This window comes from Erwinia persicina (assembly GCF_019844095.1).
Taxonomy (GTDB): Bacteria; Pseudomonadota; Gammaproteobacteria; order Enterobacterales; family Enterobacteriaceae; genus Erwinia; species Erwinia persicina.
Window position 1 is genome coordinate 976,094 of record NZ_CP082141.1, and the last position, 57,671, is coordinate 1,033,764.

Annotated in this window: 48 protein-coding genes and 5 tRNA genes (2 of these 53 running past the window's edge); 45 read left to right on the forward strand and 8 right to left on the reverse strand. The window is 56.1% G+C overall.

Annotated features, from left to right (window positions below; all coding sequences use genetic code 11):
• The 3 genes in view from cysJ to K6L24_RS04425 are tightly spaced (at most 12 nt apart) and all read left to right on the forward strand, a layout consistent with a single transcriptional unit that may run on beyond the window.
• Nucleotides 1–1,346: the 3' portion of an NADPH-dependent assimilatory sulfite reductase flavoprotein subunit gene (gene cysJ / locus K6L24_RS04415; protein WP_062744212.1), read on the forward strand. The gene continues 454 nt to the left of window position 1, outside the view; the window shows 1,346 of its 1,800 coding nt (coding positions 455–1,800); its start codon lies off the left edge, out of view; the stop codon is at nt 1,344–1,346.
• Nucleotides 1,346–3,061, forward strand: coding sequence for an assimilatory sulfite reductase (NADPH) hemoprotein subunit (gene cysI, locus K6L24_RS04420; RefSeq protein ID WP_062744211.1), 1,716 nt, complete (start codon nt 1,346–1,348; stop codon nt 3,059–3,061). Before cysJ ends, cysI begins: the two co-directional genes overlap by 1 nt.
• Before the next feature lie 12 nt (nt 3,062–3,073).
• On the forward strand, nt 3,074–3,805 hold the full coding sequence (locus K6L24_RS04425) for a phosphoadenylyl-sulfate reductase (protein ID WP_062744210.1): 732 nt from the start codon (nt 3,074–3,076) through the stop codon (nt 3,803–3,805).
• Between the two features lie 64 nt (nt 3,806–3,869).
• Here the strand turns inward: K6L24_RS04425 and K6L24_RS04430 are convergent, their stop codons facing one another.
• The 3 genes from K6L24_RS04430 to K6L24_RS04440 form a co-directional block, all read right to left on the reverse strand.
• Nucleotides 3,870–4,298 carry a hypothetical protein gene (locus tag K6L24_RS04430; protein WP_062744209.1) on the reverse strand — a complete coding sequence of 143 codons (429 nt, stop codon included), beginning with the start codon at nt 4,296–4,298 and terminating at the stop codon, nt 3,870–3,872.
• 97 nt (nt 4,299–4,395) lie between these two features.
• Nucleotides 4,396–4,680: a YciI family protein gene (locus tag K6L24_RS04435; protein WP_191936223.1), complete on the reverse strand. Its 285-nt coding sequence runs from the start codon at nt 4,678–4,680 to the stop codon at nt 4,396–4,398.
• A gap of 15 nt (nt 4,681–4,695) precedes the next feature.
• On the reverse strand, nt 4,696–5,679 hold the full coding sequence (locus K6L24_RS04440) for an aminopeptidase (protein WP_222681983.1): 984 nt from the start codon (nt 5,677–5,679) through the stop codon (nt 4,696–4,698).
• A 255-nt stretch (nt 5,680–5,934) separates the two neighbouring features.
• Between K6L24_RS04440 and cysG the strand changes: the two genes are divergently transcribed.
• The 21 genes from cysG to rpoS all read left to right on the forward strand — a co-directional run bounded on the left by cysG (nt 5,935) and on the right by rpoS (nt 25,585).
• Complete coding sequence (gene cysG, locus K6L24_RS04445) at nt 5,935–7,350, forward strand: siroheme synthase CysG (RefSeq protein WP_062744206.1); 1,416 nt, start codon at nt 5,935–5,937, stop codon at nt 7,348–7,350.
• A 9-nt stretch (nt 7,351–7,359) separates the two neighbouring features.
• A complete protein-coding gene (gene cysD / locus K6L24_RS04450) occupies nt 7,360–8,268 on the forward strand; it encodes a sulfate adenylyltransferase subunit CysD (RefSeq protein WP_222681984.1) in 909 nt (302 codons plus the stop codon).
• A gap of 9 nt (nt 8,269–8,277) precedes the next feature.
• Nucleotides 8,278–9,705 carry a sulfate adenylyltransferase subunit CysN gene (cysN, locus tag K6L24_RS04455; protein ID WP_062744204.1) on the forward strand — a complete coding sequence of 476 codons (1,428 nt, stop codon included), beginning with the start codon at nt 8,278–8,280 and terminating at the stop codon, nt 9,703–9,705.
• A gap of 1 nt (nt 9,706) precedes the next feature.
• Nucleotides 9,707–10,312 carry an adenylyl-sulfate kinase gene (cysC, locus tag K6L24_RS04460; RefSeq protein WP_222681985.1) on the forward strand — a complete coding sequence of 202 codons (606 nt, stop codon included), beginning with the start codon at nt 9,707–9,709 and terminating at the stop codon, nt 10,310–10,312.
• 86 nt (nt 10,313–10,398) lie between these two features.
• The gene (locus tag K6L24_RS04465; protein WP_062744202.1) at nt 10,399–10,719 is read left to right on the forward strand and encodes a DUF3561 family protein; all 321 of its coding nucleotides are present in this window, start codon (nt 10,399–10,401) and stop codon (nt 10,717–10,719) included.
• A gap of 192 nt (nt 10,720–10,911) precedes the next feature.
• Entirely contained in the window at nt 10,912–11,223 is a 312-nt protein-coding gene (gene ftsB, locus K6L24_RS04470) for a cell division protein FtsB (RefSeq protein ID WP_062744201.1), read from the forward strand.
• Nucleotides 11,224–11,253: 30 nt separating this feature from the next.
• Entirely contained in the window at nt 11,254–11,958 is a 705-nt protein-coding gene (ispD, locus tag K6L24_RS04475; RefSeq protein ID WP_137269000.1) for a 2-C-methyl-D-erythritol 4-phosphate cytidylyltransferase, read from the forward strand.
• Between the two features lie 11 nt (nt 11,959–11,969).
• Nucleotides 11,970–12,443 carry a 2-C-methyl-D-erythritol 2,4-cyclodiphosphate synthase gene (gene ispF, locus K6L24_RS04480; RefSeq protein ID WP_062744199.1) on the forward strand — a complete coding sequence of 158 codons (474 nt, stop codon included), beginning with the start codon at nt 11,970–11,972 and terminating at the stop codon, nt 12,441–12,443.
• 3 nt (nt 12,444–12,446) lie between these two features.
• Nucleotides 12,447–13,496, forward strand: a complete 1,050-nt coding sequence (gene truD, locus K6L24_RS04485) for a tRNA pseudouridine(13) synthase TruD (RefSeq protein WP_062744198.1) — start codon at nt 12,447–12,449, stop codon at nt 13,494–13,496.
• Between the two features lie 185 nt (nt 13,497–13,681).
• A complete protein-coding gene (locus K6L24_RS04490) occupies nt 13,682–14,701 on the forward strand; it encodes a 3-oxoacyl-[acyl-carrier-protein] synthase III C-terminal domain-containing protein (RefSeq protein ID WP_062744197.1) in 1,020 nt (339 codons plus the stop codon).
• Nucleotides 14,698–15,714 carry an NAD-dependent epimerase/dehydratase family protein gene (locus tag K6L24_RS04495; protein ID WP_062744196.1) on the forward strand — a complete coding sequence of 339 codons (1,017 nt, stop codon included), beginning with the start codon at nt 14,698–14,700 and terminating at the stop codon, nt 15,712–15,714. The genes K6L24_RS04490 and K6L24_RS04495 overlap by 4 nt, the downstream gene beginning before the upstream one ends.
• The gene (locus tag K6L24_RS04500) at nt 15,707–16,513 is read left to right on the forward strand and encodes an MBL fold metallo-hydrolase (RefSeq protein WP_062744195.1); all 807 of its coding nucleotides are present in this window, start codon (nt 15,707–15,709) and stop codon (nt 16,511–16,513) included. The genes K6L24_RS04495 and K6L24_RS04500 overlap by 8 nt, the downstream gene beginning before the upstream one ends.
• The gene (locus tag K6L24_RS04505; RefSeq protein WP_137268997.1) at nt 16,510–17,799 is read left to right on the forward strand and encodes a F390 synthetase-related protein; all 1,290 of its coding nucleotides are present in this window, start codon (nt 16,510–16,512) and stop codon (nt 17,797–17,799) included. Before K6L24_RS04500 ends, K6L24_RS04505 begins: the two co-directional genes overlap by 4 nt.
• The gene (locus K6L24_RS04510) at nt 17,796–18,407 is read left to right on the forward strand and encodes a phosphatase PAP2 family protein (protein ID WP_240043778.1); all 612 of its coding nucleotides are present in this window, start codon (nt 17,796–17,798) and stop codon (nt 18,405–18,407) included. The genes K6L24_RS04505 and K6L24_RS04510 overlap by 4 nt, the downstream gene beginning before the upstream one ends.
• Complete coding sequence (locus K6L24_RS04515) at nt 18,404–19,525, forward strand: sterol desaturase family protein (protein ID WP_062744192.1); 1,122 nt, start codon at nt 18,404–18,406, stop codon at nt 19,523–19,525. Before K6L24_RS04510 ends, K6L24_RS04515 begins: the two co-directional genes overlap by 4 nt.
• The gene (locus K6L24_RS04520; RefSeq protein WP_137268995.1) at nt 19,518–20,618 is read left to right on the forward strand and encodes an acyl-CoA desaturase; all 1,101 of its coding nucleotides are present in this window, start codon (nt 19,518–19,520) and stop codon (nt 20,616–20,618) included. Before K6L24_RS04515 ends, K6L24_RS04520 begins: the two co-directional genes overlap by 8 nt.
• The gene (locus K6L24_RS04525; RefSeq protein WP_062744190.1) at nt 20,615–21,703 is read left to right on the forward strand and encodes a fatty acid desaturase family protein; all 1,089 of its coding nucleotides are present in this window, start codon (nt 20,615–20,617) and stop codon (nt 21,701–21,703) included. The genes K6L24_RS04520 and K6L24_RS04525 overlap by 4 nt, the downstream gene beginning before the upstream one ends.
• A 166-nt stretch (nt 21,704–21,869) precedes the next feature.
• Nucleotides 21,870–22,631, forward strand: coding sequence for a 5'/3'-nucleotidase SurE (gene surE, locus K6L24_RS04530; RefSeq protein ID WP_062744189.1), 762 nt, complete (start codon nt 21,870–21,872; stop codon nt 22,629–22,631).
• Nucleotides 22,625–23,251 (forward strand): protein-L-isoaspartate(D-aspartate) O-methyltransferase, encoded by a 627-nt coding sequence (locus K6L24_RS04535; RefSeq protein WP_062744188.1) that lies wholly within the window; start codon nt 22,625–22,627, stop codon nt 23,249–23,251. The genes surE and K6L24_RS04535 overlap by 7 nt, the downstream gene beginning before the upstream one ends.
• A gap of 160 nt (nt 23,252–23,411) precedes the next feature.
• Entirely contained in the window at nt 23,412–24,542 is a 1,131-nt protein-coding gene (nlpD, locus tag K6L24_RS04540; protein WP_062744187.1) for a murein hydrolase activator NlpD, read from the forward strand.
• 50 nt (nt 24,543–24,592) lie between these two features.
• Nucleotides 24,593–25,585 carry an RNA polymerase sigma factor RpoS gene (rpoS, locus tag K6L24_RS04545; RefSeq protein WP_118663349.1) on the forward strand — a complete coding sequence of 331 codons (993 nt, stop codon included), beginning with the start codon at nt 24,593–24,595 and terminating at the stop codon, nt 25,583–25,585.
• Nucleotides 25,586–25,682: 97 nt separating this feature from the next.
• Here rpoS and narL read toward each other — a convergent pair whose 3' ends face one another.
• Nucleotides 25,683–26,360 carry a two-component system response regulator NarL gene (gene narL, locus K6L24_RS04550; RefSeq protein ID WP_062744186.1) on the reverse strand — a complete coding sequence of 226 codons (678 nt, stop codon included), beginning with the start codon at nt 26,358–26,360 and terminating at the stop codon, nt 25,683–25,685.
• A 320-nt stretch (nt 26,361–26,680) separates the two neighbouring features.
• On the opposite strand from narL, the gene K6L24_RS04555 reads away from it, so the two are divergent.
• The 5 genes from K6L24_RS04555 to narI are packed head-to-tail and all read left to right on the forward strand — an operon-like array spanning nt 26,681 to nt 34,815.
• Complete coding sequence (locus K6L24_RS04555; protein ID WP_062744185.1) at nt 26,681–28,069, forward strand: NarK family nitrate/nitrite MFS transporter; 1,389 nt, start codon at nt 26,681–26,683, stop codon at nt 28,067–28,069.
• 37 nt (nt 28,070–28,106) lie between these two features.
• On the forward strand, nt 28,107–31,868 hold the full coding sequence (locus K6L24_RS04560) for a nitrate reductase subunit alpha (RefSeq protein WP_062744184.1): 3,762 nt from the start codon (nt 28,107–28,109) through the stop codon (nt 31,866–31,868).
• On the forward strand, nt 31,865–33,412 hold the full coding sequence (gene narH, locus K6L24_RS04565) for a nitrate reductase subunit beta (protein ID WP_222681986.1): 1,548 nt from the start codon (nt 31,865–31,867) through the stop codon (nt 33,410–33,412). The genes K6L24_RS04560 and narH overlap by 4 nt, the downstream gene beginning before the upstream one ends.
• Nucleotides 33,409–34,134, forward strand: coding sequence for a nitrate reductase molybdenum cofactor assembly chaperone (narJ, locus tag K6L24_RS04570; RefSeq protein ID WP_222681987.1), 726 nt, complete (start codon nt 33,409–33,411; stop codon nt 34,132–34,134). The genes narH and narJ overlap by 4 nt, the downstream gene beginning before the upstream one ends.
• Before the next feature lie 3 nt (nt 34,135–34,137).
• Nucleotides 34,138–34,815 carry a respiratory nitrate reductase subunit gamma gene (gene narI, locus K6L24_RS04575; RefSeq protein ID WP_062744181.1) on the forward strand — a complete coding sequence of 226 codons (678 nt, stop codon included), beginning with the start codon at nt 34,138–34,140 and terminating at the stop codon, nt 34,813–34,815.
• A gap of 78 nt (nt 34,816–34,893) precedes the next feature.
• On the opposite strand, the gene mutS is transcribed toward narI, so the two are convergent.
• The 4 genes from mutS to K6L24_RS04595 form a co-directional block, all read right to left on the reverse strand.
• Nucleotides 34,894–37,449, reverse strand: a complete 2,556-nt coding sequence (mutS, locus tag K6L24_RS04580; protein ID WP_062744180.1) for a DNA mismatch repair protein MutS — start codon at nt 37,447–37,449, stop codon at nt 34,894–34,896.
• 364 nt (nt 37,450–37,813) lie between these two features.
• Nucleotides 37,814–39,976: a peptidase domain-containing ABC transporter gene (locus tag K6L24_RS04585; protein ID WP_062744179.1), complete on the reverse strand. Its 2,163-nt coding sequence runs from the start codon at nt 39,974–39,976 to the stop codon at nt 37,814–37,816.
• A 21-nt stretch (nt 39,977–39,997) separates the two neighbouring features.
• Entirely contained in the window at nt 39,998–41,257 is a 1,260-nt protein-coding gene (locus tag K6L24_RS04590) for an HlyD family secretion protein (protein ID WP_222681988.1), read from the reverse strand.
• Nucleotides 41,250–42,650: a TolC family protein gene (locus K6L24_RS04595; RefSeq protein ID WP_245006711.1), complete on the reverse strand. Its 1,401-nt coding sequence runs from the start codon at nt 42,648–42,650 to the stop codon at nt 41,250–41,252. The genes K6L24_RS04590 and K6L24_RS04595 overlap by 8 nt, the downstream gene beginning before the upstream one ends.
• A gap of 721 nt (nt 42,651–43,371) precedes the next feature.
• On the opposite strand from K6L24_RS04595, the gene K6L24_RS04600 reads away from it, so the two are divergent.
• The 16 genes from K6L24_RS04600 to yqaB form a co-directional block, all read left to right on the forward strand.
• The gene (locus K6L24_RS04600; RefSeq protein ID WP_222681989.1) at nt 43,372–46,065 is read left to right on the forward strand and encodes a DUF2339 domain-containing protein; all 2,694 of its coding nucleotides are present in this window, start codon (nt 43,372–43,374) and stop codon (nt 46,063–46,065) included.
• Nucleotides 46,055–47,428: a DUF3999 family protein gene (locus tag K6L24_RS04605; RefSeq protein WP_118663359.1), complete on the forward strand. Its 1,374-nt coding sequence runs from the start codon at nt 46,055–46,057 to the stop codon at nt 47,426–47,428. Before K6L24_RS04600 ends, K6L24_RS04605 begins: the two co-directional genes overlap by 11 nt.
• A gap of 231 nt (nt 47,429–47,659) precedes the next feature.
• Nucleotides 47,660–48,094 carry an RcnB family protein gene (locus K6L24_RS04610; RefSeq protein WP_118663361.1) on the forward strand — a complete coding sequence of 145 codons (435 nt, stop codon included), beginning with the start codon at nt 47,660–47,662 and terminating at the stop codon, nt 48,092–48,094.
• 144 nt (nt 48,095–48,238) lie between these two features.
• Complete coding sequence (gene mltB, locus K6L24_RS04615; RefSeq protein WP_062744173.1) at nt 48,239–49,318, forward strand: lytic murein transglycosylase B; 1,080 nt, start codon at nt 48,239–48,241, stop codon at nt 49,316–49,318.
• A 97-nt stretch (nt 49,319–49,415) separates the two neighbouring features.
• Nucleotides 49,416–50,189: a trans-aconitate 2-methyltransferase gene (tam, locus tag K6L24_RS04620; RefSeq protein ID WP_062744172.1), complete on the forward strand. Its 774-nt coding sequence runs from the start codon at nt 49,416–49,418 to the stop codon at nt 50,187–50,189.
• 103 nt (nt 50,190–50,292) lie between these two features.
• Complete coding sequence (pncC, locus tag K6L24_RS04625) at nt 50,293–50,787, forward strand: nicotinamide-nucleotide amidase (RefSeq protein ID WP_062744171.1); 495 nt, start codon at nt 50,293–50,295, stop codon at nt 50,785–50,787.
• A 94-nt stretch (nt 50,788–50,881) separates the two neighbouring features.
• Nucleotides 50,882–51,943: a recombinase RecA gene (recA, locus tag K6L24_RS04630; RefSeq protein WP_062744170.1), complete on the forward strand. Its 1,062-nt coding sequence runs from the start codon at nt 50,882–50,884 to the stop codon at nt 51,941–51,943.
• Nucleotides 51,944–52,154: 211 nt separating this feature from the next.
• Nucleotides 52,155–52,682 carry a regulatory protein RecX gene (locus K6L24_RS04635; RefSeq protein WP_118663365.1) on the forward strand — a complete coding sequence of 176 codons (528 nt, stop codon included), beginning with the start codon at nt 52,155–52,157 and terminating at the stop codon, nt 52,680–52,682.
• Between the two features lie 137 nt (nt 52,683–52,819).
• Nucleotides 52,820–55,450: an alanine--tRNA ligase gene (gene alaS / locus K6L24_RS04640; RefSeq protein ID WP_062744168.1), complete on the forward strand. Its 2,631-nt coding sequence runs from the start codon at nt 52,820–52,822 to the stop codon at nt 55,448–55,450.
• 248 nt (nt 55,451–55,698) lie between these two features.
• Complete coding sequence (csrA, locus tag K6L24_RS04645) at nt 55,699–55,884, forward strand: carbon storage regulator CsrA (RefSeq protein WP_004155916.1); 186 nt, start codon at nt 55,699–55,701, stop codon at nt 55,882–55,884.
• 355 nt (nt 55,885–56,239) lie between these two features.
• Nucleotides 56,240–56,332, forward strand: a tRNA-Ser gene (locus K6L24_RS04650).
• Nucleotides 56,333–56,336: 4 nt separating this feature from the next.
• Nucleotides 56,337–56,413, forward strand: a tRNA-Arg gene (locus tag K6L24_RS04655).
• Nucleotides 56,414–56,526: 113 nt separating this feature from the next.
• A tRNA-Arg gene (locus K6L24_RS04660) sits at nt 56,527–56,603 on the forward strand.
• A 224-nt stretch (nt 56,604–56,827) separates the two neighbouring features.
• A tRNA-Arg gene (locus K6L24_RS04665) sits at nt 56,828–56,904 on the forward strand.
• A 205-nt stretch (nt 56,905–57,109) separates the two neighbouring features.
• Nucleotides 57,110–57,186, forward strand: a tRNA-Arg gene (locus tag K6L24_RS04670).
• A gap of 340 nt (nt 57,187–57,526) precedes the next feature.
• Nucleotides 57,527–57,671, forward strand: the beginning of a protein-coding gene (yqaB, locus tag K6L24_RS04675) for a fructose-1-phosphate/6-phosphogluconate phosphatase (RefSeq protein ID WP_062744167.1). 422 nt of this gene lie beyond the right edge of the window; only the first 145 of its 567 coding nucleotides appear in the window; its start codon is at nt 57,527–57,529; its stop codon lies off the right edge, out of view.

A 57,671-nucleotide genomic window follows, 5' to 3' on the forward strand; every position in this document is an offset into this window, starting at 1 on the left:
GGGACACCTCTTACGAATTCTTCAGCCAGGCCAGTAAAGATTTCGACAGCAAGCTGGCGGAACTGGGCGGTGAGCGTCTGCTGGAGCGCGTTGATGCCGACGTGGAGTATGCCGCGCAGGCGGAAGACTGGCGCAAACAGATCGTTGCGGTGCTGAAAGCCCGTGTGCCGGATGCCAGCGCCCTCCAGGTGACTGCCGCCGTGACGGGGAGCGTGAATGAGATCCACAGCAGCCCTTACAGCAAAGAAGCGCCCCTGACCGCCAGTTTTGCCGTTAACCAGAAAATTACCGGCCGCGATTCCGATAAAGATGTGCGGCATATTGAAATTGATCTTGGTGATTCTGGACTGCGCTATCAGCCGGGAGATGCCCTGGGCGTATGGTATGAGAACGACCCCCTGTTGGTCAAAGAGCTGCTGGAACTGCTGTGGCTGAAAGGCGATGAGCCCGTGTCCGTTGACGGGATCACGCTGCCACTGACGGAAGCGCTGCAAAAACATTACGAACTGACGGTCAATACGCCGCAGATTGTTGAACATTATGCCAGGCTTTCCCGTAATGAAGCGCTGCTGGCGGAGACGGAAGAGAAAGCCAGACTGCAACAGTATGCGCAGAACACCCCTATTGTGGATATGGTGCGTTATGCCCCTACGGAACTGAACGCGGAACAGCTCACCGGGCTGCTGCGCCCGCTGACGCCACGTCTATATTCTATCGCTTCTTCGCAGGCGGAAAATGAAACCGAAGTCCATATCACCGTGGGGGCGGTGCGCTACGAGATTGAAGGCCGAGCCCGTGCAGGAGGCGCTTCCAGCTATCTGGCCGACCGGCTGCAGGAGGATGACGGGGTGCGCATCTTCATTGAACATAATGATAACTTCCGCCTGCCTGCCAGTCCGGATACGCCAGTGATTATGATTGGCCCGGGTACTGGTATTGCGCCGTTCCGCGCTTTTATGCAGCAGCGTGACAGCGACGGTGCCGGTGGTAAAAACTGGCTGTTCTTCGGCAATCCGCACTTTACCGAAGATTTTCTTTACCAGGTCGAGTGGCAGCGCTATGTCAAAGACGGCCTGCTGACGCATATCGATCTGGCCTGGTCGCGTGACCAGAAACACAAAATTTACGTGCAGGATAAAATCCGCGCTAAAGGGGCGGAGCTGTGGCGCTGGATAGAAGAGGGTGCCCATATTTATGTCTGCGGTGATGCCAATCGCATGGCAAAAGACGTTGAACAGGCATTACTGGAAGTGGTAGCTGAATTTGGTGCAATGGACATTGAATCGGCCGATGAGTTTTTAAGTGAGCTGCGCATTGAGCGCCGTTATCAGCGAGATGTGTACTAATGAGCAATGAAAAATACCCTGGGCCGCTGGTCGTTGAAGGTAAGCTGGTCGACGCCGAGCGCCTGAAGAAAGAGAGTAACTATCTGCGCGGCGGCATTGCCGAAGACCTGCATGACGGGCTGACCGGCGGCTTTAACGGCGATAACTTCCTGCTGATCCGTTTTCACGGTATGTATCAGCAGGATGACCGCGACATTCGTGCTGAACGTGCAGAGCAGAAGCTGGAGGCGCGCCATGCGATGATGCTGCGTTGCCGTCTGCCGGGCGGGATCATCACGCCGACGCAGTGGCTGGCCATTGATAAGTTCGCCGCCGATAACACCATTTACGGCAGTATCCGTCTGACCAACCGCCAGACCTTCCAGTTTCACGGCATTCTGAAAGGTAACGTGAAACCGGCGCACCAGATGCTGCATGAAGTGGGGCTGGATGCGCTGGCGACGGCGAACGACGTTAACCGTAACGTGCTCTGCAGCTCAAACCCGATTGAGTCTGAACTGCATCAGGAAGCGTATGAGTGGGCAAAAAAACTCTCTGAGCACCTGCTGCCGCAGACCCGTGCTTATGCTGAAATCTGGCTGGACCAGGAAAAGGTCGCTACCACCGATGTCGAGCCGATCCTCGGTGAAACTTACCTGCCGCGTAAATTTAAAACGACCGTAGTGGTGCCGCCGCATAACGATGTCGATCTGCACGCCAATGACCTGAACTTTATCGCCATTGCTGAGAACGGCAGGCTGGTCGGCTTTAACCTGCTGGTGGGCGGTGGCCTGTCGATCGACCACGGTAATAAAGCGACCTATGCGCGCACGGCGTCTGAATTTGGTTATTTGCCAGTTGATAAGATCCTGGATGTGGCCACCGCAGTCGTGACGACCCAGCGTGACTGGGGCAACCGTACTGACCGTAAAAATGCTAAAACGAAATACACGCTGGAACGGGTGGGGCCGGATGTCTTTAAGGCGGAAGTGGAGCGCCGTGCCGGCATCACCTTTGAACCAACCCGTCCGTATGAATTTACTACCCGTGGCGATCGCTTTGGCTGGGTTAAAGGCATTGATAATAAATGGCACCTGACGCTGTTTATTGAGAATGGCCGACTGCTGGACTATCCGGGCCGGCCGCTGAAAACCGGTCTGGCTGAAATTGCCAAAATCCATCAGGGCGACTTCCGCTTAACGGCCAATCAGAACCTGATTGTTGCGGGCGTGCCGGAGTCTGAAAAAGAGGTCATCGAACAGCTGGCGGTGTCGCATGGTCTGATGGAAAACGTCAGTCACCAGCGCGAAAACTCCATGGCCTGCGTGTCCTTCCCTACCTGCCCGCTGGCGATGGCCGAAGCCGAACGCTTCCTGCCGGAATTTGTCACGCGTGTGGAGGGCATCATGACCGCCCACGGGGTGGGAGATGAGCACATTGTCCTGCGCGTCACCGGCTGCCCGAACGGCTGTGGCCGTGCACTGCTGGCTGAGGTGGGGCTGGTGGGCAAGGCTCCGGGGCGTTATAACCTCCATCTTGGAGGTAACCGCATCGGCACACGCATCCCGCGGATGTACAGCGAAAACATCAATGAAGAGCAGATCCTGGCGACCCTGGACGAACTGATTGGCCGCTGGGCGAAAGAGCGCGAAGCAAATGAAGGCTTCGGTGATTTCACCATCCGTACCGGTATTATCAGACCGGTACTCGATCCGGCCCGCGATTTCTGGGAATGATGGAGGTGTAATATGGCCGTTCTCGATCTCACTGCACTGAACGACTTACCAAAGGTGGAGCGCATCATGGCGCTCGCTGAAATCAATAATATGCTGGATAAACTTTCCGCCGAGGATCGGGTGATCTGGGGGCTGGAAAATCTGCCGGGTGAAGCCGTGCTGACCTCCAGTTTTGGTATTCAGGCAGCGGTCAGTCTGCATCTGGTGGCACGCCAGAAGCCGGATATTCCGGTGATCCTGACCGATACGGGCTATCTGTTCCCGGAAACCTATCAGTTTATTGATCAGCTGACGGAGAAGCTGGATCTTAATCTTCAGGTGTTCCGCGCAGCGCACAGCCCGGCCTGGCAGGAAGCACGCTATGGCAAGCTGTGGGAACAGGGCGTGGAGGGCATTGAGCGCTACAACCAGATTAATAAGGTTGAGCCGATGAACCGTGCGCTGGCGACGCTGAAAGCGCAGACGTGGTTTGCCGGGCTGCGCCGCGACCAGTCAGGTAGCCGCGCGCATCTGCCAGTGCTGGCGATCAAGAAGGGCGTCTTCAAGCTGTTGCCGATCATCGACTGGGACAACCGTCAGGTATATCAGTATCTGCAGCAACACGGTCTGAGCTACCATCCGCTGTGGGAGCAGGGCTATCTCTCGGTGGGGGATACGCACACGACGCGTAAATGGGAACCGGGCATGGCAGAGGAAGAGACCCGTTTCTTTGGCCTGAAGCGCGAGTGCGGATTGCACGAGTAAATTTACGTAGTGGCCGACCTTTTGTTTCGGTCGGTCATTAAATCGGCACATATTCCCGCGTTCGTTATCCCAGCAGGCCTTGCAGGACGCCTGCAATAAGCACCGCCAGAATAATGGCGGCAACGATAGCCATGGCAGGCTGAAAGGCAATCGTCGTCAGCCCCAGAAGCCCGGCGGCAGCTGCGACACGATGTTCTTCCTTACGTGCCCAGCCAATGATGCCAAGGATCACCGCACCCGCCCCCATCATTGCGCTAATAATCGACAGTATGCGGTCAATATTCCAGCCGACACTTTTTGCTTTTTCAACCAGCGGCTTACCGTGCAGGGCGTCTAAGGCCGCATGCTTAATTGCCAGCGTTTTCGTTGCTACAATGCTTTCCAGTGAAGGGCGGGGAGCAAAAGGACCGGCCATAAAGTGGGTGATGACCAGCAGCAGGGCGATACTGCCCAGCAAAATGCCTGCCCAACCACAAACATCCTTTTTAAACATATGACTTCCTTGTTGGTATTTACTTATTCGCAGGCAGGATGGTTTCTTTGTCTGTCAGTGGTGACCTCTGCCATGACTGCCGCAGGCATGATAAACCTCAGATCCCGGTCAGTGCGGCAAACTTATTGGCGGAGCGGGTGATATTCACTTTTGTCACCTCGTAGCTGGCGACCTGCTGGAAGGGGTCTTCCGCCAGAATGGCATCCAGCTGTTTCCTGTCCATCTCTTTCACCATGATCATCCCTCCGGTGCGCGGATCTTTACGCCCGGCGCTGATAAACGCCCCGGCGGTAAAGTAACGATTGAGCCACGCCACGTGTGGTTCCAGCAGGGCTTCCACCTGTTCCATCGGGCGGGTGTAGGTGAGAAAAACAATGTACATGGATGACTCCAGAGATTAAGGGTTAGCCAGTTCACGGATCAGCGGCAGCAGCACGGCGACAGAATCATGGGCGCGGCGGGTGATGCGGCCAGGTAACCAGTGATCAATATAAGCCAGATTATCGCGCTGTGCCTGGTGACGCAGGGCCAGCGGGAAATGCAGCGCGACCGGGCGCGACAGCTTGCCGCCGGGCGCATCGCTGGCCCTGACCAATAACAGCGGGAAACCGGCGCGGTCAAAAGGCCCTTCATCTTGCGCGGTCTGTGTCGTCGCGCTGATCCCCAGGTGGCGCGCCAGCGACCGGGCGCGATCGCGCGTCTGGCGGGCCACGGCCTTCGGTGTTTGACGGCCGCTAATAAAAGTAAGGTGACTGCCCACAACCAGACTGTCGAGATTAATGACCAGCAGCGTATTGTGTTTCTCTTCGGGAGTCATGCGTGACACATAATCTTCGCTGCCCTGCAGTCCGATCTCTTCGCCGCTCAGGGCCACGAAGCGCAGGCTGTAATGCAGCGGCTGGGTGCTGAGATGCTGTGCCAGCTCCAGCATGACGCCCAGCCCTGAGGCGTTATCGTCAACCCCCTGATTGGTCAGACCGCCGAGGTTAAGCTGCGTTTCGTTATCGTTGTGCGGTGTCCAGCTGTCGCTGTGAGCGACAATCACAATCTGCTGCGCAACCTTACCCTCGCGTGCGGCAATGACCGAGGTGGCATTGACGTTACGCCACGTCTTGTCGCCTGCCTGATGCTGATAAGCATAGCGGGTGGTGAAACGACGCTGGTTTGTCTGATAGCCGAGTGCGGTAAACTGCTGCTGCAGATAGTCGGCAGTCAGCATATCGGCCGGGCTGCCTGCCATGCGGCCGGGAAAATAGGTGGCAATATGGCGTAGCTGCTGTTCGGCAATGCTACCGGTCTTCATGCTGGCGGCATTCGCGGACAGACTGATGCCGCAAATAAAAATGGCTGCCAACGCCCCCAGGCGCATAAGGGTCAACATGGAAGGTTCCTTAATTCGTTATCCTGTAACGAAATGTGCGAATTTTTTTGCGCAGACAGTATGAAATCATGACGCGTTTTAGACAATTTCATTCTCTCTGAAAGGTGCGAAATATCATCCGTTAAGCACATTTTGTTCGCAGCTTTACCGGGTCGTTATTCCATTCAGTAACTACTCATTCCAATTAGTAATTTCATAAGCTTCAAGGGCGGGACGTATAGTCCCTTTAACAATAGTGATATAGACAGGGTTCCCGTGGATTATCTCCCTCTTTTTGCCGACATCAGACACAAGCCGGTGCTGGTTGTTGGCGGTGGCGATGTCGCTGCACGCAAAATCGAACTGTTGCGCCGTGCCGGTGCGCGCGTGCAGGTCGTTTCACACCATCTGTGTGAGGAGCTCGCCGCACTGCACGACAATGACAGCATTGAATGGCTGGCGAAGGATTATCAGCCTGCGCAGCTGGATACGGTGTTCCTGGTGATTGCCGCCACCGATGATGGCGACCTTAACGGCCAGGTCTATCTGGACGCCACTGAACGCCATCTGCTGGCCAACGTGGTCGATGATCAGCCGAAATGCTCCTTTATCTTTCCTTCTATTGTCGATCGCTCCCCGCTGGTGGTGGCGATCTCCTCCAGCGGAACGGCGCCGGTGCTGGCGCGCCTGCTGCGTGAAAAACTGGAATCGCTACTGCCGGCTAACCTTGGGCAGATGGCTGAGATTGCCGGGCAGTGGCGTGGGAAGGTCAAAGCCCGCTTTAACAAAATGACCGATCGCCGTCGTTTCTGGGAAAAAGCGTTTAACGGTTTATTTGCCAATCAGGTGGCCTCCGGCAACGTAGAAGGGGCCAAACGTACCCTCGACCAGCAGCTAACCGACCCGGAAGCCCCGCAGGGTGAGATTATCCTCGTTGGTGCCGGACCCGGAGACAGTGGACTGCTGACGCTGCGGGGCCTGCAGGTGATGCAACTGGCCGATGTCGTGCTTTATGACCACCTGGTCAGCGATGAGATTCTGGATCTGGTACGCCGTGATGCCGACCGCATCTGTGTGGGCAAGCGGGCTAATGCTCACAGCGTACCGCAGGAAGAGATCAACCAGATGCTGGTGACGCTGGCGAAAAAAGGCAAACGTGTGGTGCGCCTGAAAGGCGGCGACCCGTTTATTTTCGGACGGGGTGGGGAAGAGCTTCAGGCTGCGGTAGCGGCAGGCATCCCTTTCCAGGTGGTACCAGGGGTCACTGCCGCTTCCGGGGCGACGGCCTACGCGGGGATTCCGCTGACACATCGCGATCATGCTCAGAGCGTCCTGTTTGTCACCGGGCACTGCCGCGCAGATGGGCAGGGAACGGACTGGCCATCGCTGGCCCGGGCGCGTCAGACGCTGGCTATCTATATGGGCACCATGGCGGCAGGCGACATTGCCAGTCAGCTGATGGCGCATGGGCGCGATCCGGCCACGCCGGCAGCGGTGATTGGCCGTGGTACCCGCCAGGATCAGCAGGTGCTGATCGGTACATTAGACCAACTTGAAGAACTGGCACGAAACGCCCCAACGCCGGCGCTGTTAGTGATTGGCGAAGTGGTCAATCTCCATCAGGAGTTGGCATGGTTCCAACATTCAGCGCAGCAGGACAGACGAGAGTCTCCTGTTGTGAATTTGGCTTGAGGAAAAGATATGGATCAGAAACGACTCACTCATCTGCGTCAACTGGAGGCGGAAAGCATCCATATTATCCGCGAAGTGGCGGCAGAATTCGGTAACCCGGTGATGATGTACTCCATCGGAAAAGACTCTTCGGTGATGCTGCACCTGGCGCGTAAGGCGTTCTATCCGGGAACACTGCCGTTTCCGCTGCTGCATGTTGATACCGGCTGGAAATTCCGCGAAATGTACGAGTTCCGCGATCGTATGGTGAAAAATATTGGCGCGGAGCTGCTGGTTCACCGTAACCCGGAAGGCGTGGCAATGGGCATCAACCCGTTTGTACACGGCAGTGCCAAGCACACGGATATTATGAAAACCGAGGGGCTGAAGCAGGCGCTGAATACATACGGTTTTGATGCCGCTTTCGGCGGCGCACGTCGCGATGAAGAGAAATCACGTGCTAAAGAGCGTATTTACTCATTCCGCGACCGCTTCCACCGCTGGGATCCTAAAAACCAGCGCCCGGAGCTATGGCATAACTACAACGGCCAGATCAATAAAGGCGAGAGTATCCGTGTATTCCCGCTTTCTAACTGGACCGAGCTGGATATCTGGCAGTACATCTTCCTGGAAAACATCGAGATTGTTCCGTTGTACCTGGCCGCTGAACGCCCGGTGCTGGAGCGTGACGGCATGCTGATGATGATCGACGATGACCGCATCGATCTGCAGCCGGGCGAAGCGATCGAGCAACGCATGGTGCGCTTCCGTACCCTGGGCTGCTGGCCGCTGACCGGCGCGGTTGAGTCTGAAGCGCAAACGCTGCCAGGGATCATCGAAGAGATGCTGGTGTCCACCACCAGTGAGCGCCAGGGTCGCATGATCGACCGCGATCAGGCCGGCTCAATGGAGCTGAAAAAACGCCAGGGCTACTTTTAAGGAATCGTGATGAATACAGTAATTGCACAACAGATTGCCGACCAGGGCGGCGTGGAAGCCTGGCTGCACACCCAGCAGCACAAAAGCCTGCTGCGTTTCCTGACCTGCGGCAGCGTCGACGATGGTAAAAGTACGCTGATTGGTCGCCTGCTGCACGACACGCGCCAGATTTATGAAGATCAGCTCTCTTCCCTGCACAACGACAGTAAACGTCATGGTACTCAGGGGGAAAAGCTGGATCTCGCGCTGCTGGTGGACGGTTTACAGGCCGAACGTGAGCAGGGCATCACCATCGATGTGGCGTACCGTTACTTCTCCACCGAGAAGCGCAAATTTATTATTGCGGATACCCCGGGGCACGAGCAGTACACCCGGAATATGGCCACCGGTGCCTCCACCTGCGATCTGGCGATCCTGTTGATCGATGCGCGTAAAGGCGTGCTGGATCAAACCCGCCGCCACAGCTTTATCTCGACCTTGCTGGGCATTAAGCATCTGATCGTGGCGATCAATAAGATGGATCTGGTGGACTACAGCCAGGAGACCTTCGAGCAGATCAAACAGGACTATCTGGACTTTGCCGGACAGCTGCCGGGCGATCTGGATATTCGCTTTGTCCCGCTGTCGGCGCTGGAAGGCGAAAACGTCGCATCCCCGAGTGCCGCGATGTCCTGGTACAGCGGCCCGACGCTGCTGGATGTGCTGGAAACCGTTGATGTGCAGCGCGTGGTTGAACAGCAGCCCATGCGCTTCCCGGTGCAGTATGTTAACCGTCCTAACCTCGACTTCCGGGGGTATGCCGGTACGCTGGCGTCCGGCGTGGTACAAGTCGGCCAGCGGGTAAAAGTGCTCCCCTCAGGCGTTGAGTCCGCTGTGGCGCGTATTGTGACTTTCGACGGAGACCTGCAGCAGGCTGTGGCCGGTGAAGCGATTACCCTGGTGCTGAAAGATGAAATTGATATCAGTCGGGGCGATCTGCTGGTTGCCGCCGATGCCGATCTCACGCCCGTGCAGGCTGCTGCTGTCGATGTGGTCTGGATGGCGGAAAAGCCCCTGGTACCCGGGCAGAGCTTCGATATTAAAATCGCTGGCAAGAAAACCCGGGCGCGTGTGGAACGTATCCGCCATCAGGTTGAGATCAACAATCTGACGCAGCATGACGTAGAGGCATTGCCGCTGAACGGCATCGGGCTGGTGGATCTGATCTTCGATGAACCGATGGTGCTCGATCCCTATCAGCAGAACCCGGTCACCGGCGGGATGATCTTTATCGATCGCCTGAGCAACGTCACCGTCGGCGCGGGTATGATCCGCCAGCCGCTGGACGAGGCGCAGCCCGTTCCTGGCGAGTTCAGCGCCTTTGAGCTTGAGCTGAATGCGTTGGTGCGTCGTCACTTCCCGCACTGGAATGTCCGCGACCTGCTGGGTGGTCAGTAAGATGGCGCAGCATGATGAGAATGTGGTGTGGCACGCGCATCCGGTCAGCCGCGAGCAGCGCGAACAGCAGCATGGTCATCAGGGTGTGGTGCTGTGGTTTACCGGGCTGTCAGGTTCCGGTAAATCCACGGTAGCCGGCGCGCTGGAGCAGGCGCTGCACCGGGCTGGCGTTAGCAGCTATCTGCTGGACGGGGATAACGTGCGACACGGTTTATGCCGGGATCTCGGCTTCAGTGATGCCGATCGCAAAGAAAATATCCGTCGCGTGGGCGAAGTGGCGAAGCTGATGATCGATGCCGGTCTGGTGGTTCTGACGGCCTTTATCTCGCCTCATCGTGCCGAGCGGGAGAGCGTACGTGAAATGGTTGGAGAAGGGCGTTTTATTGAAGTCTTCGTCGATACGCCGCTGGCCATCTGTGAAGCGCGCGATCCGAAAGGGCTGTATAAAAAGGCCCGTGCCGGGGAGTTGCGCAATTTCACTGGTATTGATGCTGTGTATGAGGCACCTGAAGCCGCCGATATTCATCTGGATGGCGAACAATTAGTAACACATTTAACCACCCAGATATTAGACCTGCTGCGTCAGCGGGATATTATCAAACCCTGAGAGCTTCGGCTAACGTCCGTTCAAACGGACGGTTACCCGGCGGTGGGCCGCTCCTGTTCCTCCGCCTGAGCGTCAACGGGATATTTATGCATAACGTCACCCCCATGCTGGCACGTAAAGACGAGCGCGATCGGGAAGAGCCTTCATGGGCTGTTCCCGGTGGCGTAATGGGCTTTGTTTCCTGGTGGGTCGCACTGGCGATTCCGTTCCTGCTTTACGGCTCTAACACGTTATTCTTCTTCCTCTATACCTGGCCCTTCTTCCTTGCACTCTTACCGGTATCGGTCATCGTGGGTATTGTTGCGACTGTGTTGTTGCGGGAGCGCCTTGTCTGGGCGGGACTGGCAACGGTGCTGGTGGTCGTCGCCCTGTTCTGGCTGCTGTTTACGCTGCTGACGGGCTGGTAACGGCTGGGTTAATATTTATAATTACGTCGCAACGTTACAAAATCTATCGATGCGGGGCGTCAATGGACCCCGATCCTGCTGTTTTTTAGCGCGTATTCGCACCTTATTCTGAGAAAGTGGTTCTATTTCACCGGCAGAGTGGAGTCGTACTAAAAGTTATGGGATGATTGAGCCGTTTTTCAGGGGGCGGGGATGGGAAAACTTACGTTGCTGTTACTTGTACTTCTCGGCTGGCTGCAGTATTCGCTCTGGCTGGGCAAGAACGGCATTCATGATTACACACGCGTTAATGAGGATGTTGCTGTGCAACAGGCCAATAACGCCAAGCTTAAAGCGCGAAACGATCAGCTTTTTGCCGAAATCGACGACTTAAACGGCGGTTCGGAAGCGATCGAGGAACGCGCACGCAATGAGCTGGGGATGATTAAACCCGGCGAGACTTTCTATCGCCTTGTGCCGGACCAAAATAAACGAAACGCACAGCAGCGAACCACCCGTCAGTAGCCATTACCATGAGCATCCGTCATTACTATCATGAATAGCGCCGTGTCCTTTCCGGAGATTATCGCCGTTGTCCCCGCTGCGGGGATCGGCAGCCGTATGCTCTCTGAGCGCCCCAAACAATACCTCACCATTGGCAGTAAAACGATTCTGGAACACAGCATTGATGCCCTGCTGGCCCATCCGGCCATCAGCCGGGTCATTGTGGCCCTCAGCCCGGAAGATGCGTATTTTTGCCAGTTACCGCTGGCGCACGATACGCGCGTGAGCACGGTCACCGGTGGCGGCCTGCGGGCGGATTCAGTGCTGGCCGGACTGCAGGCGGCAAAAGGAGCCGAGTGGGTGCTGGTGCATGACGCTGCGCGCCCCTGTCTGCATCTGAGTGATTTGACCCGGCTGCTGGCGCTGACGGCCACCAGCAAAGTGGGCGGCATTCTTGCCGCGCCGGTGCGTGATACCATGAAGCGTGCTGTTGCTGGCCGCAGTGATATCGGGCATACCGTCGAGCGTGAAGCCCTGTGGCACGCGCTGACACCACAACTTTTCCCGCTGGCGCTGCTGCGCGACTGTCTGCTGCGCGCGCTGAACGACGGCGCGACCATCACTGATGAGGCTTCGGCGCTGGAGCATTGCGGTTACCATCCTGAGCTGGTCAGTGGCCGCAGTGATAACCTGAAGGTGACGCGACCGGAAGACCTGGCGCTGGCGCAATTTTATCTGACCCAAATACAGAGTTAGGAGAACACATAATGCGTATCGGTCACGGTTTTGATGTACATGCCTTTGGCGGCGAAGGCCCGCTGATTATTGGTGGCGTGCGTATTCCTTACGAGAAAGGTCTGCTGGCACACTCCGACGGCGACGTTGCGCTGCATGCGCTGACGGATGCGTTGCTGGGGGCGGCCGCCCTGGGCGATATCGGCAAACTGTTCCCGGACACCGATGAGGCCTATAAAGGCGCAGACAGCCGTGAACTGCTGCGGGAAGCCCTGCGTCAGATTGCTAAAAAAGGCTATCGCGTGGGTAACGTTGATGTCACGATCATTGCTCAGGCCCCGAAGATGCTGCCCCATTCGCCACAGATGCGCATCAATATTGCGGAAGATCTCGGTATTCATATGGATGACGTCAACGTGAAAGCGACGACCACTGAGAAACTCGGGTTTACCGGGCGCGGCGAAGGCATTGCCTGTGAAGCCGTTGCCCTGTTGATAAAGGCGTAACGCATGGATTTAAGCAAACAGGGCTGGCTGCACGGTCAGCCGGTGGCCAGCGGCGTGCTGAAGGCCAGTGCTGAAGACTTCAGAGTCATTGAAGATCTCGGCTACGCGCCGGACGGAGAGGGTGAACAGCTGCTGGTACGCATCCGCAAAAATGGCTGCAATACCCGCTTTGTCGCAGAGGCGCTGGCCAAATTTGTCGGTATTCATCCACGTGACGTCAGTTTTGCCGGGATGAAGGATCGCCACGCGGTGACCGAACAGTGGTTCTGCCTGCGCATACCGGGCAAAATCACGCCAGATCTGACCGCATTTGAATTGACTGGCGTCGAGGTGCTGGAAAGCGCCCGCCATCGCCGTAAATTGCGGACCGGTGCACTACAGGGCAATGCTTTCACGCTGGTACTGCGCCAGATTTCTGACCGTGATGCGGTGGAACAGCGCCTGCAACTGATTGCCCGTGACGGTGTGCCCAACTATTTTGGCAGCCAGCGTTTTGGCCACGAAGGTAATAACCTGACAATGGCGCAACGCTGGGCCGCCGATGAAATCCGCGTGCGCGAGCGCAATAAACGCAGTTTCATTCTCTCTGCCGCGCGAAGCGCGATGTTTAATCAGGTGGTGAGTGACCGTCTGGCGCAGCAGGGCTCCCTGACCCGGGTCCTGCCGGGCGATGCTCTGCAGTTAACCGGACGCGGCAGCTGGTTTGTGGCAGAGGCGGCGGAACGGGATACCTTACAACAGCGTGTTGATGCCAGTGAACTGCGTATCACCGCACCGCTGCCTGGCAGCGGCGAGTGGGGTACGCGTGATGAAGCACTGGCCTTTGAGCAAAACAGCCTGTCAGGTGAAGGTGCGCTGATTGCCCTGATGGATCGTGAACGCGTGGAAGCCGCACGCCGCGCCATGCTGGTTATCCCCCGCGATTTGCAGTGGAACTGGCAGGATGACGTCACGCTGGAGATGTCCTTCTGGCTGCCAGCAGGCAGCTTTGCCACCAGCGTGGTGCGCGAACTGCTGCTGACCCAGGGCAGTGCGGCTGAGGTTGACGAGTAGTTTTTTCATCTGCCCCAGTGACAGAGCCTGCTATCCCAGCAGGCTCTGCTGTTTTACTCCCTTAAGTCAGCCAGTTCACTCTGTATTTCCCCGCTTCGTCCCCCTTCAATTGCTGACAATTTGCGGTGTTCCGCACTTTGGTTACAATGCGCAATAATTTTACAGTTTTGTTAATGGGAATACGGATGAATAAGCCCCATCAGCCTGTGCCGGAGCGCACAACGGCTTTTGTACCTCTGAAGATAATGGCCAGCGGCGTGGCGTTGCCACCCGGCTGTGTGACGTCCGCGATGCTCGACGAGCGTCTGGGATTCCGGCCCGGCTATGTTGAGAAACGTTCCGGGATTACCCATCGCTTTCACGCCGACCATCAGGCGTGCCAGGCGCAGCTGGGGGCCGATGCGCTTGACGCCGCACTGCGTGCGCGGGATATCAACCCTGACAGTATTGACCTGCTGATATTTGCTTCCGCCATTGCGGTGCAGGCACTGCCCTGCAGCGCCATTCAGGTGCTGAAGCTGTCGCGCCTGACGCCAGGCACGGCGGTATTTGATATTAACAGTAGCTGCGTCAGCTTCGTTTCTGCCCTGCAGGTGGCGGGCGGCCTGGTGAACTGCGGTGCCTACCGGCGGATTGCCATTGTCTCTGCGGAACTGGCCTCGCGCGGTATCGACTGGGAACATGAGGAGTCGTCCCTGATCTTCGGGGACGGTGCCGCCTGCGCTATCGTTGAACGCGGTGACGGACAGAGCGGTATTCTCGCCTGCCTGATGGAAAGCTGGCCGGACGGCAGTGAACTCTGCGAGATCCGCGCCGGAGGCACACGCCGTAATCCGCGTGCCGGCATGTCCGACAGCGACTTTCTGTTCCACATGCAGGGTAAAAAACTGTTCCGCCAGGCATCCGGGCTGATTGAAGATTACCTGGCGCGGTTGCTGGGCATGGCCGGGCTGACCCTGGCGCAGGTGGCCACCGTGGTGCCGCATCAGGCCAGCCACCTGTCGCTGGAACACATGCGGAAACGGCTAAACGTCAGCAGCGACGCGCTGATCGATATCTATCGCTATCGCGGCAATCAGGTGGCCGCATCGATCCCCAGCGCCCTGCATGAGGCAATCGTCAGCGATCGCTTTGATAAAGGGCCGGTGATGCTGATAGGCACCGCCGCCGGCCTGACCCTGGGCGGCATGGTTCTGCTGCCGTGAAGGTGCTGGTGACGGGCGCGACCAGCGGACTGGGACGCAATGCCGTTGAGTGGTTACTTGCCGCCGGACATACGGTCTATGCCACCGGACGCGATCGCAGCGTGGGGGAACAGCTCAGACAGGCGGGTGCGGTTTTTACGGCGCTTGATCTGTCTGTTGCGACGGCAGCCGAATGCGCAGCGCTGATAGGTGATGCGGAAACGGTCTGGCACTGCGCCGCCAAATCGTCGCCCTGGGGGCGGCGTGAAGCATTCTGGCAGGCGAATGTTATCGCCACGGAACGCCTGACGGCCGCCGCCGGACAGCGGGGGGTGAAGCGATTTATTCACATCTCCACGCCCTCCCTCTACTTTGATTATTCTCCTCAGTTGCAGATTGAGGAGCACTTTCGCGCCCGGCACTTTGCCAACCACTACGCCGCCAGCAAATATGCCGCCGAGCAGGTGGTGTTGCAGCGGGTAGCCAACTATCCCGCGACCACCTTTGTCATGCTCCGGCCCCGTGCCATATTTGGTGCTCACGACCGGGTCATTGTGCCACGGCTGCTGGCCCAGCTGCGGCGTGACAACGGCATCCTGCGCCTCCCCAGGGGGGGCCAGGCACTGCTCGATCTGACATTCGTGCTCAACGTCGTGCAGGCGATGTGGCTGGCCAGCGATGTCCCCGGCCTTGCCTCCGGGGCCGTGTATAACATCACTAACCAGCAGCCGGTCACGCTGGCAGAGGCACTGTACCCGCTGCTCAATCAGCAACTGGGTCTGGCCTGCGCGATCCGCTCACTGCCCGTCGGTCTGCTGTATGGCGTGGCGACGCTGATGGAGGGGGTGGCGCTACTGACGCGGCGGGAACCGATGCTGACCCGCTACAGCGTGGGGGCCGTCAGCGTGGACATGACACTCAGCCAGCGGCGGGCAATCGACGAACTGGGCTATCGCCCGCACTATTCCATGGACGAGGCGATTGCGCTCACCGGTGCATGGTGGCGGCAGCAGGGAGTCGGCACCCATGGCTAAGCTGACAACGTTCGAGGTAGGTTACTGCACGCACCGTGGCTGCATGGCGCTGCGCGGGGCCGGACTGCGCGTCTGCCGCTTCCCCGCCCGGGCCTGGCTGCTGGAGGCAAATAACCGCCGCTGGCTGTGGGATACCGGTTATGCCAGCCACTTTATCGACCATACCCGTCAGGGCATTTTCCGCCTGTATCAGCAACTGACGCCAGTGTATTTCTCGCCGCAGCAGGCGCTGGTGGCACAGCTGGGCCAGGCCGGGTATCAGCCCGGCGATATGCAGGGACTGATTATTTCTCATTTTCACGGCGACCATATTGCCGGGCTGCATGATTTTCCGGGCGTACCGTTGATTTGTTCTGGGGATGGCTGGCAGAAAACCCGCCCGCTGCGCGGATTCCGGGCGGTAAAAAAGGCTTTTGTGCCGGGGCTGATCCCGTCTGATTTTGACGCGAGAGTGCAGTTTGTGGAGCGCTTTCCGGTGGTGACATTACCCGCCGATCTCCACCCTTTTGAGCAGGGATGGGAGCTGCCTGGCAGTCACGGCGAAATTCTGCTGGTTTCCCTGCCGGGGCACGCCGCCGGACATCTGGGCGCGTTTGTGCGCCAGGATGACGGCTGGACACTGTTGGCCAGTGATGCGGCCTGGTGTCCGGATAACTATCAGAAGCTGCGCGGTCCTTCCCGGCTGGCCAGCCTGATCATGGATGACAGCGTCGCCTATTACGCCACCCTTAACCGGCTGAACCAGCTGTGGCGTGGTGGTAAGGTGCGTATTCTCCTGTGTCATGAGGGGGACTTATGATCCCGGTAAGAATGCTGTGGCACTATTTTCGCGCCCGCAGGCTGTCGTTCCCCGACCGCGCTGCGCTGGAACACTGGCAGGCGAGGCAGCTCCGGCGCTTTGCACGACGGGTGATGGCAAAAAGCCCGTTTTATGCCCCGTATCAGTCACTGCCGCTGTCGGCCTGGCCTGTCTGTGATAAGGCCCTGATGATGGCGGACTTTGATCGGATGAATACTGCCGGGCTGTCGGTTGACGCGCTGCTTGCGTGTGCCCTGAAAAGCGAACGGGAGCGGGATTTTGCGCCGAAAGTCGGGCGCTTCAGCGTTGGCTTATCCTCCGGAACCTCGGGACGTCGCGGCGTGTTCGTTGTCAGCCCACAGGAGCAGCGTATCTGGGCGGGGGGCATGCTGGCAAAAATGCTGCCGCGCGGGCTGCTCTCCGGCGAGCGGGTGGCGCTGTTCCTGCGCGCGGATAATCATCTGTATCACAGTGTGAATACCCGCTGGCTGAGTCTGGAATTTTTCGACCTGTTTGCCGCGTTTGAGCATCATTTGCAGACGCTGCCTCAGTTTTCGCCGACGATTATTGTGGCCCCGGCGCAGGTATTGCGCGCGCTGGCGCTGGCGGTACAGCGCGGAGAGCTGGTGCTGAAGGTCAGGCGGGTGATCTCGGTAGCAGAAGTGCTGGAGCCTCAGGATCGACAGCTGTTGACGGAGGTGTTCGGTGATGTGGCTGAGGTCTATCAGGCCACCGAAGGATTTCTTGCGGCCACCTGCTCCCACGGTCGCCTGCATCTTAATGAAGAGTTTATACACGTTGAACCGGAGTGGATTGACGAGCGCCGATTTACGCCTGTCATCACCGACTTTACCCGACGTACGCAGCCGGTCATCCGCTATCGTCTGGACGACGTGCTGGTGGCCGCTGCCGATCCCTGCCCCTGTGGGCGGCCGACCCGCGTACTGGACGCCATCGAAGGGCGGCGCGACGACCAGCTTCTGCTGCGTAACCTGAAGGGCGGGGAGCAGGGGGTGTTTGCCGATGTGTGCAGCCGGGCTATTGCCCGCACGCTGCCACTGACCAGTGATTACCGGCTGGTGCAGTCGGGAGAGCAGAGTCTGCAGCTGATCAGCGATGCCAGTGAACAGCAACTTATTGCCTGCCAGCAGGCGCTGATTGCGCTGTTTGCACAGCAGGGCATCGCCACGGCGTCGTTACGCTGGAAGCTGAGCGTGCAGCCGATGATGCCGCAGTTTGACCGCAAGCGGCGGCGAATTATCCGCCTGAAGGGAGAGGCGGTATGACATGGTTACATCGCTTACTGGCGATGCTGGTGGGCTGGGGCAGCGTGGGGGTGATTTATACCTTCAGCGATCGCTGGCAGGGGCCGGGAACGGTGATGCATGCGGGTCTCATTGACCGTATGATCCCTTTCAGTCCCGATGCGATCTGGCTTTACCTCTCGTTTTTCCTGCTGATCCCAGCCGGGTATCTGTTCTGCCGGAGGGAAAAACTGCGCTGGCTGACAGCCTCGATGATCCTGACGGCGCTGGTGTGCGGTGCTGTCTATCTGCTGTGGCCGACCACACTGGTCTATCCCCATGACAGTGGCCTGGGGCTGAGTTCACAGCTGCTGGCGAAGCTGGCTGCCGCCGATTCGACGCAGAACTGTTTGCCGTCGCTGCATATGGCGCTGTCGTTGCTGGCGGTATGGGCACTCTACCGTCAGGACCGGCCTGCGCGCAGTGCACTACTGTTATTGTGGGGCGCGCTGATTGCCGTATCGATACTGCAACTGCGCCGTCACCTGTTTATTGACCTGGTGAGCGGCGCTGGCGTGGCGTTACTCTGCGGCGGGATCTGCCAGCGTGCCGCACAGGCGTTTACTTTTGTACGGAGAGAGCAGCGATGAGTGAGCTGGTACTGCCAATTGTGGCCATGGTGTTGCTGGTCATGGGAGAGGCGCTGGTGCTGCACCGTCAGGACAGACAACAGGTGCAGTGGCATGATGTGGTCTTTAACCTCAACTCCGGCCACATCATGCTGTGGCTCTTCCGCGGGCTGGAAGTCACCTGCTATGGCTATGTTGCCCTGCATTTCAGCCAGCACTGGCTGGACGCGCTGCCTACCTGGGGACTGTGGCTGTTTGCGCTACTGGCCTGGGATTTTGCTTTTTACTGGCTGCACCGCCTGCATCATCGATTCAGCCTGCTGTGGGCGGTACACGTGGTGCATCATCAGGGAGAGCACTTCAATCTGTCGCTTGGGGTGCGTAACTCCTGGTACTCTTCTCTGACATCGATCCCCTTCTTCCTGCTGCTGGCGGTAGCGGGCGTGCCGCTGTCGGTCTTTGTTACCGTCTCTATTTTCCACTACACCGTGCAGTTGTTTAACCATAATGCGCTGACCCCGAAGCTGGGCTGGCTGGAGTCGGTACTGGTGACGCCAAACCATCACCGGGTGCATCACGTCTGCGACCGTGCGTATTCTGACAAGAACTTCGGTGGCAGCTTTATTTTCTGGGACAAGCTGTTTGGTACCTTTGCCCGCCTGCCGGAAACAGAATACCGTTTTGGCACTGCGGGGGAACGGGCATCGCAAAATCCCTTCTGGGCCAGCAACCGGCCGCTGTTCCGTCTGCTTAAGCTGCCGTTTTCGCCGGTGAACGGTGCGGCCACGTTCCACTGTCGTGCGCGGGCGCTGATCAGCGGCATGCTGCTGCTGTTTGTGCTGGTGGCCAGCTATGTGTGGATTTACGGCTACGGTTACCAGAACATCAGCGGCGAGCAGGTGACGCTGTTTATGCTGCTGGCGCTGGGGGCTGTAGCGCTGGGAGGCCTGTCAGAAGGGCGGCGCTGGAGCCCCTTACTCTGGCTGACGGTCGGGCTGGCCTGTCCCTTCTGGTTTGCGCTGTGTCGGGAAACCGTTGAACCCTGGCTTTTCGCAGCCATGCTGGTGGCGCTGCACAGCATGGTGCTGGCGCTGGGCTGGGGGCGTCAGGCGCTGCAAGCGGAGGTGAAACATGGCTGATTCACTCCCGCCGCTGCGCTATCCGCCGGACGGGGAACAGGCGTTCCACCGGGCATTGCAGCGCGAGGCACATCAGTATCTGTCGTCGCATCAGGATCATCGCTTTGCCGGAGGCCGGCAGTGGCTGAAGGCCGGGCTGCTGCTGGGACTCTGTGTCTCCTGTTATCTTCTCAGCCTGTTTCAGTCCAGCCAGAGCGGTTTTTTTATCTGCTATATGCTGTTTATGCTGATGGCGATGCTGCTCAACATCAACGTTAATCACGATGCCAGTCACGGGGTCTTCAGCCGTTCGCCCCGGCTTAATCGTCTTATCAGCCGGGTAGTGACGCTGCCGCTCGGGCTGGATCCGGACTACTGGCGCGTGCGGCACGTCCATTTTCATCACGCTTACGCCAACATTGAACATTACGATCTGGATACCGAGGAGAATGGCTTCTTCCGGCAAACACCTTATCAGCGCTGGCGGCCCTGGATGCGCTGGCAGCATCTTTACTGGCCGCTGATTGCCGCGCTGTCGTTACCCTATCTGACCTGGGTGTTTGACTGGGCGGATCGCTGTGGAAAAACGCCGCTGGCGGAGCGACGCATAATGCCGGGCGCTCGCGGCTGGCTGCTCTTCTGCGGCTTTAAGGTGCTGCATTTACTGCTGGTGCTGACTGTCCCGCTGTGGGCGGCAGAGCAGCAGGGGATTGGCATGGGCGTGGTGCTGGTGGCCTGGTTATGCAGCCAGATGGTGGCGTCCCTGTTTGTTGTGTTCCTGCTGCTGGGGACGCACTGGGCCGAAGCGGAATTTTATGAGGTGGGGCCGGACGGCACGCTGCCGCAGGGCTGGTATCGTCATAACTTTGCCACCGCCTGCGACTGGCTGCCCGCCCCCGCCTGGCTGGGGCATTTTACCGGCGGGCTGAATCTGCATCTGACGCACCATCTGTTCCCGGGCTGGCATCACCGGCATTATCCCCGGCTGGCGGCGATTATCGCCAGGCTGGCCGCAGAGCACGGCATGCAGTACCGCTGTATTAGCTATCGTGAACTGCTGCGGCGTCAGCAGGTGTTTCTGCGCCGCATGGGCCAGCCGGAGGCGATGCGATGACGCCTCCACCGCTGCGTTTTGCCCGTGAGAACCTGCAGTTTCATCGTGAGCTGACCCGCGCCACGCAGAACTGGCTTGATGCTCACGGTGAGCACCGCTTCGCCGACGGCGGGATGATCGCCAAAGTGGTACTGTTGGCGCTGCTGGCTGCCGCCTGTGGCGGGCTGGGGCTGCAACAGACGCACTGGCTGGGCTGGGCCGCCTGTCAGTTTGGTGTCAGTGTCTTTGCTATGCTGCTGGCAATCAACGTGGTCCATGACGCGTCGCATCAGGCGTTTTTCCGGTCGCGGGCCGCCAACCGCTGGCTTAGCGTGCTGGCGGCTATTCCGCTCGGACTGGATCCGGAGTGCTGGCGGGTTCGCCACGTGCTGATGCATCATGCCGGGAATAATGTCATGGGCTATGACCCGGATATGGAAGAGAACGGCATCCTGCGGCAGTCACGTTTTCAGCGTCTGCGGCCGTTAATGCGTTATCAGCGCTATTACTGGCCGCTGGTCGCGGCGCTGACGTTCCCCTATTACATCTGGTTGTTTGACTGGCTGGATCGCGCCGGTCAGACGCGTGTCGGTGCCAAAATGCGCCTGCAGGGCGCGAAGGGCTGGGCCGCATTTTTACTGGTTAAACTGGGCCATTTTTTACTGGTGCTGGCGCTGCCGTTCTGGCTGCTGCCGCCGTCACTGGGGATCGGTACCCTTGTGCTGGTCTATCTGGCCTGTCAGATGATGGCTTCGCTGGTGTTTGTCATGCTGATCCTCGGAACGCACTGGGCAAAAGGGAACAGCTACCTGCCCACGGAACAGGGCAAACTGCCGCACAGTCGCTATAGCCATCTGTTCGCCACGACCTGCGACTGGCTGACCCGGCCACGCTGGCTGGGCTACTGGCTGGGGGGGATGAATCTCCATCTGACGCACCATCTGTTTCCACACTGGTGTCACCGCCACTATCCGGTGCTGGCCGGGATCATTGCCACCGTTGCAGCGCGTTATGGGTATGATTATCAGTGCCTGACGCTGCGCCAGCTGCTGAACTCACAGCAGCAATTTTTACAGCTGCTGGGGAATGACCATGGCGAAAAATGACCGGGGCAGGTGGCAGGAACCGTCCATCATCCTTCGGCTTACCAGATATTTACACCTACCACTCCCTCGTGCATCCAGCTAAAATGTTTTCAGCCACACCTCTCCCCGGTTTTTCGGCAAGATCTGCCGGGAAAGGTGATCAAATTTATCAACAGGTTAGGTGACAATGCGCATTTTGCTGAGTAACGATGACGGTATCCACGCGCCAGGCATTCAGACGCTGGCAAAAGCGCTACGTGAGTTTGCCGAAGTGCAGCTGGTTGCTCCGGACCGTAATCGTAGCGGGGCATCGAACTCCCTGACGCTGGAAACCCCCCTGCGAACCTTTAATTATCCCAATGGTGATATAGCGGTCGAGATGGGTACGCCAACCGACTGCGTCTATCTGGGCGTTAATACCCTGATGCGGCCTAAGCCCGATATTGTGGTTTCAGGAATTAATGCTGGCCCTAATCTGGGTGATGATGTGATTTATTCTGGTACGGTGGCCGCTGCTATGGAAGGGCGACATCTGGGACTACCGGCGCTGGCGGTCTCTCTCAACGGGCATCTGCACTATGACACTGCGGCCGCCGTTACCTGCTCGATCCTGAAAGCATTGCAGCGCGAACCGCTGCGTACGGGGCGTATTCTCAATATTAATGTGCCGGACCTGCCGCTCGACCAAATCAAAGGTATTCGCGTTACCCGTTGTGGCAGCCGCCATCCCAGCGATCAGGCCATCCCGCAGCAGGATCCGCGCGGTAATACGATGTACTGGATTGGCCCACCGGGTGAAAAGCTGGATGCCGGCCCGGATACCGATTTTGCCGCCATTGATGAAGGCTATGTGTCCGTGACCGCTTTGCATGTTGACCTGACTGCTCATGCCGCGCAGGAGGTCGTCTCTTCCTGGTTAGACAGCGTTGAGGTCAACCGCGAATGGTGAGTGGGCGTATAGAGACGTTGCTGGCACAGCTGCGCCAGCAGGGTATTGATGACGAGCGTTTGCTGAAGGCCATTGAAGAGGTGCCGCGTGAGCGCTTTGTTGATGAGGCTTTTGAGCATAAAGCCTGGGAAAATATGGCGCTGCCGATTGGTTCCGGGCAGACCATCTCCCAGCCTTACATGGTGGCAAAAATGACCTCGCTGCTGGCGCTCACGCCGACATCACGTGTGCTGGAAATCGGTACCGGCTCCGGTTATCAGACCGCCATACTGGCGCATCTGGTCGGGCACGTCTGTTCGGTAGAGCGGATCAAAGGCTTACAGTGGCAGGCTAAGCGTCGTCTGAAGCAGCTCGACCTGCATAATGTCTCGACCCGGCACGGTGATGGCTGGCTGGGCTGGCCGTCACGGGGGCCGTTTGACGCGATCATCGTCACCGCGGCACCGCCAGAAATCCCGCAGGCCCTGATGTCACAGCTTGATGAGGGGGGGGTGATGGTGCTGCCGGTAGGAGAAGAGCACCAGGTGCTGCAGCGCATTCGCCGCAAAGGTGATGAGTTCATTATTGACACGGTTGAACCCGTCCGTTTTGTCCCGCTGGTGCAGGGGGATCTCGCCTGAGAGCCACAACCAGGATATTTCTATACAACTGTTTCGTGGCACCCTGCCATTGATATTGCTAGTATCTGACTGAATTTGCACATGCGGGCCCGGTTGCCGTCAGTCGTGCTGCTGTTATGAAGTTTTTTTTCGTCAAAGTGTTGCCGTTATGGGGGATTAAATGAGCACGGGAAGCCCAGTATTTAAGTTACGCCGTCTTGCGGCCGTTTCATTAGTAGGATTTTGGCTGGCAGGCTGTTCCAGCAGCGACAACGCGCAAGCCCCCATCAGCTCAGTTGGCGGAAATGATGCCGGCATGATGAGCAGCAATACCGGAAATGCCGGAAATGCCGGTAACGCAGGTATGGTCAGCAATGGCGGTGGCGGCAACAGCGGCTTAGTGCCTTCTGCGCGTCCACCTGCCTCAGGCGGAGGGATGGTGGCTTCATCCTCAGCCGGCCAGAATCAAAATGTCGTGACTGAAAATGGTCGAATTGTGTACAACCGCAGCTATGGGAATATTCCGAAAGGTAGCTATGGCGGAGACACCTATACGGTTAAACGCGGTGATACACTCTTCTATATTGCCTGGATTACCGGCAACGATTTCCGCGATTTGGCCCAGCGCAATAATGTCGCGGCGCCTTACGGGCTCAATGTTGGCCAGCAATTACAGGTGGCTAATGGTTCCGGCACCCCGATTACCGGCGGTAATGCGGTCACGGCGGCAGATGCGAACGCAGGGGGAATGACAACGGCATCCTCTGGCTCACAAATGACTGCCGGAACGGTTGCACACCAACCGGTAATTACGTATTCTGAGGATTCAGGTACACCAAGTGAAGGCAAAATGCTGCCTTCGTCCGGGAAAACTGCTGCAACGACAACAGTTCCGGTTACCGCCCCGACCGTGAGTAGTACAACAGACAGCACCACGCCCGTGGGCAGCTGGCGTTGGCCGACAGACGGTAAAATTATCGATAACTTCTCTGCTTCCGAAGGGGGCAATAAAGGGATCGATATTGCGGGCTCGCGCGGTCAGTCCGTCATCTCCACCGCCTCTGGTCGTGTGGTGTATGCCGGTAACGCTCTGCGCGGTTACGGTAATTTGATTATCATCAAACATAATGATGACTACCTGAGTGCGTATGCCCATAACGATTCCATGCTGGTCCGTGAACAACAAGAAGTTAAAGCGGGCCAGAAGATTGCCACAATGGGTAGTACCGGCACGAGTTCGGTTAGATTGCACTTTGAAATTCGTTACAAGGGGAAATCCGTAAATCCGTTGCGTTATTTACCGCAACGTTAATCCGGCAGAACCCTGGTGTTCTGCCCTGAGATCACGGGTAGGAGCCGCTTATGAGCCAGAATACGCTGAAAGTTAATGATTTAAATGAAGACGCGGAATTCGACGAAAACGGAGCTGAGGTTTTTGACGAGAAGGCACTTGTCGGAAATGAACCTGGTGATAACGACTTAGCAGAAGAAGAGCTGTTATCACAGGGCGCAACCCAGCGCGTACTGGATGCAACCCAGCTCTACTTAGGGGAGATTGGTTACTCTCCATTGCTTACGGCTGAGGAAGAAGTTTTCTTTGCTCGTCGTGCACTCCGTGGTGACGTGCCATCGCGTCGCCGCATGATCGAAAGTAACCTGCGTCTGGTCGTGAAGATTGCCCGTCGTTACAGCAATCGTGGTCTGGCACTGCTTGACCTGATTGAAGAAGGTAACCTCGGCTTGATCCGCGCCGTCGAGAAGTTTGACCCGGAAAGAGGGTTCCGCTTCTCAACGTATGCCACATGGTGGATTCGTCAGACGATTGAACGGGCGATTATGAATCAAACCCGTACCATCCGCCTGCCGATTCATATCGTGAAAGAACTGAATGTTTATCTGCGTACCGCGCGTGAACTTTCCCACAAGCTCGATCATGAGCCGAGTGCGGAAGAGATCGCCGAACAGTTAGATAAGCCTGTTGATGATGTCAGCCGGATGCTGCGCCTCAACGAACGCATTACTTCGGTTGATACGCCACTGGGCGGTGATTCCGAGAAAGCGCTGCTGGACATCCTGGCCGATGATAAAGATAACGGCCCGGAAGATACCACGCAGGACGATGACATGAAGCAGAGCATCGTTAAATGGTTGTTCGAACTGAACGCCAAGCAGCGCGAAGTACTGGCACGCCGTTTCGGTTTGTTAGGCTATGAAGCAGCCACATTAGAAGATGTGGGTCGTGAAATTGGCCTGACCCGTGAGCGTGTTCGTCAGATTCAGGTTGAAGGATTGCGCCGCCTGCGTGAGATTCTGCAGGCTCAGGGATTGAATATTGAAGCGCTGTTTCGCGAATAAATAACGCGGATCCTGTTGTGCGGTACCGCGTGCAACGGCCTGATGAAAAGTAATGCCAGAGACGGTGACTTCGGTCACCGTTTTTTTTTGCCTGCAATCAGCTTCCAACCTCACCGCACTGCAGGGCCCATACTGCGGCTTCAACGCGTGATTTCATCTGCAGCTTTTTCAGCAGATGCTTAACATGTACTTTCACCGTGCTCTCGCTGATGCCTAAACGACGGGCGATAAGCTTATTACTCATCCCCTGTGCAATCAGCCTGAGGACGTCCCGTTCCCGCGTCGTGAATTCGGGGGTGCCGGTCTGTACCGGCGTTCGCTGCTGCCGGAGGCTGGCCGCCAGTACGGGCGGGAGGGTGTCACTGAGTACCAGCTCACCAGCCGCAGCCCGGTGCAGGCATTCCAGTAGCGCCTCTGGCTCCATATCTTTCAGCAGATAGCCATCGGCTCCGCGTTTCAACGCATTAATCACATCATCTTCATAGTCTGAAACACTGAACACGACAATATGGCCGCAGGCATCTGTGGCCCTCAGTTGTTCCAGCGTCTCCAGCCCATTCATTCCGGGCATATTCAGATCGAGCAGGATCAGGTCAACCTCATGCTGTTCCGCCAGCCTGACGCCATCCACACCATTGCTGGCCTCAGCGACTACCTTCAGCCGCGCGTCAAGACCGATAAGCTGTTTAAGGCCGTTGCGGATCATCGGATGGTCGTCAATTAATAAAACACTGGCCGGTTCCGTGGAGAGTACCTGTGTAAGCTGTGTTGTCATCCTCTCTTCCTGCTGATGGGAATACCGTCTTTCAAGGTGAAGTTGAACCCGCGGATTGTCACTGATTCAGGGCGTTATGCCCATACCTATTTTGTGGTAGTACCGAATAGTCACCCCCAGCCTGCTGCCTTATCCCTGCAAAAAAAATGAACTCAAGTTACTGAATTACCTTGTTTATTTTAATGGTTTTTACTCGCGCTTAGGAAGTACCCCCTCCCTGAGGCCTGGGTGCCACCTGCCGCTGGGTTGATACACGTCAAGTCAGACCGTGCAGGAGGTGTTCAGGATAGGCTGGTTATTACACAGTCATTGAGAAAATTATGTCGAAAATTAACTCATCTTCAGGGAAAGAAAATAGTGCGGTAATCCAGGACTGGCAGCCTGAAAATACCGCGTTCTGGCAACAAACGGGCAAACGGATTGCCAGCCGCAATCTGTGGATATCCGTTTTTTGTCTGTTGCTGGCCTTCTGCGTCTGGATGTTATTCAGCGCCGTTGCCGTCAATCTTAATAAGGTGGGGTTTAACTTCTCCACCGACCAGCTGTTCCTGCTGACGGCACTCCCGTCCGTGTCCGGGGCTATTCTGCGTGTGCCTTACTCCTTTGTGGTGCCGGTGTTTGGTGGGCGTCGCTGGACGGCATTCAGTACTGCACTGATGCTCGTGCCCTGCATCTGGCTGGGGTTCGCTGTGCAGAACCCGGCCACGCCTTTTGCAGTTTTTGTGATTATTTCACTGCTGTGTGGTTTTGCCGGCGCTAATTTCGCCTCCAGCATGGGTAATATCAGCTTCTTCTTTCCAAAAGCCCGTCAGGGTGGCGCGCTGGGTATTAACGGCGGCTTAGGCAACCTTGGCGTCAGCGTGATGCAGTTGTTTGCCCCCCTCGCTATTTCAGTCGCGATGTTTACCTGGTTTACCGGACCTTCTGCTCATGCAGAAAACGGGCCGTGGCTGGAGAATGCCGCCTGGATGTGGGTGCCGCTGCTGGTAATTGCCACGCTGGCGGCCTGGTTCGGTATGAACGATCTGGCCGCGGCGAAAAGTTCTTTACGTCAGCAGCTGCCGGTGCTGAAGCGCGGTCATCTCTGGATCCTTTCGCTGCTCTATCTTGCCACATTCGGTTCCTTTATCGGCTTCTCTGCCGGTTTCGCCATGCTGTCCAAAACGCAGTTCCCCGATGTGGTCATTATGCATTATGCCTTCTTCGGGCCGTTTATTGGCGCGCTGGCGCGTTCGGCTGGCGGTATGCTGTCCGATCGCCTCGGGGGTGTGCGCGTTTCCCTGTTCACCTTCGTGCTGATGGCGGTTTTCACTGCGCTGCTGTTCCTGACGCTACCGGGAGAGGGCCAGTCGGGGTCATTTATCGCGTTTTACGGTGTGTTTATGGTGTTGTTCTTCGCGGCGGGATTAGGCAGTGGATCGACCTTCCAGATGATCGCCGTCATTTTCCGCAAAATCACGGTAGATCGGGTTAAAGCTGCAGGCGGAAGCGATGAAGCCGCGCAGCGCGAGGCCGTCACCGACACCAGCGCTGCGCTGGGCTTTATTTCCGCGATCGGTGCGCTCGGCGGCTTCTTTATTCCACAGACCTTCGGCATGTCCCTGTCACTGAGTGGTTCACCCGCCGGGGCAATGAAAGTCTTCCTGCTGTTTTATGTGATTTGCATCGCGATTACCTGGCTGGTTTACGGCCGAAAAAAAATGAAATAAGTGCGCGAACCCTTTTAGTTTTTTTGGAGCATGTCGAATGAGCAAGTTTCTTGATCGGTTACGTTATTTCAAACAACTCGGCGAACCCTTTTCTGGCCAGCACGGACAGACGCTGAATACCAACCGCGACTGGGAGGATGGTTATCGCAGCCGCTGGCAGCATGACAAAATTGTGCGCTCCACTCACGGTGTGAACTGCACGGGATCCTGTAGCTGGAAAATTTACGTCAAAAATGGTCTGGTGACTTGGGAAACCCAGCAGACGGACTATCCGCGTACCCGTCCGGATTTACCTAACCATGAGCCGCGCGGCTGCCCGCGTGGTGCCAGCTACTCGTGGTATTTATACAGCGCGAATCGCCTGAAATATCCGCTGGTGCGTAAGCGTTTAATCAGCCTGTGGCGCGCCGCAAAAGCGCAGCACAGTGACCCGGTGCTGGCGTGGCAGTCGATAGTCGAAAACCCCGAGCAGGCAAAAAGCTACAAAGAAGCGCGCGGGCGCGGTGGTTTCGTGCGCTCCGACTGGCAGGAAGTGAATGAACTGATCGCCTCAGCCAATATCTATACGGCGAAGGCATTCGGGCCTGACCGCATTATTGGATTTTCACCGATCCCGGCGATGTCGATGGTCTCCTATGCAGCGGGTTCCCGTTATCTTTCGCTGATTGGGGGAACCTGTCTCAGCTTCTATGACTGGTACTGTGACCTGCCGCCCGCTTCACCGATGACCTGGGGTGAGCAGACCGACGTCCCGGAATCCGCCGACTGGTATAACTCTGCCTATATCATCGCCTGGGGCAGTAACGTGCCGCAGACCCGTACACCGGATGCGCACTTCTTCACTGAAGTCCGTTACAAAGGGACGAAAACCGTGGCGGTGACCCCGGACTATGCTGAAATCGCCAAATTGTGCGATCAGTGGCTGAGTCCGAAACAGGGGACTGACAGCGCACTGGCGCTGGCCTTCGGGCATGTGATCCTGACGGAGTTCCACCAGCAGCGTGAGGTGGAGTATTTCCGCAACTATGTGCGCCAGTACACCGATATGCCAATGCTGGTTCTGCTGGAACAGCGTGAGGGCGGGTACTATGCCGCCGGCCGGATGCTGCGCGCCAGCGATCTGGTGGACGGCTTAGGTCAGGAAAATAATCCGCAGTGGAAGACCATCGCCATTAACCAGCAGAATGGCGAACTGGTTGCGCCGCAGGGCTCTATTGGCTACCGCTGGGGTGAAAAAGGCAAATGGAACCTTGAGCAGCGTGAAGGGAAAAATCAGCAGGAAGTGGAGCTGCAACTCAGTCTGCTGGGGCAGCATGATGATATCGCCGACGTCGGATTCCCTTACTTTGGCGCGATAGATAACCCTAACTTCAAGAGCGTTCAACTGGACGAAATCCTGCTGCACAAACTGCCGGTCAAACGCCTGCAACTGGCGGATGGTTCTGTTGCTCTGGTCACCAGCGTGTACGACCTGACGCTGGCTAACTACGGGATTGAACGCGGGCTGGATGATGCGAACTGTGCGGCCAGCTTTGATGAAGTGAAAGCCTACTCCCCGGCCTGGGCTGAACAGATCACCGGCGTACCGCGGCAGAACATCGTGCGGATTGCGCGCGAGTTTGCGGAAACGGCAGAAAAAACACGTGGTCGTTCGATGATTATTGTCGGTGCCGGTCTTAACCACTGGTATCACATGGATATGAACTACCGTGGTCTGATCAACATGCTGGTGTTCTGCGGCTGCGTCGGTCAGAGCGGCGGTGGCTGGGCACACTATGTCGGGCAGGAAAAACTCCGTCCGCAAACGGGCTGGTTACCCCTGGCATTTGGCCTTGACTGGCAGCGTCCGCCGCGCCAGATGAACGGCACCTCATTCTTCTATAACCACTCCAGCCAGTGGCGCTATGAAACGCTGCGCACCGATGAGCTGCTGTCACCGCTGGCCGATAAGTCACGCTACGGCGGCAGCCTGATCGACTTTAACGTGCGCTCAGAGAGAATGGGGTGGTTGCCTTCTGCACCACAGCTGAATACCAACCCGCTGCACCTTGCCGCCCAGGCAGAGGCGGCTGGCAAGACACCACTGGCCTTTACCGTGGACGGTCTGAAGGATGGCAGCCTGCGTTTTGCCGCAGAACAGCCTGACAGCCAGGAAAACTTCCCGCGTAATCTGTTTGTCTGGCGCTCCAACCTGCTCGGCTCCTCCGGTAAGGGGCATGAGTATCTGTTGAAGTATCTGCTGGGGACCGAAAGCGGCGTGCAGGGCGGCGATCTGGGTCAGCAGGGTGGGGTCAAACCCCAGGAAGTGGAGTGGCAGGACAACCCGGGAGAAGGGAAACTCGATCTGGTCGTCACCCTCGATTTCCGCATGTCCAGTACCTGTCTCTATTCGGATATCGTTCTGCCGACGGCGACCTGGTATGAAAAAGACGACATGAATACCTCGGATATGCATCCGTTTATTCACCCGCTGTCGGCGGCGGTTGACCCGGCCTGGGAATCGCGCAGCGACTGGGAAATTTATAAGGGGATTGCCAAAACGTTCTCTGAGCTCTGCGTGGGGCATTTAGGTAAAGAGACGGACGTGGTATTGCAGCCGATCCAGCATGACTCCGCCGCTGAACTGGGACAGCCGTTCGACGTTAAGGACTGGCACCGGGGTGAGTGCGACCTGATCCCGGGGAAAACGGCACCGCATATTATGATGGTTGAGCGTGACTACCCGGCCACCTGGGAGCGCTTTACCTCGCTGGGGCCGCTGCTGGACACGCTGGGTAACGGCGGAAAAGGGATCGGCTGGAACACCCAGACTGAAATCGATTTCCTGAAAAAACTGAACTACGTCAAAACTGAGGGGCCGGCGGCCGGTCGCCCAAATATCAACAGTGCGATTGATGCCGCTGAGGTGATCCTGTCGCTGGCACCGGAGACCAATGGTCAGGTCGCGGTTAAAGCCTGGCAGGCGCTGGGTGAGTTTACCGGGCGCGATCACACCCATCTGGCGCTGAATAAAGAGGATGAAAAGATCCGCTTCCGCGATATTCAGGCGCAGCCGCGCAAAATCATCTCCAGCCCGACCTGGTCTGGCCTGGAAGATGAGCACGTCTCTTACAACGCCGGTTACACCAATGTGCATGAGCTGATCCCGTGGCGTACCCTTAGCGGCCGTCAGCAGCTTTACCAGGATCATCAGTGGATGCGTGATTTCGGGGAAAGCCTGCTGGTGTACCGTCCGCCTATCGATACCCGCACGGTACAGCCGCTGTTGAACAAAAAGCCGAACGGCAATCCGGAGATGGCGCTGAACTTCCTCACGCCGCATCAGAAGTGGGGGATCCACTCAACCTACAGTGACAACCTGTTAATGCTGACGCTGTCACGCGGTGGGCCGATTGTCTGGCTGAGTGAAGAGGATGCCAGGGTGCTGGGCATTGAAGATAACGACTGGATCGAGGCATTTAACGCCAATGGCGCACTGACCGCCCGTGCGGTTGTCAGCCAGCGCGTACCGGCGGGGATGACGATGATGTACCACGCGCAGGAGCGCATTGTGAATATCCCGGGCTCAGAAATCACCAGCCAGCGTGGAGGTATCCATAACTCGGTAACGCGTGTGTGTCCTAAACCGACGCATATGATTGGCGGCTATGCGCAACTGGCTTACAGCTTCAACTATTACGGTACGGTCGGTTCCAACCGGGATGAGTTCGTTGTGGTGAGAAAAATGAATAACATTAACTGGTTAGATGGCGAAGGCAACGACGATTGCCAGGGAAGCCAGCAGGAGAAAGGCCAATGAAAATTCGCTCTCAGGTCGGAATGGTTCTGAATCTCGACAAATGTATCGGCTGCCACACCTGCTCGGTAACCTGTAAAAACGTCTGGACCAGCCGTGAAGGTATGGAGTACGCCTGGTTTAACAACGTGGAAAGTAAACCCGGTGTCGGTTTCCCTAACGCGTGGGAAGATCAGGAAAAGTGGAAGGGCGGGTGGATCCGTAAGATCAACGGCAGGCTGGTGCCTCGCATGGGTAACCGTGTCGGCGTTCTGTCTAAAATCTTCGCTAACCCTGATGTACCCGGGCTTGACGATTATTATGAGCCGTTCGACTTTGACTATCAGCATCTGCATAACGCCCCTGCCGGCAAGCATCAGCCCATTGCCCGTCCGCGATCGCTGATCACCGGGCAGCGTATGAAAAAGATCGAAAAAGGCCCGAACTGGGAAGAGATCCTCGGCGGCGAATTCTCAAAGCGCTCTGAGGATAAAAACTTCGATCATATGCAGAAGGAGATGTACGGACAGTTCGAAAACACCTTCATGATGTATCTGCCGCGTCTGTGTGAACACTGTCTGAACCCAACCTGCGTGGCGACCTGCCCGAGTGGGGCGATCTACAAGCGTGCTGAAGATGGCATCGTGCTGATCGACCAGGACAAGTGCCGCGGCTGGCGGATGTGTATTACCGGCTGCCCGTACAAAAAAATCTACTTCAACTGGAAAAGCGGCAAGTCAGAAAAATGTATTTTCTGTTATCCGCGCATTGAAGCTGGCCAGCCGACGGTTTGCTCAGAAACCTGCGTCGGGCGTATTCGTTACCTCGGCGTGCTGCTGTATGACGCCGACCGTATTGAACAGGCGGCGGCGGTAGAGAACGAAAAAGATCTCTATCAGAGCCAGCTGGATGTCTTCCTTGATCCGCACGATCCGCAGGTGATTGCGCAGGCGCTCAAGGATGGCATACCGCAGAGCGTGATTGATGCTGCACAGCAGTCCCCGGTGTACAAAATGGCAATGGACTGGAAGCTGGCGCTGCCGCTGCATCCTGAATATCGCACGCTGCCGATGGTGTGGTACGTGCCGCCGTTGTCTCCGATCCAGTCAGTATCGGATGCCGGTATGCTTGCCCACAGCGGCGTGCTGCCGGATGTGGAGAGCCTGCGTATCCCGGTGCAATACCTGGCCAACCTGCTGACGGCCGGGGATACCGCCCCGGTACTGCAGGCCCTGAATCGTCTGATGGCCATGCGTCACTACAAGCGTGCTGAAACGGTGGACGGCGTTCATGACGTGCGTGCGCTGGAGCAGGTCGGGCTGACGGAAGCACAGGCACAGGAGATGTATCGCTACCTGGCGATTGCCAACTATGAAGATCGCTTTGTGATCCCGAGCAGCCACCGTGAAATGGCGCGTGAAGCGTTCCCGGAAAGTAAAGGCTGCGGCTTCAGCTTTGGCGATGGTTGCCATGGCAGTGACGGCAAGTTCAACCTGTTCAACAGCCGACGCATAGATGCCATCGACGTTTCGAAGAAAACGGTGCCGGACGCGGAGAAAAACTCATGATCGCGTTGCGTATCATTGCCCGCCTGCTGGATTACCCGCAGCAGGACTTCGTTGATCATCAGCAAGAGATCCTGGATGCGCTGACGCAGGCAAATGAACTGGATGCACACCAGCACCAGTTCCTGGCGCAGTTTATTCAGCAGGCCGCTGTCCGGCCTTTGCTGGACAGACAGGCGGAATACAGCGAGCTGTTCGATCGCGGCCGGGCGACGTCACTGCTGCTTTTTGAACATGTGCACGGCGAGTCGCGCGATCGCGGTCAGGCGATGGTGGATCTGCTGGCCCAGTATCGTGCCGATGGTCTTGAACTGAACGCCAAAGAGCTGCCTGATTTTCTACCGCTTTATCTGGAGTATCTGGCGCAGGGCGACCTGGCCCGCATCCGGCGTGGGTTACAGGATATTGCACCGATTCTGGCGCTGCTGGCAGCCCGTCTGACGCAGCGGCAGAGTGACTATGCGCCGCTTTTCCCGCTGCTGCTTGCGCTGTCCGGCAGCAGTGCCGACCCGCAGTCGCTTCAGACGCAGGTGGCTCAGGAAGCACGCGATGATACTCCCGCGGCTCTGGATGCCGTCTGGGAGGAAGAGCAGGTGGCCTTTATCGCGCAGATGAACCCAGGCGGTGGCGGATGTGAGTCCGCGCAGAAACCGCATCCGGCTGCGGCAGTGATGCCGCAGTATCTTGATGTTTCAGCATTAACCATGGCGGCGAAAGGAGAGTAAATCATGGAGTTTTTGAATCGTTTCTTCTTTGATATTTACCCCTATCTGGCCGGGACGGTATTTCTCGTTGGGAGCTGGCTGCGCTATGACTACGGGCAGTACAGCTGGCGGGCAGGTTCAAGTCAGATGTTAAGTAAAAAAGGGATGCGCCTGGCGTCGAACCTGTTTCATATCGGCATCATTGGCATTCTGCTGGGGCATTTCGTCGGCCTGCTCACGCCGCACTGGGTGTATGAGCCTTTCCTGTCGGCTGGCGAAAAGCAGCTGCTGGCGATGGGAGCCGGCGGGGTGTTTGGCGCCATGACGCTGATTGGCGGTGCTCTGCTGCTGAAGCGTCGTCTGACCAATGAACGGGTGCGGGCGACCAGCAGCTTTGCCGATATCCTTATCCTGACGTTGCTGGTGCTGCAGGCGGCTCTGGGGCTGACGACTATCCTGTTCTCAGCGCAGCATCTGGATGGCAGTGAAATGCTGAAGCTGGCCGGATGGGCGCAGAGTATTGTGACGTTCCAGGGCGGGGCATCGGCACATCTTGACGGTGTGGCGATTATCTTCCGTCTGCATATGGTGCTGGGAATGACGCTGTTCCTGCTGTTCCCGTTCTGCCGGCTGGTACATATCTGGAGCGCACCGGTCGAATACCTGACCCGTCGCTATCAGCTGGTACGTAACCGTCGTTAATCTGTAAAGCGGGGGCGAACCGGAACAGCCGGTCCGCCCTCAGAATAAGGGCCGATCGTATGACGATCGGCCCGCTGTTTATGCCAGTGATTTCAACCGGTAAATCCATTCCAGCGCCTGACGCGGGGACAGGGAGTCCGGATCCAGTGCCTCCAGGGCTTCCATCGCCGGGGAGGTTTCCTCCACCAGCAGCGGTAGCTGCGAACCATCCGCTTTCGTGGCCGCCGCGCTGCCCGACAACGCTTCCAGCTCTTTCAGTTTCTGACGCGCCCGTTTAATCACGTCTTTTGGCACGCCGGCCAGCGCGGCCACGGCCAGGCCGTAGCTTTTACTCGCTGCGCCGTCCTGTACGCTGTGCATAAAGGCGATGGTATCGCCGTGCTCCACTGCATCCAGATGCACGTTCGCCACGCCTTCAATCTGTTCGGGCAGCGTGGTCAGCTCGAAATAGTGCGTAGCGAACAGCGTCATCGCCTTGATACGGCTGGCCAGGCTTTCGGCACAGGCCCAGGCCAGCGACAGGCCATCATAGGTTGACGTACCCCGGCCAATCTCATCCATCAGCACCAGGCTGAACTCGGTAGCGTTATGCAGAATATTGGCGGTTTCGGTCATCTCAACCATAAAGGTTGAGCGCCCGGAGGCCAGATCGTCGGCCGCGCCAACGCGGGTAAAGATGCGGTCTATGGGGCCAATCACCGCCTGGGTCGCCGGGACGAAACTGCCGATATAGGCCATCAGGGTGATCAGGGCTGCCTGACGCATATAGGTACTTTTACCGCCCATGTTCGGGCCGGTGACAATCAGCATCCGGCGCTGCGGTGACAGTGACAGAGGATTGGCGATAAAGGGTTCTTTCAGTACCTGCTCGACCACCGGATGGCGTCCACCCGTCAGTTTAATCCCCGCTTTATCGCTTAACGTCGGGCAGCTGTAGTTCAGCGTCCAGGCGCGTTCGGCCAGGTTACTCAGCACATCCAGTTCTGCCAGCGCCGCCGCACTTTCCTGCAGGGCCGCCAGATGTGGTAACAGCATGTCGAACAGCTGCTCGTATAAGGCTTTTTCCAGCGACAGGGCCTTGCCTTTCGAGGTCAGCACCTTGTCTTCGTACTCTTTCAGCTCGGGGATAATATAGCGTTCGGCATTTTTCAGGGTCTGGCGGCGCACGTAATGGATCGGCACCAGATGGCTCTGTCCACGGCTGACCTGGATGTAATAGCCATGTACGCCGTTAAAGCCGACCTTCAGGGTATCCAGACCCAGCTTTTCGCGTTCGCGGATTTCCAGGCGATCGAGATAATCAGTGGCCCCGTCAGCCAGCGCCCGCCACTCGTCCAGCTCGGCGTTATAGCCGGGGGCGATGACGCCACCGTCACGCACCAGCACCGGCGGCGTTTCAATAATGGCACGCTCCAGCAGCTCACGCAGTTCGGTGAATTCGCCCATCTGTCCGCGCAGGGTTTGCAGATGCGCAGTCTGATTTCCTTCCAGCTCACCGTTCAGCAGCGGCAACTGCTGGAATGCGTGGCGCATGCGCGCCAGATCGCGCGGGCGGGCGGTACGCAGTGCCAGACGAGCGAGGATACGCTCAAGGTCGCCCACCTGACGTAGCAGCGGCGTCAGTGACTCATGAAGATCCTGCAAGGCGCTGATGCTTTCCTGGCGGCGGGTGATGACCTGCGTATCACGTACCGGCATGTGCAGCCAGCGTTTCAGCATCCTGCTGCCCATCGGCGTAACGGTTTTATCCAGCACCGAGGCCAGCGTGTTTTCAATACCCCCGGAGAGATTCTGGGTGATCTCCAGATTACGACGAGTGGCCGCGTCCATGATAATGCCATCCTGCTGGCGCTCCATGGTCAGCGCCCGGATATGCGGCAGCGAGGTGCGCTGGGTATCTTTGACGTACTGTAGCAGGCAGCCTGCCGCACGCAGGGCATGATGAGCCTGTTCGACGCCAAAGCCGCTGAGGTCGCGGGTGGCGAACTGCAGGTTCAGCTGCTGGCGGGCAGTGTCCAGCTCGTATTCCCACAGCGGACGGCGGCGCAGGCCGCGACGATTTTCAATCAGCGCCATGGCGGCGAAGTCTTCCGGGTAGAGCAGTTCAGCCGGATTAGTCCGCTGCAGTTCGGCGGCCATGGTTTCCTGGTCTGTCGGTTCTGCCAGACGAAAACGCCCGGAGCTGATATCCAGCGTCGCATAACCAAAGCCGCGCGGGCTCTGCCAGATGGCCGCCAGCAGATTGTCCTGACGCTCATTCAGCAGCGCTTCATCGCTGATGGTGCCGGGGGTGACGATACGAACAACTTTGCGCTCGACCGGCCCTTTACTTAAGGCAGGGTCACCAATCTGTTCGCATATCGCCACCGACTCGCCCAGCTGTACCAGCTTTGCCAGGTAGTTTTCCAGCGAATGGTAAGGCACGCCCGCCATGGGAATGGGCTCTCCGGCCGAGGCCCCGCGTTTGGTCAGGGAGATCTCAAGTAACTGAGAGGCGCGTTTCGCATCATCGTAGAACAGCTCATAAAAATCCCCCATGCGATAGAACAGGAGGATCTCAGGATGATCTGCCTTGAGGCGCAGATACTGCTGCATCATGGGCGTGTGTGACGAATAGTTTTCGGTGTTGTTCATAGGGTTGAATGCTCCAATCCATTGAAAACCCTTGCCCTCTTAAGGTTGCTGCACAGTGCAGCATAGCGGCAAGGATAAGGCTGACATGGGTGAAAACCGAGTCTTACGCGTGGATGTAGCGCGACGGGCATCAGGACATTTTTCTGCCGCTATATTATCTCAGCGGGCAATCCTCTGTCACAGGTAAAAGTTGAAGACGCTGCGCAAACTTCGCTTGCCGTAGCCTGCCAGAGGCGATGCAGAGTGGATAAGGCCATATCTGGCATCCTCCAGCTTTGGACTGCATTTTTTTCAAAAATCAGATGGCATTGGAATTCATTCGATGGAGTCATATCTGCCCACAGAATGGGCAGCACGGGTAAGATTAATTGATTTGCAAGACAGGCTGGGAAGCCGCCATCACATGCATAAAATCCTCCTTTGTGATCACTGTGGCACCCTGGCGGTTGATATTCATGATCCTGTCTGCACTCAGGATTGTTTCGGGTCTGTGTGCAATAATGATGCGAGTGATATTCATCTGTTTTATCGCTGTATTGATAGCGCTTTCTCTGGCAACGTCAAGATGACTTGTGGCCTCATCCAGGATTAAAATGCGTGGGTTGCGGTAGAGTGCACGAGCGAGGATGACGCGCTGTATTTGCCCACCGGACAGTGATGACCCCATGTCACCGACCATACTGTTATATCCCATCGGCATGGACATAATGTCACCGTGAATTTGTGCTACACGAGCGGCCCGCTCGACCTGCTCTCTGTCGAGGTCAGCGTCAAAAAAGCTGATATTATCCATTATCGAGCCGGCGAAAAGCATGTCGTTTTGCATCACGCTGCCAATCAGATCGCGGTAATGGGCCATACCGAGCTGCGTATGATCAATACCATTAACGCAAATCGTCCCCGCGACGGGTTTAAGTAAGCCTAATAATAATTTTGCCAGCGTGGTTTTCCCCTGCCCGGATGGGCCAATGATGGCCACTGATTCACCGGCTTTAATCGCCAGATTGAAGTCAGTGAAAATATCAGCATCCGTGCTGGAATAACGAAAAGTAAGCGCGTTAATATCCAGACTCATCGACCCCTCTTTATCCGGCAGGGCGACGTTACTTGCCATGTTCGGTTCTTTTTCGGTCAGCACGATATCAGCGAGACGTTCGCCGTGCAGACGAAGCATTCGAAAATCAATTAACGCGTTAATGAGCCCACCAGAACGCGAGATAAACTGGTCAGAAAAAGAGATGAACGCCACCAGCATACCGCTGGTGAAGTTGCCATCCAGCACCTGTATAGCGGCCAGCCATATCAGCACAATTTTACCGATACCTGAAATACTGGCCTGTAACGTGCTGAAGCCAATGGAGAGTTTTTGTATGCTAATTCCCTTATTGGTCGATTCCACTGTTTCATTGGTATAAGTGGAGACGCGTAAATCCTGTTTATTGTTAAGCTTTATCGCCTGTACACCGCGGATAGATTCCAGCAGTTGCGACTGCACAACGGCTGACGCCATCAGTTGATCTTCATTGGCGCTACGGAAAGGCTCAAAGGAAATCCAGCGTATCAAGGCATACAGCAGGAACAGGCCTATGACCACAAAGGTAAGAGTGGCGTTGTAGGTAAAAATCACGCCCAGAGTGACCAGCGCCATCACGCCATCGAAGATGGAGGAGATAAACCGGCCTGTTAGCGTGCTTTGAATATTCGAGAGGGAGCCAAAGCGAGACAAAATATCTCCAACGTGACGCTCCTCAAAATAGTGCATTGGCAGCCCAAGCAAGTGTGCACAAAGGTTACTTGACCACTGTACGCTTAACAGACTGGAAAACCACGTAGTCACCCAACTGCGCAAAGCCGAAACCAGATTCTGAAAGAGCGTGATGCAGATAAAGGACACCCCGAGTAGCGTAAGCAGTTCACGATCCGTAGAGACCAGAACCTGATCGATAACCCACTGCATATAAAACGGTGTAATGATGCCGAAAAATTCCAGCGCCAGAGATAAACATGCCACCTGAAAGAAGGCTGAACCAATCCCGGAAACGTTGCGGATTAGGTTGAGCATCGAAATGCTTTTCTTTTCGTTTTTCTTCTCAAATGTTGCTGCCGGAAAGAGCTCCAGCGCTATTCCTGTAAAAGAAGTTGAGACTTCATCCATGGGGACTTTACGTACCCCGCGAGCGGGGTCGTGAATAATAAGTTTGTTTTTTTCAATGCGTTTCAGGACGACAAAATGGTTCATTTCCCAGTGCAAAACACAGGGCATCGAGAGTTGATGCAACTCATCCAGGTCAAGACGCAATGCACGGCTACCCATGCCCAGACTCTGTGCAACAGACATCACATCAGCCAGTGTGCTGCCTTTCAGCGATGCTGGAAATCGCTGGCGTAATGACACCATGTCAATCTGATGACCGTAATAGCTGGCAATCATCCCGACGCAGGTCAGCCCACACTCCGCCGCCTGTGTCTGACGCAGTACCGATAGCTTAGGGCGAAATGACAAATGAAGTTTGTGAAATAAATCCATGATAAACCTGATAATTAATAATTATATTGATGTCATCTTGCCCAGCGCATTGAGCGGTTCAAGAACCCATTGATAAATGCGGCGTTTGTCGACAATAAAATCGGCTTCCAGGCCACTGCCGGCCCTCAGGCTGACTTCTTTGCCGTATGCCTGCACTGCCTGGTTATCGACGGCGACCTTGACCTGGTACATCGACTCCTGGACCTGACTGTCACCAGTGATGGTGGATATTTCCTGGGGTGACAGCGCCGACGTGGAAATGTCCTTCACTGTGCCGTATTGCTGACCAAATGTTTGCCACGGGAAAGACTGATAGCGCAGTACGACTCGCTGGCCGGGACGGATAAAGCCCACCGCCCGACTGCTTAACATGATGCGGGCCTGTAAATGCGCATTGTCAGGCAAGATAATGGCCAGCGTTTGGCCGGCGGAAACAATCTGCCCTTGCTTGACCAGCACGGCACTGACCGTGCCCCTTTCAGGCGTGCGGAGATCGACCGATCGGCGCGACTCGTTTTCCATCATCGATTGCGCAATTTCCGAAAGTTTTTGTTGAATATCGTTCTTTTGCTGGGAGTAGGTGATGGGCTGTTCGCGCAGCTGTTGGCGTGCCTGCGACAGCTGCTGTCGGACATCAATCCTCTGTCGTGCCACATCCTGAAGACGCACGCTGGCATCCAGCATGTCGTTCTGCTGCTTCTCGACCTCAGTATTCGACGCATAGCCTTCCGCACGCATCGCTCTGGCTTTATCCAGCTGTTTTTTTGCCAGCCCTATCTGCTCTGTGCGCTGTCGGTAAATCGTGTCCAGTTCCACGGACTGCTGCTGTAAAAGACTTGCTTTTTCCTGCAACGATTTCAGGGTTTCCGCATTTAATTGCTCAAGATTGCTTAACTGCTGTTTCAGCCCCTCTTGCTGCAGATCCAACTGGCGGGCGATGGCTTCACGTGTCTGACCAAATCGTGTGGAGATTTCCGATGAGATGGAGGCGACCTGGGCGCCTTTTTCTAACCGATCGCCCTCATGGGCGGGAAGGGTAATGACCGTGCCTGCCGTCATGGCAGTAATGGTCATCATGCCATTTTCCGGCACCAGCACACCTTTAGCCGTTTCACGTTTGGTATAGCTGCCAAAAATGCAAAACGTAATGAGCACTGCGACTAAGGCACACACCAGGGTGATAATCAGCCAGCGAAACGGTGGACAATAAAGTGCCACCGAACCCAGTACTTTGGTCTTTTTCGCCTCCAGCGCTTCCTGGCGAAATAAGTCATTATTCATAAGTAATATCCCTGTTGATGATGAAGGGCTCCCTGCAGTTGAAGCTTTCCATCGCGGCATAATCCAGCGCACCGGTGGCTGACTTTAATTTGACGATGGACTGGATGAGCTTGTTACGGGCCTGAGCCAGTTGCTGAATCGCCTGGTAATAATCTTTCTCTGCATTGAACTCGTCGATCAGCGTGCGCTGGCCGATTTCCCGTCCATATTGTGTCGAGGAGAGGCGTTTCCTGGCGGAAATAATCGCCCGTTCATAGGCTTTAATTCGCGACTGACTGCTCTTCACTCCGGATACCGCCTGCAGAGCCTGCTGTGTCGCTTTACGGCGTGCTTCTGTTACGAGATCTTTATTTTCTTCAAAGCGGTGCGCGGCCTCTATGCTTTGAGATATCTGGCTGCCTCCTGAAAATATAGGAATGGATACATTGACACCTACGACGGTGTTATCAGTTTTAGATGTGGTGCCAAATAATGAGTCGAGGAAGTTTGCATTTTCAGCACGGTTCCAGTTTTTACCGTAACTGGCCTGAAAAGTGACTACCGGGAGATAATTCGATGAGCTGGAAATAATATCGACTTCACTGCCTTTCTGCGTCTGAATCGCAGCCAGGACATCCAGATTATTTGATACCGCATCACGTGCGATCTGCTCTGTTTTCAACGGTACTTTCACGCTGACGCAGCTCAGGCTTTTGTCGGGAATACCTTCGGCATCTAACCCTGTTAACTGATGAAAGGCGATATAGGCATCGTCGAGATCGTTCTCTGAGGACAATTTATCAGCGACAGCTGTGTCATAGTTAGCCTGTGCTTCATCTTCATCCAGTCTTGTGCTATCGCCTAATGCCAGTGCCTTCTGAACCTGTTTGAGCCTGGCAGCAAAGGCGGTCAGAATTCTCTGGTTGGTCTGTAACACACTGCGCTGATAGTCAACATTGTAAAATGCTGTTGTCACATCTGAAATTAATTTTTGCTGATAAAGCAGCAGCTTAACATCTGCCGCATTGCTGATGACCAGGCTTTTTCGCCAGGAGGCATACTTAGCAACATCAATAATGGGTTGGGTAAGATTAACGCTGTAATTGTGGCGGGTGACCCCGGCAGAATAAGTCGCATCCGGCTGGTCGGTCTTATTCCATCCCCCCTGAAGCGTGACTACCGGCAACAGCCCCGCAAATCCCTGATACTTCTTCTGCTGTACTGCTGCATGCAGACTTCGGGCCGCTTTCATTTCGGCGTTATAACTGTTTGCTGCAATTAATGATTCCTGAAGAGACAGGGCGCAGACAGACGTCGAGAGAAGACATCCTGGTAACAATAGTAAGGTTGTTTTGATCAAAATGGCGTTCCTGTGAATATCCATAATCAGAAAAATGCCTGTTGTTGTAATCATCCTGATAGCTCATTCCCACTCCTGAGATTGAGTTTTTACTGCATCTTATTTTTTTAAAAATAGCACGGTGTTTTTGTGTCTGTTTCTGACAGGGATATCCCTGATGATTTAAATTGATTCCCCCGGTCTTCAGTGGTTAATGCGCCACGTATTGCTGATGTCGCATTGTGGTGGCTTTTTAATTTTACGGATTATAGTCAGTGTTCATCAGGGTTTTTAGACCGCTAAAGAGTGTTTAATCAATGTTGCGAAAAGTGATCGTAATACTACGCTTTAACGTCCTTTTTTAATTGCAGTAATATTCATATCGGTTAAGGTTTCATGGTAATGACTTGCCTTTTTTAACTTATTAACTCATGATTTTTCAACTTCATTTTCCAGAAAGTTATCATTAATTCCCGAAGTGTTAATAAGGATAGCGGTTTTATTTCTCGCCGCGGATTTTAACAGTTTCGTCTTATAATTAAAATAATATGGAAAGAAATCGTCATTTCCCAGATCCCTTTTGAACTCAGCGAGAGTGACCAGGGACTGTGAGGTAATCATTACAGGGGGAGGTGGCGTGTCATTGCGGCTGCGGATTGCCAGTGTCATGTAATAAGGCGTTAATTTCCCCGGGAGAAGATTTTTTCTGCGCTCAGGGCAGCTCCGCTGAATTTTGCAGTGGTTTATGAGATTTCATGTCAATATGTAACTCTTATTTTACCTACGGGACGTTGGCATGGATGATCTTCTGATAGCAGCCGGGTTGATAGCCATACTGGTGCTGGTGGTGATGCCGGTCATGATCTTTATTGCATTGTCACGCAGTAAGCGTAATGAACGCGAGCTGACGCAGCTTAAAAAGACCGTGCTCACCCTGCAGCAACAGCTGGCAAAATGGCAGCGGGGCGAAACGCGGTCCGCAGGCAGTGAGAACGCGGCCAGTGAACGGACGGACAGGACCCGCGCTCCGGAAGTGTTAACCGCTGCGCCAGCCGTCAGCCTCAGCACACAGCCTGCTCCGGCGACAGTAAAGGCGCCTGCTTCTGCACCGGCAACCGCTGCGCCGCCGCCGCGAGTTAAGCCGCAGCCTGATATGTTCACCGGTCTGCTGTCTGGCCTGCTGGCCTGGTTTATGAAGGGTAACCCGCTGGCGAAGCTTGGCGTGCTGCTGATGTTCTTCGGTCTGGCGTATCTGCTGAAATATACGGTTGAGCGCGATATGCTGCCGATTGAGCTGCGCCTGGCCGGAGCGGCACTGGCCAGTCTGGCAATGCTGGGACTGGGCTGGCGGCTGAGGGCTAAACAGTCGCTCTATGCATTAATTTTGCAGGGCGGGGCAGTCGGCGCACTTTATATCACTGTGTTTGGCGCTTTCCGGCTTTATGCCCTGTTGCCGCATCTGCTGGCGTTTGCCCTGATGCTGGTGATCTGTGCGGCCAGTGTCGGACTTGCCGTGCTGCAGCGAGCCCTGAGCCTGGCGATGCTGGCCAGCATTGGCGGCTATCTCTCCCCCCTCCTGCTGTCGACCGGAGGCGGCAGTCACATTGCGCTCTTCTCTTATTATCTGCTGCTGTCGCTCGGTATTCTGGCCATCACCGTCTGGCAGCCGTGGCGTCCGCTCAACCTGCTGGGCTTTGCCTTCTCCTTTGGGGTGGCGGGCCTCTGGGGGCTCAACGGCTATCAGCCAGAGTATTATCTGAGCTGCCAGCTGTTTCTCATCGCCAATATCGTTATTTTCGGCGTGCTGTCGCTGGGACTCTCGCTGCGCGGTCAGGTGAAGGGGGAAAAGGTCATCGATGGTGTGCTGCTCTTCGGCCCTCCGCTGATCGGTTTTGGCATGCAGTATCACATTACGCAGCACTGGGCGTTTGGACCGGCGTTTTCTGCGCTGGGCTTTGGCCTGGCATATCTGTTGCTGGCATGGGTCGGGCTGCGTCGCTACCCGTCACTGGGGCGCCAGCTGGCGGTGGCGGGTCTGGCGCTGGGGGCCGTGTTTACTACCCTGGCGATCCCGCTGGCGCTCTCCGCACAGTGGACGTCAATGGCCTGGGCGCTGGAAGGGCTGGGCATTTTGTGGCTGGGCCATACTCAGCGGCAGTCGCGTGTCAGCTACAGCGGTACCGGACTGCTGCTGCTGGCGCTGGGTTCTGCGCTGATGGCCAGCTATAACGGTATCACCTCACTCTCATTCAGCCTGATTTTTGCCGTACTGGCCCTGACATGGCTGGGGGCGGCCTGGCTGTGGCGCAGCGTTAACCTGATGGTGTCACGCACGCTGCTGGGTGGCGGCACGCTGTTCTGGCTGGCCGCGCTGTGTGGTGCGGTCTCCGCCAGCCCACTTTATGACACGGATCTCCTGTTTGTGCTGTTGGCACTGATCACCCTCTCTGCGCTGGTGTGGCATCAGGCCAGTCGCCGTCTTGCCTGGACGGATCTCGGATACCTGCCGTGGCTGCTGTGGATCGCCATGCTGCTTGCCCTGCTGTATCAGCAGCTGATCGATAACGCCCTGCTGGCAGCAGGCTGGATGAATCTGGTCTGGCTGCCGGTGCTGGGCGCGGCTTACCGCTTGTTGAAACGGGAACAGGGCAGAGTCAGACCGGCCTACCTGGAGAAGGGGCTGCATTTATCCCTGTTCTGGATGCTGTTGTCCACCTGGGCCGAGGTCTGGCGTGTGACGGATACGCTGCCATGGGGCATGGACGAATGGCGCATGTCTGCGCTGATGGTGTTTATTGCAGCCATTATCCTGCTGACGCAGTGGGCGCTGCGCCGTGGCCTGTGGCCGTTCGCGGCTTTCCCGCGGTTGTATCCGTCGCTCGGGCTGTTGCCGCTGGTACCCTGTGCACTGACCGTGCTGCTGCTGGGTAATCTGCACGATGGTGTGATGATCGACTGGCGCTACCTGCCGCTGATCAATCCCCTGGAAGAAGGGGCTCTGATGCTGATGTTTGCCCTGCTATTCTGGGGCCGGCAACTGCGCGGGCAGTTTGCGGCAGCCCTGCCCGGTGGCGATCTTGCCCTGCGTCTTGGCGCGATTGCGCTGCTGTTCTGGTGGGGCAATGGTCTGGTGATGCGCATTCTGTCGTACTACGCCGGGATCGCCTGGCAGGCCGATGTGCTCTGGTCGTCGCGCCTGGTGCAGACGACCTTTACGCTTCTGTGGATGCTGACTGCACTGCTGACGATGCTGTGGTCAACCCGCTACCGCCATCGTCAGGCCTGGTTCGGGGGCGCAGCCCTGCTTGTGGTGGTCATTATTAAACTGATGCTGGTGGACAGCGCACACGGCGGAGGGCTGGCGCGTGCGGTGGGCTTTATTGGCGTGGCGGTTCTGGTACTGATTGCCGGATATTTCTCGCCGCTGCCGCCGAAAAACGGACATCAAAAAGAGGCGGTCACCGCCACTGAGGGAAAAGATGAACAATAAATTAAGCCAGGCCTTATTGCTGGTTACGCTATGTCTGACGGCCGGCGCAGCAGCGAACGCGAACGAGGTGCCAAAGGATTATGCTTACGGCCTGCCGTTGATGACCCCGGGGGTAGAACCCTTTTACCGGGTAAAACTGCCGGAAGAGGTCTATCAGCAAACGGCCTGGCCCGATATGCGCGACCTGCGGGTGTTTAACAGTCAGGGAGTGACGGTGCCTTTTGCCCTCTATTCAACGGAGATAAGCGAAAACAAAACGAAGAGCTGGCCATTGCGTGTTTTTCCCATGGCCAGCCAGCCGCGTCAGACAAGCGAAGGTGCACAGGTAACCCTGAAATCGGCCAGCGGCATTGAGGTTACGCTGCCCGTTGAGGGGGAAAAACCGCTGGGCCGCAGCCTGCTGCTGGAAGTACCGCAGGAGGAGGAGGGCATTTCCCCCAGGTTGAGTGGATTGAAACTGACCTGGGAACGTTTGCCGCAGAACTGGCAGGCGCGGATCAGTGTATTCTACAGCAGCGATTTGAAAGACTGGGAGGCCGTGACGGATGACACTCCGCTGATGGATTTGACCTCCGGGGACAGCAGACTGTTGCTGGATACGGTCGATTTCAACGTCGAACGGGGCCTTCGCTCGCGCTATCTGATGCTGGTATTTAAGGATGATGCCCAGCCGGAGAATCTTAACCTCAGTGCCGTCACGGGCATTGAGGCGGTGGCAAACCCGGTTCAGCACTTTATCAGTCTGACGCCGTCAGTTAAGGCTGTCTCAGCAAGCGAAGCGGAATACAGCTGGCCCACTCCCCAGCCTCTGATCCGACTGAAGATTACGCCCGCCCAGACAAATGCCGTATTACCGCTGCAGATAGCGTATCGCAGCACCGCGGAGGGTGTCTGGCAGCCGCTGGCTGACCAGGTGGTCTACAGTCTGGGAGAAAACGCCTCCGCGCCGCTTATTCTTCAGGGCACGTTAATCCAGGCCATACGCGTAAAAGGGGTTCACCAGCAGTGGAGCGGAACGCCACCGCTGGTAAGTGCGGAACGTGAAGTGCGTAAGCTGGTGTTTAACGCGCAGGGCAGCGCACCTTATATGCTGGTCTGGGGCAATAAGAACGCCGGAACACAGGCGATCAGTCTGGATCAGCTGATACCGCAGGAGACCCATCCATGGTTGAGCCTGCCTGATGCCGGTCAGGAGGGAATACAGACGCTGGGGGGCCGGGAACGTTTAACCGCGACCTCTGAAACAGAAAAAAGCGCACTCTGGCAGAAAGGGCTGCTCTGGGCGCTGTTGATTATCGGTGCGGGTGGGCTGGTGGTGCTGGCACTGAAGGTCTGGCGCGAGGTACAGCGTCAGCCAAAATAGCCGGAACAGGGGGGAAGGGAGCGCAGGTCATGTTTATTAACAATAATTCCTTCAATCCCTTAGCTACATCATCTTATTATCTCAGGTAACTGTGCCGGAACCATCTCATCCTCAGGCCCTCTAAGACTTACCGGGCGTGAATGGAACCGGCTTATTGTTGATTATCGTCGTATTGATGTACGTTGATTTTGCAGCGGATCGCTGCCAGATAGCCTAAATTTTGGAGAAAATATGCGTAAGTTGAAAGTGGTATTCTGTTCAGCGCTCTTCTCGGCTGCGGCGTTATCCTGTGTCCCTGCCGCCTGGGCGGAAGGTGAGCAGAGCGCAGATGCGGCCCCTGAAGTGCAGACGCCTGCCGTTCAGACCCCGGAAAGTCAGAACTCACTGGCGCAGGATCCTCAGGCTGCTGCCCCGCAGGCTAACCCTGCCGATCCTTACGATCTGCAATACTTCTTCGCTGACTTTAAGCGTTTTGCTATTGGTGACGTGGTGCCCGATCTCTACCGCAGCAAAAAATATGAAATTGTGCAGTGGAAGGTGCGCCATCTGCCCGCTCCGGAAGCCGACAGTCACTGGACCTACATGGGCGGTAACTATGTGCTGATCACCAATGCTGACGGCAAAATTCTGCAGGCGAAGCAGGGTGAAATCTACTACAAACGATAATTCAGTGCCCCCGTCCCCTCTCGCGTCAGGCAGAGGGGATTTTCATGGCTATCCTTCCTCACTTTTAGTAAATCCGCTTAACTCCTCACCATCAATGCTTTACCATCTGTTTCTGAAAAATTTAAACGGTTATATGGATATCTGATGCGTTATCTGGCTTTGTTCCTCCCTGTCCTCGCATTACTCACCGCCTGTAGCAGTCAGCCGAAGTCGGCGCCGGCTGAACCGCATGGCAATCCGTTTAAAGGCAACGGCGGGTTCCTGCTGGAACCGTCGCACAGCGGTACGGTACTGGGGGGCGATTTCGCCAATAACCCGGCGGCCAATGCATTTATCGACAAAATGGTGCAAAAGCACGGTTTTGAACGCGACCAGCTGCATAATGTGCTGGCGCAGGCGAAAAATCTCGACTGGATTGTCCGCCTGATGGATCGCCAGGCCCCGTCGACGACGGCTCAGGGCCCGACCGGCCCTAACGGCGCATGGATCCGTTATCGCAGTAAGTTTATTACCCCGGATAACGTACAGAACGGCGTGGCATTCTGGAATCAGTACCAGGATGCGCTGCAGCGTGCGGAAAAAACCTATGGCGTACCGCCGGAAATTATTGTGGGTATTATCGGCGTGGAAACCCGCTGGGGCCGCGTAATGGGCAAAACACGCATTCTTGATGCGCTGGCGACGCTGTCATTTAACTATCCGCGCCGCGCTGAGTACTTCAGCGGTGAGCTGGAAACCTTCCTGTTGATGGCCCGTGAAGAAGATGATGATCCGCTCGATCTGCGCGGCTCATTTGCCGGGGCAATGGGTTACGGCCAGTTTATGCCATCGGCGTTTAAACAGTATGCTGTGGACTTCAACGGTGACGGACATATTAATCTGTGGGATCCGGTGGATGCGATTGGCAGCGTGGCGCACTATTTCCAGGCACACGGCTGGCTGACCAACGGAACCGTAGCGGTAGAGGCCACTGGCCAGGCTCCGGGGCTGGAGAGCGGCTTTAAAACCCGCTACACCGCAGGCCAACTGGCCGCAGCCGGACTGTCACCGGTTATCCCGCTGGATCACAATCAGCAGGTCAGCCTGCTGAAGTTTGATATGGGTAAGAGCTATAAGTACTGGTACGGGCTGCCTAATTTCTACGCTATCACCCGCTATAACCACAGCAATCATTATGCGATGGCCGTGTGGCAGCTGGGGCTGGCCGTGAAGCAGGCGCGTTAAATCGCGTCTGGATTGTTGCAGCCAGAGTGTTATTTATCGCCGGGGCAGCCAGGTTTACAGGAGATCGGGCTGCCACTGCTTATCTGAGCGAGGAATAATGAAAGACTGGAATCCCGATCTTTACCGTCAGTTCGAAGCCGAACGCACACGCCCGGCGCAGGAACTTCTCCAGCGCATCACATGTCCTTCCCCTTCTTACGTTACCGACCTTGGCTGTGGCCCGGGTAACAGTACCGAATTACTTCACCGGCGCTGGCCTGAGGCGCAGATTACCGGGCTGGACAGTTCGCGGGCGATGCTCGAACAGGCTCGTGCGCGTCTGCCGGACTGTGGGTTTCACGAGGCGGATATTCGTCACTGGCTGGCGACTCCCCCTCAGGAGGTGATCTTCGCTAATGCCTCTCTGCAGTGGCTGAACGATCATCCGGTCCTGCTACCCCGCCTGGCATCTCAGCTTGCTACCGGTGGCGTACTGGCCATTCAGATGCCGGATAACCTTGATGAGCCGAGCCATCGTCTGATGCGTAACGTGGCACAGCGTCCTGAGTGGCGTGGTAAAATCGACCCGAAGGCGTCGTCGCGTGCGTCTCTGCTGTCAACAGAACAGTACTATGACCTGCTGACAGCCGCAGGCTGCCGGGTCGATATCTGGCGGACCACCTACTATCATGTCATGCCCTCGCCGCAGGCCATTATTGACTGGCTGCGGGCGACCGGGTTGCGCCCCTATCTCGCCGCGCTGGATGAGGCTGAACAGGCTGTATGGCTGACAGACTATCTGGCAGAGATCGCACTGGCGTATCCGCGACGGCAGGATGGCAACCTGCTGCTGGCCTTCCCGCGTTTATTTATGGTGGCAGAGAAAGTCTGACGGAAAATCGCCATGACAGGCCGCAAAAACGGCTTTTGACGCCGTCTGAACCAGTGAAAAGTGCTACTCTTTTGCTCTGGAACATCGGTAAGGGGAGAGCCATATGACCGATTACGAATTACTGCAGTTGAGCATGCGCGTGGGTGAACGTCTGCGGGCCCATCAGGCCTGCGTAACCACTGCCGAGTCCTGCACCGGGGGCTGGATTGCAAAAGTGCTGACGGATGTTGCCGGCAGTTCGGCCTGGTTTCAGCGCGGCTTTGTGACCTACAGCAATGATGCCAAGCAGCAGATGATCGGGGTGTCGGATGCCTCACTGGCCCACTTCGGGGCGGTGAGTGAAGAGGTGGTGCGTGAGATGGCGCTGGGCGCGCTGCGTGAAGCCGGTGCGCAGTATGCGATCTCGGTCAGCGGCATTGCCGGGCCGGATGGCGGCAGCGAGGGAAAACCCGTCGGCACCGTCTGGTTTGGATTTGCCGCAGAAAGCGGTGAAGCACTGACCCTGGTGCAGCGCTTCAGCGGTGACCGCGAGGCCGTACGCCGTCAGGCCACGGCCTGGGCGCTGCAAACCCTGCTCGATCACTTTCTCAAAAATTAAACTTGATACTGTATGAGCATACAGTATAATCAGCGCATATTTTAGAGACGAAGCAGCATCTATGTGTGCTTTACCCGCATGATTAGGAGTAAAAATGGCTATCGACGAAAACAAGCAAAAAGCACTGGCAGCAGCGCTGGGCCAGATTGAAAAGCAGTTTGGTAAAGGCTCCATCATGCGCCTGGGTGAAGACCGCACCATGGATGTGGAAACCATCTCAACCGGTTCTTTATCACTGGATATCGCGCTGGGTGCCGGTGGTTTACCAATGGGCCGTATCGTTGAAATCTATGGCCCGGAGTCTTCCGGTAAAACCACCCTGACGCTGCAGGTTATCGCTTCTGCACAGCGTAAAGGGAAAACCTGTGCATTTATCGATGCCGAGCATGCTCTGGACCCGGTCTACGCTAAAAAACTGGGCGTGGATATCGATAACTTGCTGTGTTCTCAGCCGGATACCGGTGAGCAGGCGCTGGAAATCTGTGATGCGCTGGCCCGTTCCGGTGCGGTTGACGTCATCATCGTCGACTCCGTAGCGGCGTTGACACCAAAAGCAGAAATCGAAGGTGAAATCGGTGACTCTCATATGGGCCTTGCGGCACGTATGATGAGCCAGGCGATGCGTAAGCTGGCCGGTAACCTGAAGAACTCCGGTACGCTGCTGATCTTTATCAACCAGATCCGTATGAAAATTGGCGTGATGTTCGGTAACCCGGAAACCACTACCGGTGGTAACGCTCTGAAATTCTACGCTTCTGTCCGTCTGGATATTCGCCGCATCGGCGCGATCAAAGAGGGTGATGAAGTGGTGGGTAGCGAAACCCGCGTTAAAGTGGTGAAAAACAAAATCGCAGCACCGTTTAAACAGGCTGAGTTCCAGATCATGTACGGCGAAGGTATCAACGTTTACGGTGAGCTGGTCGACCTGGGCGTGAAGCACAAGCTGATCGAAAAAGCCGGTGCCTGGTACAGCTATAACGGTGACAAGATTGGTCAGGGTAAAGCCAACTCAGGTAACTTCCTGAAAGAGAACCCGGCTATCGCTAACGAAATCGAAGCAAAACTGCGTGAAATGCTGTTGAACAGCCCGGACGATAAGCCTGATTTTGTTCCGGCTCCGCATGAAGCCGATAGTGAAGTTAACGAAGATATCTAATCGTTACTCGCCGGACGGACAGCGTTCTGTTCGCGACATAAAAAGGGAATCGCCAGAGCGATTCCCTTTTTTTATGACATTCCAGAATAGTCTGTATCAGATGACTGAACCCGCCCATTATCCTCTCCTTTCTACGCTTTTTCCTCGCAAGCATCGCCATCAGGCGTTACCCTGACTCTCTGTTACTTAGACTGAACGCGGATGAATCATTATGTCAGAATCCACTGAACGAACCCGGCATGCAAAACTGCTGGAGCGGGCAATGCGTATTCTTGCCATGCGCGATCACAGTGAAGCAGAGTTTCGCCGTAAGCTGCAGATTTCCAGTGAACGCGCCGCCCAGTTCGCGAAACAGCAGGCGGCTAAACCCGACGCGCAGCCGGAACCGCTGGCCCCTGAGGAGATCGATCGCGTTGTTGAGTGGTGCTATCAGCACAACTGGCTGGATGATACGCGCTTTGCAGAGCGCTACGTAGCCGGACGCAGTCGTAAAGGCTATGGGCCACAGCGCATTCGTATGGAACTGGGGCAGAAGGGTATTGATAAAACGCTGATTGATGATGCGCTGTTTGCTGCTGAAATTGACTGGCAAAAGGAAGCATTTGCGCGGGCAGAACGTAAGTTTGGACTGCCACTGCCCACGGAATGGAAGGAAAAAGCCAAAGTGCAGCGATTTCTGATGGCTAAAGGCTTCTTTATGGAAGATATCCGCGCCATTTTCGAGAATTTTGATGATTGATCGTCGATGGGATTTTACTTCCCTCTGAAGAAAATTTATCTTATTCACCACTTTTTGTTCGTGTGTCGCCGCAGGCAGAAGCCGATCCGGCGTAACATGACCCACGAAACGTTCGTTAGCGTGATTCCAGGACAAATATGAGCAAGAGCACTGCGGAGATTCGTCAAGCGTTTCTCGACTTTTTCCAGAGCAAGGGACATCAGGTTGTAGCCAGTAGCTCCCTCGTCCCTAACAATGACCCGACGCTGTTATTTACCAACGCCGGGATGAACCAGTTTAAAGATGTTTTCCTCGGTCAGGATAAACGCAGTTACTCGCGTGCCACGACCTCGCAGCGCTGCGTGCGCGCCGGTGGGAAGCACAACGATCTTGAAAACGTCGGCTACACCGCCCGCCACCATACTTTCTTTGAAATGCTGGGTAACTTCAGCTTTGGTGATTACTTCAAGAAAGAAGCGATCGGCTTTGCCTGGGAACTGCTGACCAGCCCGGCGTGGTTCGGCCTGCCAAAAGAGAAACTGTGGGTCACGGTTTACGAGACCGATGATGAAGCGTACGGCATCTGGGAAAACGAGATCGGCGTACCGCGCGAACGTATTATCCGCATCGGTGACAACAAAGGTGGCGCGTACGCCTCTGACAACTTCTGGCAGATGGGTGATACCGGCCCATGCGGCCCGTGCTCCGAGATCTTCTTCGACCATGGCGACCATATCTGGGGTGGCCCTCCGGGTAGCCCGGAAGAAGATGGCGATCGCTATATCGAGATCTGGAATATCGTCTTTATGCAGTTCAACCGTCAGTCAGACGGTACCATGCTGCCGCTGCCGAAGCCGTCCGTGGATACCGGGATGGGGCTGGAGCGTATCAGTGCCGTTCTGCAGCATGTGAACTCCAACTATGAAATCGACCTGTTTGCGCGGTTGATCACATCGGTCGCTGAGGTGACGGGCGCAACTGACCTGAGCAATAAATCCCTGCGGGTGATTGCCGACCATATCCGTTCCTGTGCTTTCCTGATTGCGGATGGAGTGATCCCGTCGAATGAAAACCGCGGTTATGTGCTGCGCCGCATCATTCGCCGTGCGGTTCGCCATGGCAACATGCTGGGCGCAGAAGGCACATTCTTCTACAAACTGGTCGCTCCGCTGATTGCCGTGATGGGTGCTGCGGGGGAAGATCTGCAGCGTCAGCAGGCGCAGGTTGAGCAGATCCTGAAAAGTGAAGAAGAGCAGTTTGCGAAAACGCTTGAGCGTGGTCTGGCGCTGCTGGATGAAGAGCTGGAGAACCTGCAGGGCGATACCCTGGATGGTGAAACTGTTTTCCGCCTGTACGATACTTTCGGTTTCCCGGCCGACCTGACGGCGGACGTTTGCCGTGAGCGTAATCTGAAAATTGATGAAGCAGGCTTTGAGCAGGCGATGGAGCAGCAGCGTCAGCGTGCGCGAAATGCCAGCGGCTTCGGTACGGATTACAACAATGTGATCCGCATTGACCAGGCCTCAGCCTTCAAAGGCTATGAAGAACTGGCGCTGAATGCCGCTGTGACTGCTATTTTCGTTGATGGCCAGGCAGCGGAGGCGATCAGCGCCGGCCAGGAAGGGGTTATCGTTCTCGATGAGACACCGTTCTACGGTGAGTCCGGTGGTCAGGTGGGCGATACCGGTGAGCTGAAAAGCGAGCAGGGGGCCACTTTCACCGTGAATGACACGCAGAAGTATGCTCAGGCGATCGGTCACATTGGTACCCTGACATCGGGCCAGCTTCGCGTGGGCGACCGCCTTGCGGCGCAGGTTAACGAAGCACGTCGCGCTCGTATTCGCCTCAATCACTCTGCGACGCATCTCCTGCACGCCGCGTTGCGACAGGTGTTGGGCGATCACGTTGCGCAGAAAGGCTCTCTGGTTAACGACAAATACCTGCGTTTTGACTTCTCGCATTTTGAAGCGATGAAGCCACAGGAGATCCGCCAGGTTGAAGAGATCGTTAACGCACAGATCCGTCGCAATCTGCCGGTCGAAACCAATATCATGGAACTGGAAGCCGCGAAGGCACACGGGGCGATGGCACTGTTTGGGGAGAAGTACGATGACCACGTGCGCGTTGTCGGCATGGGGGACTTCTCAACCGAACTGTGCGGTGGCGTTCACGCCTCCCGTACGGGCGATATCGGCCTGTTCCGCATCACCTCTGAGTCGGGTACTGCCGCAGGCGTACGCCGTATTGAAGCGGTGACCGGAGAGGGCGCACTGGCACAGGTATACAGTCAGAATGAGCAGTTACTGGATATTGCTCACCTGGTGAAAGCCAACAACAGTAATCTGAATGAGAAAGTGCGGGCGTTGATTGACCATGCGCGCGGGCTGGAAAAAGAATTGCAGCAGCTGAAAGATCAGCAGGCTGCGCAAGAGAGTGCATCACTGAGTAGTAAAGCCATTGCGCTGAAAGGCACCAGGCTGCTGGTCAGCGAACTGAGCAATGTTGAACCGAAGATGCTGCGTACGATGGTCGATGACCTGAAAAACCAGCTTGGTTCTGCAGTTATCGTGCTGGCGACAGTCGCTGATGGCAAAGTATCCCTGATTGCCGGGGTGACTAAAGACCTGACCGACCGCGTAAAAGCGGGCGAGCTGGTGGGCGAACTGGCCCAGCAGGTCGGTGGTAAGGGTGGCGGTCGACCGGATATGGCTCAGGCTGGCGGTACAGACGCACAGGCGCTGCCTGCTGCACTGGCTGGCGTTGAGGCATGGGTGGCTGCAAAACTGTAACACTATAAAAAGGTATTGCCGGGAAGACGCTCAGGGCTGCATGTCCGGGCGTCTTTTCAAGTGATACACCCCTGTAATCATAAAGTCAGGTTGATGATCTGGTTTTCGGCTAAACTAAGTATCAGCAGAATGTATTGGTATGCAGGTGCACAACGGGTGTATTTGTCATAGGCTACATTTAGCGTTATACGATGGATAATGCCGGGAAGCACTTAACCCGACTCTTTTAATCTTTCAAGGAGCAAAGAATGCTTATTCTAACTCGTCGAGTTGGTGAAACCCTCATGATCGGTGATGAGGTGACTGTAACTGTGCTGGGTGTTAAAGGTAACCAGGTACGTATTGGTGTGAACGCCCCTAAAGAAGTGTCGGTGCATCGCGAAGAGATCTATCAGCGCATTCAGGCCGAAAAGACTCAGCAAACAAGTTACTAACGGATCCAGCGCCTCGCTCCAGTAGCGAGGCGCTACCGGTTTTCGCTTTCCCCGTCCCTTTTGTTGTTTTCCTTATCCTTCGCCTTCTTCTTCGCGTTTTTTATTACCTGTTTTTTCTCCTCTGCTGTTTTTATCCGTGCGTGATCGCTCTCTCTGTGGCTGCTTTCTTTGTTGATAAATCACTCTTTTTGTCGTCAAAATGGCCGCTTTGCGTGGCTTTTGTGCAATCAGACACGAGTGATGAAAAAAGGGGGAGAAATTGTTTGACTTACAACGCCCAGAAAGTAATATGTGCGCCACGCAGTGCCGATGAGCAGATACAACGTTCTGAAGCACAACTCGAAAGAGTGCTAGTGGTGAGGTGGCCGAGAGGCTGAAGGCGCTCCCCTGCTAAGGGAGTATGCGGTCAAAAGCTGCATCCGGGGTTCGAATCCCCGCCTCACCGCCATTTTGCATCCATAGCTCAGCTGGATAGAGTACTCGGCTACGAACCGAGCGGTCGGAGGTTCGAATCCTCCTGGATGCACCACATTTTTTAAAGCGGCTTAGTGCGGCTTTAATATTGGGAAGTACTGGTGCAGCGTTAGCAGCCCTGCATCACGGTGAGTAGTCAGCACACTGCGTTATACAAGAAGTAGCAATGCATCCATAGCTCAGCTGGATAGAGTACTCGGCTACGAACCGAGCGGTCGGAGGTTCGAATCCTCCTGGATGCACCATTTTATTAAAGAGTGAAAATCCTGTGTACTGGCATGTTATAAAGTTTTTCGCCAGCGCAAAGGAAAACCACGATGCTCATCAGGTTTAAGTCATAGCCGAATGATCTTCTTGGTTACATCATTTCTTAATGAGTGGTCGTGATTTTCTTCAGTATCTCCTCAGGTTTGTCGCTTTATCTCCCCCGATAGTGTTACCCCGCAGAAAACTGCGTCGTTTTACCTTTGCATCCATAGCTCAGCTGGATAGAGTACTCGGCTACGAACCGAGCGGTCGGAGGTTCGAATCCTCCTGGATGCACCATATTCTGAAAAGTGGACGTCTCTTTGCGTTGGCATGTTGTAGGTGTTTTACTGCCAGCACAAAGGAGGATAATGTCGCTCGCGACAGCCCGTCAGGGTGATGCGAAGCCGAATCATCCTTCTGGATGCGCCCTATTCTGAAAAGTGGCAGGCTACTCTGTAGTGGCCTGCTTCTGAAGTCTGTAAAATCAACATGCTTGACCCCTGCATCCATAGCTCAGCTGGATAGAGTACTCGGCTACGAACCGAGCGGTCGGAGGTTCGAATCCTCCTGGATGCACCATATTCTGACAAGTGAACGTCTCTTTGAGTGGCCACTGTGTAGCTGTCTTACCGCCAGCACTAAGGAAGAATAAGCGCTTTCGCGACGTTACTTCCGCGTAAGGCGAAGCCGAATCATCTTCCTGACTTCCCCCTCGTCCCCTTATTCTCTTCGCTTGTTTTCTGCACATCCTCCTTAAGAATGATCATTTTAAAGCAAATTTTCCTGCGCTTTATCCCACGCATTTATCTGATAATCAAAATCCCTCTATATTTCAAGGCATTTGCTGATCCATCCCGGCAGCGACAATGTGGGTGCTTTACGCTAAAGTAATCGTTCCGTGATCAGGATGGATGCATGAATGTACGATGCTTACGACGGTTTGATCTTCGATATGGATGGCACCATCCTGGATACTGAACCTACACACCGAAAAGCCTGGCATCAGGTGCTGGAAAAATACGGCATGAACTTCGATGAAGCGGCCATGGTGGGCTTAAATGGTT

Coding starts and splice junctions, on each gene's coding strand:
- cysI (WP_062744211.1), top strand. CDS start 1,346: ATGAGCAATGAAAAATACCCTGGGCCGCTGGTCGTTGAAGGTAAGCTG.
- K6L24_RS04425 (WP_062744210.1), top strand. CDS start 3,074: ATGGCCGTTCTCGATCTCACTGCACTGAACGACTTACCAAAGGTGGAG.
- K6L24_RS04430 (WP_062744209.1), bottom strand. CDS start 4,298: ATGTTTAAAAAGGATGTTTGTGGTTGGGCAGGCATTTTGCTGGGCAGT.
- K6L24_RS04435 (WP_191936223.1), bottom strand. CDS start 4,680: ATGTACATTGTTTTTCTCACCTACACCCGCCCGATGGAACAGGTGGAA.
- K6L24_RS04440 (WP_222681983.1), bottom strand. CDS start 5,679: ATGTTGACCCTTATGCGCCTGGGGGCGTTGGCAGCCATTTTTATTTGC.
- cysD (WP_222681984.1), top strand. CDS start 7,360: ATGGATCAGAAACGACTCACTCATCTGCGTCAACTGGAGGCGGAAAGC.
- cysN (WP_062744204.1), top strand. CDS start 8,278: ATGAATACAGTAATTGCACAACAGATTGCCGACCAGGGCGGCGTGGAA.
- cysC (WP_222681985.1), top strand. CDS start 9,707: ATGGCGCAGCATGATGAGAATGTGGTGTGGCACGCGCATCCGGTCAGC.
- K6L24_RS04465 (WP_062744202.1), top strand. CDS start 10,399: ATGCATAACGTCACCCCCATGCTGGCACGTAAAGACGAGCGCGATCGG.
- ftsB (WP_062744201.1), top strand. CDS start 10,912: ATGGGAAAACTTACGTTGCTGTTACTTGTACTTCTCGGCTGGCTGCAG.
- ispD (WP_137269000.1), top strand. CDS start 11,254: ATGAATAGCGCCGTGTCCTTTCCGGAGATTATCGCCGTTGTCCCCGCT.
- ispF (WP_062744199.1), top strand. CDS start 11,970: ATGCGTATCGGTCACGGTTTTGATGTACATGCCTTTGGCGGCGAAGGC.
- truD (WP_062744198.1), top strand. CDS start 12,447: ATGGATTTAAGCAAACAGGGCTGGCTGCACGGTCAGCCGGTGGCCAGC.
- K6L24_RS04490 (WP_062744197.1), top strand. CDS start 13,682: ATGAATAAGCCCCATCAGCCTGTGCCGGAGCGCACAACGGCTTTTGTA.
- K6L24_RS04500 (WP_062744195.1), top strand. CDS start 15,707: ATGGCTAAGCTGACAACGTTCGAGGTAGGTTACTGCACGCACCGTGGC.
- K6L24_RS04505 (WP_137268997.1), top strand. CDS start 16,510: ATGATCCCGGTAAGAATGCTGTGGCACTATTTTCGCGCCCGCAGGCTG.
- K6L24_RS04510 (WP_240043778.1), top strand. CDS start 17,796: ATGACATGGTTACATCGCTTACTGGCGATGCTGGTGGGCTGGGGCAGC.
- K6L24_RS04515 (WP_062744192.1), top strand. CDS start 18,404: ATGAGTGAGCTGGTACTGCCAATTGTGGCCATGGTGTTGCTGGTCATG.
- K6L24_RS04520 (WP_137268995.1), top strand. CDS start 19,518: ATGGCTGATTCACTCCCGCCGCTGCGCTATCCGCCGGACGGGGAACAG.
- K6L24_RS04525 (WP_062744190.1), top strand. CDS start 20,615: ATGACGCCTCCACCGCTGCGTTTTGCCCGTGAGAACCTGCAGTTTCAT.
- surE (WP_062744189.1), top strand. CDS start 21,870: ATGCGCATTTTGCTGAGTAACGATGACGGTATCCACGCGCCAGGCATT.
- K6L24_RS04535 (WP_062744188.1), top strand. CDS start 22,625: ATGGTGAGTGGGCGTATAGAGACGTTGCTGGCACAGCTGCGCCAGCAG.
- nlpD (WP_062744187.1), top strand. CDS start 23,412: ATGAGCACGGGAAGCCCAGTATTTAAGTTACGCCGTCTTGCGGCCGTT.
- rpoS (WP_118663349.1), top strand. CDS start 24,593: ATGAGCCAGAATACGCTGAAAGTTAATGATTTAAATGAAGACGCGGAA.
- narL (WP_062744186.1), bottom strand. CDS start 26,360: ATGACAACACAGCTTACACAGGTACTCTCCACGGAACCGGCCAGTGTT.
- K6L24_RS04555 (WP_062744185.1), top strand. CDS start 26,681: ATGTCGAAAATTAACTCATCTTCAGGGAAAGAAAATAGTGCGGTAATC.
- K6L24_RS04560 (WP_062744184.1), top strand. CDS start 28,107: ATGAGCAAGTTTCTTGATCGGTTACGTTATTTCAAACAACTCGGCGAA.
- narH (WP_222681986.1), top strand. CDS start 31,865: ATGAAAATTCGCTCTCAGGTCGGAATGGTTCTGAATCTCGACAAATGT.
- narJ (WP_222681987.1), top strand. CDS start 33,409: ATGATCGCGTTGCGTATCATTGCCCGCCTGCTGGATTACCCGCAGCAG.
- narI (WP_062744181.1), top strand. CDS start 34,138: ATGGAGTTTTTGAATCGTTTCTTCTTTGATATTTACCCCTATCTGGCC.
- mutS (WP_062744180.1), bottom strand. CDS start 37,449: ATGAACAACACCGAAAACTATTCGTCACACACGCCCATGATGCAGCAG.
- K6L24_RS04585 (WP_062744179.1), bottom strand. CDS start 39,976: ATGGATTTATTTCACAAACTTCATTTGTCATTTCGCCCTAAGCTATCG.
- K6L24_RS04590 (WP_222681988.1), bottom strand. CDS start 41,257: ATGAATAATGACTTATTTCGCCAGGAAGCGCTGGAGGCGAAAAAGACC.
- K6L24_RS04595 (WP_245006711.1), bottom strand. CDS start 42,650: ATGATTACAACAACAGGCATTTTTCTGATTATGGATATTCACAGGAAC.
- K6L24_RS04600 (WP_222681989.1), top strand. CDS start 43,372: ATGGATGATCTTCTGATAGCAGCCGGGTTGATAGCCATACTGGTGCTG.
- K6L24_RS04605 (WP_118663359.1), top strand. CDS start 46,055: ATGAACAATAAATTAAGCCAGGCCTTATTGCTGGTTACGCTATGTCTG.
- K6L24_RS04610 (WP_118663361.1), top strand. CDS start 47,660: ATGCGTAAGTTGAAAGTGGTATTCTGTTCAGCGCTCTTCTCGGCTGCG.
- mltB (WP_062744173.1), top strand. CDS start 48,239: ATGCGTTATCTGGCTTTGTTCCTCCCTGTCCTCGCATTACTCACCGCC.
- tam (WP_062744172.1), top strand. CDS start 49,416: ATGAAAGACTGGAATCCCGATCTTTACCGTCAGTTCGAAGCCGAACGC.
- pncC (WP_062744171.1), top strand. CDS start 50,293: ATGACCGATTACGAATTACTGCAGTTGAGCATGCGCGTGGGTGAACGT.
- recA (WP_062744170.1), top strand. CDS start 50,882: ATGGCTATCGACGAAAACAAGCAAAAAGCACTGGCAGCAGCGCTGGGC.
- K6L24_RS04635 (WP_118663365.1), top strand. CDS start 52,155: ATGTCAGAATCCACTGAACGAACCCGGCATGCAAAACTGCTGGAGCGG.
- alaS (WP_062744168.1), top strand. CDS start 52,820: ATGAGCAAGAGCACTGCGGAGATTCGTCAAGCGTTTCTCGACTTTTTC.
- csrA (WP_004155916.1), top strand. CDS start 55,699: ATGCTTATTCTAACTCGTCGAGTTGGTGAAACCCTCATGATCGGTGAT.